Annotated in this window: 57 protein-coding genes and 1 other RNA gene (2 of these 58 only partly in view); 15 read left to right on the top strand and 43 right to left on the bottom strand. The window is 66.2% G+C overall.

Annotated features, from left to right (window positions below):
- The 10 genes from WG898_RS17455 to aptA all read right to left on the bottom strand — a co-directional run.
- Positions 1–837, bottom strand: partial view of a DUF3138 family protein gene (locus WG898_RS17455; RefSeq protein ID WP_339604067.1) — the 5' portion only. The gene continues 546 nt to the left of window position 1, outside the view; only the first 837 of its 1,383 coding nucleotides appear in the window; it begins with the start codon at positions 835–837; its stop codon lies beyond the left edge, outside the window.
- Between the two features lie 44 nt (positions 838–881).
- Positions 882–1,763 carry an ABC transporter permease gene (locus WG898_RS17450; protein WP_339604066.1) on the bottom strand — a complete coding sequence of 294 codons (882 nt, stop codon included), beginning with the start codon at positions 1,761–1,763 and terminating at the stop codon, positions 882–884.
- Entirely contained in the window at positions 1,760–2,683 is a 924-nt protein-coding gene (locus WG898_RS17445; RefSeq protein ID WP_339604065.1) for an ABC transporter permease subunit, read from the bottom strand. Before WG898_RS17445 ends, WG898_RS17450 begins: the two co-directional genes overlap by 4 nt.
- Positions 2,680–3,774 carry an ABC transporter ATP-binding protein gene (locus WG898_RS17440; RefSeq protein WP_339604064.1) on the bottom strand — a complete coding sequence of 365 codons (1,095 nt, stop codon included), beginning with the start codon at positions 3,772–3,774 and terminating at the stop codon, positions 2,680–2,682. Before WG898_RS17440 ends, WG898_RS17445 begins: the two co-directional genes overlap by 4 nt.
- A gap of 8 nt (positions 3,775–3,782) precedes the next feature.
- Entirely contained in the window at positions 3,783–4,907 is a 1,125-nt protein-coding gene (locus WG898_RS17435) for a polyamine ABC transporter substrate-binding protein (RefSeq protein ID WP_339604063.1), read from the bottom strand.
- Positions 4,908–5,022: 115 nt separating this feature from the next.
- The gene (locus WG898_RS17430; RefSeq protein WP_339604062.1) at positions 5,023–6,426 is read right to left on the bottom strand and encodes an aspartate aminotransferase family protein; all 1,404 of its coding nucleotides are present in this window, start codon (positions 6,424–6,426) and stop codon (positions 5,023–5,025) included.
- A 29-nt stretch (positions 6,427–6,455) separates the two neighbouring features.
- Entirely contained in the window at positions 6,456–7,823 is a 1,368-nt protein-coding gene (locus WG898_RS17425) for a glutamine synthetase family protein (RefSeq protein WP_339604061.1), read from the bottom strand.
- A gap of 77 nt (positions 7,824–7,900) precedes the next feature.
- Entirely contained in the window at positions 7,901–8,713 is an 813-nt protein-coding gene (locus WG898_RS17420; RefSeq protein ID WP_339604060.1) for a gamma-glutamyl-gamma-aminobutyrate hydrolase family protein, read from the bottom strand.
- On the bottom strand, positions 8,710–10,020 hold the full coding sequence (locus WG898_RS17415; RefSeq protein WP_339604059.1) for an NAD(P)/FAD-dependent oxidoreductase: 1,311 nt from the start codon (positions 10,018–10,020) through the stop codon (positions 8,710–8,712). Before WG898_RS17415 ends, WG898_RS17420 begins: the two co-directional genes overlap by 4 nt.
- Before the next feature lie 49 nt (positions 10,021–10,069).
- Positions 10,070–11,377: an omega-aminotransferase AptA gene (gene aptA / locus WG898_RS17410; protein WP_339604058.1), complete on the bottom strand. Its 1,308-nt coding sequence runs from the start codon at positions 11,375–11,377 to the stop codon at positions 10,070–10,072.
- Between the two features lie 146 nt (positions 11,378–11,523).
- Between aptA and WG898_RS17405 the strand changes: the two genes are divergently transcribed.
- Entirely contained in the window at positions 11,524–11,994 is a 471-nt protein-coding gene (locus WG898_RS17405; RefSeq protein WP_339604057.1) for an Lrp/AsnC family transcriptional regulator, read from the top strand.
- Between the two features lie 246 nt (positions 11,995–12,240).
- On the opposite strand, the gene WG898_RS17400 is transcribed toward WG898_RS17405, so the two are convergent.
- The 5 genes from WG898_RS17400 to WG898_RS17380 all read right to left on the bottom strand — a co-directional run bounded on the left by WG898_RS17400 (position 12,241) and on the right by WG898_RS17380 (position 15,896).
- A complete protein-coding gene (locus WG898_RS17400) occupies positions 12,241–13,125 on the bottom strand; it encodes a DMT family transporter (RefSeq protein WP_339604056.1) in 885 nt (294 codons plus the stop codon).
- Between the two features lie 77 nt (positions 13,126–13,202).
- On the bottom strand, positions 13,203–13,892 hold the full coding sequence (locus WG898_RS17395) for a Bax inhibitor-1/YccA family protein (RefSeq protein WP_339604055.1): 690 nt from the start codon (positions 13,890–13,892) through the stop codon (positions 13,203–13,205).
- A gap of 35 nt (positions 13,893–13,927) precedes the next feature.
- Positions 13,928–14,680 (bottom strand): TerC family protein, encoded by a 753-nt coding sequence (locus WG898_RS17390; protein ID WP_339604054.1) that lies wholly within the window; start codon positions 14,678–14,680, stop codon positions 13,928–13,930.
- An 80-nt stretch (positions 14,681–14,760) separates the two neighbouring features.
- The gene (locus WG898_RS17385; protein ID WP_339604053.1) at positions 14,761–15,081 is read right to left on the bottom strand and encodes a hypothetical protein; all 321 of its coding nucleotides are present in this window, start codon (positions 15,079–15,081) and stop codon (positions 14,761–14,763) included.
- Between the two features lie 26 nt (positions 15,082–15,107).
- Positions 15,108–15,896: a ferritin-like domain-containing protein gene (locus WG898_RS17380; RefSeq protein ID WP_339604052.1), complete on the bottom strand. Its 789-nt coding sequence runs from the start codon at positions 15,894–15,896 to the stop codon at positions 15,108–15,110.
- A 45-nt stretch (positions 15,897–15,941) separates the two neighbouring features.
- On the opposite strand from WG898_RS17380, the gene WG898_RS17375 reads away from it, so the two are divergent.
- Positions 15,942–16,466, top strand: a complete 525-nt coding sequence (locus tag WG898_RS17375; RefSeq protein ID WP_339604051.1) for a gamma carbonic anhydrase family protein — start codon at positions 15,942–15,944, stop codon at positions 16,464–16,466.
- Entirely contained in the window at positions 16,466–17,431 is a 966-nt protein-coding gene (gene hslO / locus WG898_RS17370) for an Hsp33 family molecular chaperone HslO (protein ID WP_339604050.1), read from the top strand. The genes WG898_RS17375 and hslO overlap by 1 nt, the downstream gene beginning before the upstream one ends.
- 1 nt (position 17,432) lies before the next feature.
- Here hslO and WG898_RS17365 read toward each other — a convergent pair whose 3' ends face one another.
- From WG898_RS17365 to WG898_RS17315, 11 genes are all read right to left on the bottom strand, one after another.
- Positions 17,433–19,103: a bifunctional metallophosphatase/5'-nucleotidase gene (locus WG898_RS17365; protein ID WP_339604049.1), complete on the bottom strand. Its 1,671-nt coding sequence runs from the start codon at positions 19,101–19,103 to the stop codon at positions 17,433–17,435.
- Positions 19,100–19,777 (bottom strand): AAA family ATPase, encoded by a 678-nt coding sequence (locus WG898_RS17360; RefSeq protein WP_339604048.1) that lies wholly within the window; start codon positions 19,775–19,777, stop codon positions 19,100–19,102. The genes WG898_RS17365 and WG898_RS17360 overlap by 4 nt, the downstream gene beginning before the upstream one ends.
- Before the next feature lie 14 nt (positions 19,778–19,791).
- Positions 19,792–20,430 carry a nicotinamide riboside transporter PnuC gene (gene pnuC, locus WG898_RS17355; protein WP_339604047.1) on the bottom strand — a complete coding sequence of 213 codons (639 nt, stop codon included), beginning with the start codon at positions 20,428–20,430 and terminating at the stop codon, positions 19,792–19,794.
- 14 nt (positions 20,431–20,444) lie between these two features.
- Positions 20,445–20,732 carry a cell division protein FtsB gene (gene ftsB, locus WG898_RS17350; RefSeq protein ID WP_339604046.1) on the bottom strand — a complete coding sequence of 96 codons (288 nt, stop codon included), beginning with the start codon at positions 20,730–20,732 and terminating at the stop codon, positions 20,445–20,447.
- 43 nt (positions 20,733–20,775) lie between these two features.
- The gene (gene eno / locus WG898_RS17345) at positions 20,776–22,059 is read right to left on the bottom strand and encodes a phosphopyruvate hydratase (protein ID WP_339604045.1); all 1,284 of its coding nucleotides are present in this window, start codon (positions 22,057–22,059) and stop codon (positions 20,776–20,778) included.
- 77 nt (positions 22,060–22,136) lie between these two features.
- Entirely contained in the window at positions 22,137–22,427 is a 291-nt protein-coding gene (locus tag WG898_RS17340) for a DUF1330 domain-containing protein (protein ID WP_339604151.1), read from the bottom strand.
- Positions 22,428–22,432: 5 nt separating this feature from the next.
- Positions 22,433–23,287: a 3-deoxy-8-phosphooctulonate synthase gene (gene kdsA / locus WG898_RS17335; protein WP_339604044.1), complete on the bottom strand. Its 855-nt coding sequence runs from the start codon at positions 23,285–23,287 to the stop codon at positions 22,433–22,435.
- A gap of 8 nt (positions 23,288–23,295) precedes the next feature.
- Positions 23,296–24,939, bottom strand: coding sequence for a CTP synthase (gene pyrG / locus WG898_RS17330; protein WP_339604043.1), 1,644 nt, complete (start codon positions 24,937–24,939; stop codon positions 23,296–23,298).
- Between the two features lie 45 nt (positions 24,940–24,984).
- Positions 24,985–25,827 carry an alpha/beta hydrolase gene (locus WG898_RS17325; RefSeq protein WP_339604042.1) on the bottom strand — a complete coding sequence of 281 codons (843 nt, stop codon included), beginning with the start codon at positions 25,825–25,827 and terminating at the stop codon, positions 24,985–24,987.
- Positions 25,824–28,409 (bottom strand): DNA mismatch repair protein MutS, encoded by a 2,586-nt coding sequence (gene mutS, locus WG898_RS17320; RefSeq protein WP_339604041.1) that lies wholly within the window; start codon positions 28,407–28,409, stop codon positions 25,824–25,826. Before mutS ends, WG898_RS17325 begins: the two co-directional genes overlap by 4 nt.
- Positions 28,410–28,478: 69 nt before the next feature.
- Positions 28,479–29,432, bottom strand: coding sequence for an inositol monophosphatase family protein (locus tag WG898_RS17315; protein ID WP_339604040.1), 954 nt, complete (start codon positions 29,430–29,432; stop codon positions 28,479–28,481).
- A 98-nt stretch (positions 29,433–29,530) separates the two neighbouring features.
- Between WG898_RS17315 and WG898_RS17310 the strand changes: the two genes are divergently transcribed.
- Entirely contained in the window at positions 29,531–30,274 is a 744-nt protein-coding gene (locus tag WG898_RS17310; RefSeq protein ID WP_339604039.1) for an RNA methyltransferase, read from the top strand.
- Between the two features lie 45 nt (positions 30,275–30,319).
- Positions 30,320–31,078 carry a serine O-acetyltransferase gene (gene cysE, locus WG898_RS17305; RefSeq protein ID WP_339604150.1) on the top strand — a complete coding sequence of 253 codons (759 nt, stop codon included), beginning with the start codon at positions 30,320–30,322 and terminating at the stop codon, positions 31,076–31,078.
- Here cysE and mog read toward each other — a convergent pair.
- Together mog and yjgA are read right to left on the bottom strand one after the other, a co-directional pair.
- Positions 31,071–31,652: a molybdopterin adenylyltransferase gene (gene mog / locus WG898_RS17300; RefSeq protein ID WP_339604038.1), complete on the bottom strand. Its 582-nt coding sequence runs from the start codon at positions 31,650–31,652 to the stop codon at positions 31,071–31,073. The two genes, cysE and mog, sit on opposite strands and share 8 nt — an antisense overlap.
- Positions 31,642–32,229, bottom strand: coding sequence for a ribosome biogenesis factor YjgA (gene yjgA / locus WG898_RS17295; RefSeq protein WP_339604037.1), 588 nt, complete (start codon positions 32,227–32,229; stop codon positions 31,642–31,644). Before yjgA ends, mog begins: the two co-directional genes overlap by 11 nt.
- Positions 32,230–32,301: 72 nt before the next feature.
- Between yjgA and pmbA the strand changes: the two genes are divergently transcribed.
- Both pmbA and WG898_RS17285 read left to right on the top strand, forming a co-directional pair.
- Complete coding sequence (pmbA, locus tag WG898_RS17290) at positions 32,302–33,678, top strand: metalloprotease PmbA (protein ID WP_339604036.1); 1,377 nt, start codon at positions 32,302–32,304, stop codon at positions 33,676–33,678.
- Positions 33,679–33,856: 178 nt separating this feature from the next.
- Entirely contained in the window at positions 33,857–34,939 is a 1,083-nt protein-coding gene (locus WG898_RS17285; RefSeq protein WP_339604035.1) for a TRAP transporter substrate-binding protein, read from the top strand.
- Positions 34,940–35,016: 77 nt separating this feature from the next.
- On the opposite strand, the gene WG898_RS17280 is transcribed toward WG898_RS17285, so the two are convergent.
- The 6 genes from WG898_RS17280 to WG898_RS17255 all read right to left on the bottom strand — a co-directional run bounded on the left by WG898_RS17280 (position 35,017) and on the right by WG898_RS17255 (position 40,043).
- Positions 35,017–36,738: a TRAP transporter large permease gene (locus WG898_RS17280; RefSeq protein WP_339604034.1), complete on the bottom strand. Its 1,722-nt coding sequence runs from the start codon at positions 36,736–36,738 to the stop codon at positions 35,017–35,019.
- Between the two features lie 13 nt (positions 36,739–36,751).
- Positions 36,752–37,351: a TRAP transporter small permease subunit gene (locus WG898_RS17275; protein ID WP_339604033.1), complete on the bottom strand. Its 600-nt coding sequence runs from the start codon at positions 37,349–37,351 to the stop codon at positions 36,752–36,754.
- A gap of 158 nt (positions 37,352–37,509) precedes the next feature.
- Positions 37,510–37,851, bottom strand: a complete 342-nt coding sequence (locus WG898_RS17270) for a protein tyrosine phosphatase family protein (RefSeq protein ID WP_339604032.1) — start codon at positions 37,849–37,851, stop codon at positions 37,510–37,512.
- Between the two features lie 8 nt (positions 37,852–37,859).
- Complete coding sequence (locus WG898_RS17265; protein ID WP_339604031.1) at positions 37,860–38,306, bottom strand: GatB/YqeY domain-containing protein; 447 nt, start codon at positions 38,304–38,306, stop codon at positions 37,860–37,862.
- A 108-nt stretch (positions 38,307–38,414) separates the two neighbouring features.
- Positions 38,415–38,627, bottom strand: coding sequence for a 30S ribosomal protein S21 (gene rpsU / locus WG898_RS17260; RefSeq protein WP_012346814.1), 213 nt, complete (start codon positions 38,625–38,627; stop codon positions 38,415–38,417).
- 204 nt (positions 38,628–38,831) lie between these two features.
- Positions 38,832–40,043 (bottom strand): BaiN/RdsA family NAD(P)/FAD-dependent oxidoreductase, encoded by a 1,212-nt coding sequence (locus tag WG898_RS17255; RefSeq protein WP_339604030.1) that lies wholly within the window; start codon positions 40,041–40,043, stop codon positions 38,832–38,834.
- A 323-nt stretch (positions 40,044–40,366) separates the two neighbouring features.
- Here WG898_RS17255 and WG898_RS17250 point away from each other — a divergent pair, with 323 nt between their 5' ends.
- Positions 40,367–41,323 (top strand): GGDEF domain-containing protein, encoded by a 957-nt coding sequence (locus WG898_RS17250; RefSeq protein WP_339604029.1) that lies wholly within the window; start codon positions 40,367–40,369, stop codon positions 41,321–41,323.
- 18 nt (positions 41,324–41,341) lie between these two features.
- Here the strand turns inward: WG898_RS17250 and WG898_RS17245 are convergent, their stop codons facing one another.
- From WG898_RS17245 to nth, 6 genes are all read right to left on the bottom strand, one after another.
- Positions 41,342–42,154, bottom strand: coding sequence for a sulfite exporter TauE/SafE family protein (locus tag WG898_RS17245; RefSeq protein WP_339604028.1), 813 nt, complete (start codon positions 42,152–42,154; stop codon positions 41,342–41,344).
- 2 nt (positions 42,155–42,156) lie between these two features.
- The gene (locus tag WG898_RS17240; protein ID WP_339604149.1) at positions 42,157–42,612 is read right to left on the bottom strand and encodes an EVE domain-containing protein; all 456 of its coding nucleotides are present in this window, start codon (positions 42,610–42,612) and stop codon (positions 42,157–42,159) included.
- Between the two features lie 45 nt (positions 42,613–42,657).
- Positions 42,658–42,835, bottom strand: a non-coding RNA gene (gene ssrS / locus WG898_RS17235) — 6S RNA.
- Positions 42,836–42,878: 43 nt separating this feature from the next.
- A complete protein-coding gene (locus WG898_RS17230; RefSeq protein ID WP_339604027.1) occupies positions 42,879–43,184 on the bottom strand; it encodes a cell division protein ZapA in 306 nt (101 codons plus the stop codon).
- On the bottom strand, positions 43,181–43,399 hold the full coding sequence (locus tag WG898_RS17225; protein WP_339604026.1) for a cell division protein ZapB: 219 nt from the start codon (positions 43,397–43,399) through the stop codon (positions 43,181–43,183). The genes WG898_RS17230 and WG898_RS17225 overlap by 4 nt, the downstream gene beginning before the upstream one ends.
- 24 nt (positions 43,400–43,423) lie before the next feature.
- On the bottom strand, positions 43,424–44,095 hold the full coding sequence (gene nth, locus WG898_RS17220; RefSeq protein WP_339604025.1) for an endonuclease III: 672 nt from the start codon (positions 44,093–44,095) through the stop codon (positions 43,424–43,426).
- A gap of 82 nt (positions 44,096–44,177) precedes the next feature.
- Between nth and WG898_RS17215 the strand changes: the two genes are divergently transcribed.
- Genes WG898_RS17215 through WG898_RS17200 form a run of 4 tightly spaced genes read left to right on the top strand, consistent with a single transcriptional unit; the run spans position 44,178 to position 47,786 of the window.
- On the top strand, positions 44,178–45,620 hold the full coding sequence (locus tag WG898_RS17215; protein WP_339604024.1) for an ArnT family glycosyltransferase: 1,443 nt from the start codon (positions 44,178–44,180) through the stop codon (positions 45,618–45,620).
- Positions 45,617–46,624, top strand: a complete 1,008-nt coding sequence (locus WG898_RS17210; RefSeq protein WP_339604023.1) for a glycosyltransferase family 2 protein — start codon at positions 45,617–45,619, stop codon at positions 46,622–46,624. The genes WG898_RS17215 and WG898_RS17210 overlap by 4 nt, the downstream gene beginning before the upstream one ends.
- Positions 46,621–46,998, top strand: a complete 378-nt coding sequence (locus tag WG898_RS17205; protein WP_339604022.1) for a GtrA family protein — start codon at positions 46,621–46,623, stop codon at positions 46,996–46,998. Before WG898_RS17210 ends, WG898_RS17205 begins: the two co-directional genes overlap by 4 nt.
- On the top strand, positions 46,995–47,786 hold the full coding sequence (locus WG898_RS17200) for a ChbG/HpnK family deacetylase (RefSeq protein ID WP_339604021.1): 792 nt from the start codon (positions 46,995–46,997) through the stop codon (positions 47,784–47,786). The genes WG898_RS17205 and WG898_RS17200 overlap by 4 nt, the downstream gene beginning before the upstream one ends.
- Before the next feature lie 6 nt (positions 47,787–47,792).
- Here WG898_RS17200 and rsxB read toward each other — a convergent pair whose 3' ends face one another.
- From rsxB to WG898_RS17185, 3 genes are all read right to left on the bottom strand, one after another.
- A complete protein-coding gene (gene rsxB / locus WG898_RS17195; RefSeq protein WP_339604020.1) occupies positions 47,793–48,467 on the bottom strand; it encodes an electron transport complex subunit RsxB in 675 nt (224 codons plus the stop codon).
- On the bottom strand, positions 48,464–49,777 hold the full coding sequence (locus WG898_RS17190; RefSeq protein WP_339604019.1) for a polyhydroxyalkanoate depolymerase: 1,314 nt from the start codon (positions 49,775–49,777) through the stop codon (positions 48,464–48,466). Before WG898_RS17190 ends, rsxB begins: the two co-directional genes overlap by 4 nt.
- A 155-nt stretch (positions 49,778–49,932) precedes the next feature.
- Positions 49,933–51,138, bottom strand: coding sequence for an amino acid aminotransferase (locus WG898_RS17185; RefSeq protein ID WP_339604018.1), 1,206 nt, complete (start codon positions 51,136–51,138; stop codon positions 49,933–49,935).
- A 147-nt stretch (positions 51,139–51,285) separates the two neighbouring features.
- Between WG898_RS17185 and uvrB the strand changes: the two genes are divergently transcribed.
- From uvrB to WG898_RS17170, 3 genes are all read left to right on the top strand, one after another.
- Positions 51,286–53,400, top strand: a complete 2,115-nt coding sequence (uvrB, locus tag WG898_RS17180; protein WP_339604017.1) for an excinuclease ABC subunit UvrB — start codon at positions 51,286–51,288, stop codon at positions 53,398–53,400.
- Positions 53,401–53,596: 196 nt separating this feature from the next.
- Positions 53,597–54,130: a Fe-S cluster assembly transcriptional regulator IscR gene (iscR, locus tag WG898_RS17175; RefSeq protein ID WP_285232284.1), complete on the top strand. Its 534-nt coding sequence runs from the start codon at positions 53,597–53,599 to the stop codon at positions 54,128–54,130.
- 16 nt (positions 54,131–54,146) lie between these two features.
- Positions 54,147–54,437, top strand: partial view of an IscS subfamily cysteine desulfurase gene (locus WG898_RS17170; RefSeq protein WP_339604016.1) — the 5' portion only. It continues 930 nt past the right edge of the window; 291 of the gene's 1,221 nt are visible here — the first part of the coding sequence; its start codon is at positions 54,147–54,149; its stop codon lies beyond the right edge, outside the window.

The following is a 54,437-nucleotide window of genomic DNA, read 5'->3' as shown; positions in this document are numbered from 1 at the left end:
GCCATGCACGCCGGCAAAACCGAAGCCCTGGAACTCGCCCTTGGAATAGTCGACGCGGTAGGCCAGCACCGGCGACTTTTCGCCGGCCGACTGCATCGACGCGTTCATATTCGCCAGCATGCCCTTCATGATCCACTTGCCGCGCGTCAGCTCCAGGCCGGCGCCGGTGTAGGCGGTGGGCAGGGTGAAGTCGAACAGCAGGTTGTGCGTGATCAGCTTGTTGAGCGTGGGCTGCAGCATTTCATAGCCCGACCAGTCGGGCGTGTGGCCTGCGATGAAGCGGGTTTGCAGATCGCCCAGCGGGACCGAGACCGTGGCCTCCTGGATGATGCTGCCATTGCCCATCACGCTGTCGGTGCCGCGGTTGGGCGAGAGCGTCAGGTGCCAGCGCGTGCCGCTCTCGGTTTCCTTCAGGAAGTCCAGGGCCATGGTGCCCAGGTAGGAGTTGTCGTAGTTGTAGCCGTCGCTGGACACGCTGTTGAGAAACTGGAAGCCGGCACGGTTCTGCGCGCGGTTGGCGATATAGGCGGGCTCCACATAACCGCTGATCTTCAGCTGCTTGTAGCCCAGCGCCTCGGAGGCGTCTTCCAGCGCCTCGGTCTTGACGGCGATGCGGTTGAAGTCCTGCACCTGTTGCGGGGTCATGCCCCATTGAGCCTGGCTGGGCGCGGGAGCGGGCTTGGACTCGGCGGCCTTGAGGCGCTCTTCCAACTGGTTGACGCGATCGCGCAGGGCGCGCAATTCCTTGAGCAGGTCCTCGTTGCTTTGGGCCTGGGCGCTGCCTGAGAAGGCTGCGGCAAGGGCGAGCGTGAGGGAGGCGAGCTGTGGGGCTTTCATCGAGTACTCCTCTGTGGGTATATGGTGCGAATTGAGCTTGTCGTTCAACCGCCGCGCTGGGCGTCGGCCATTTCCTGGGCGCGGCGGCGTTCCTGGCGCGCGATCAGCACGCTGGCCAGGATCACCCCCACCGAGACCACCAGGATGATCACGGTGGCCACCGCATTGATGCTGGGCGAAACGCCCAGCCGGGCGCGCGAAAAGATCACCAGCGGCAGGGTGGTGGCGCCCGGGCCGGACAGGAAGGCCGAGAGCACCACGTCGTCGAGCGAGAGCGTGAAGGTGAGCAGCCAGGCCGACATCAGCGATTGCGCAATCATCGGCAGGGTCACCAGCATGAAGACCTGGAAGGGCTTGGCGCCGAGGTCCATCGCGGCCTCCTCCAGCTGCGGGGGCAGGTCTTGCAGGCGCGCGCCTATCACCACCGTGGCATAGGCCAGGCCCAAGAGCAGGTGACCCAGCCAGATGGTGAGCATGCCGCGCTCGGGGAAGCCCAGGGCGCGCTGCATCGACACCAGCATCAGCAGCAGCGACAGGCCCACAATCACCTCGGGCATCACCAGCGGTGCGTTGACCATGCCGGCGAACAGGGTGCGGCCCTTGAAGCGCTTGTACTTGACCAGCGCGAAGGCCGCGAAGATGCCCAGCAGCACCGAGCTGCAGGCGGTCACGAAAGCGATCTGCATCGACAGCCACAGGCCGGTGATGACCTCGCGGTCCTGCAGCAGCTGGCCATACCACTTCAGCGTGAAACCGCCCCAGACCGAGGCGATGTTCGAGTCGTTGAAGGAGTAGATGATCAGCGCCAGGATGGGCAGGTAAAGGAACACATAGCCTGCACCCAGCCAGCCGCGGCCGAACCAGCGTGTGGCCTGCGGGCCCAGGATGGCGCGCTTGGCTTTGATGGTGGTGGCGCCGCTGCTCATCGCTTGGCCTCCTGGCTCTCCGCCTGGTATTTGTTGAAGATCGCCAGCGGCACGATGATCAAGAGGATCATCACCACCGCCACCGCCGAGGCCATCGGCCAGTCGTTGTTGCTGAAGAACTCATCCCAGAGCACGCGGCCAATCATCAGGGTCTGCGGCCCGCCCAGCAGCTCGGGGATCACGAACTCGCCGACGCAGGGAATGAACACCAGCATCGAGCCGGCGATGATGCCGGCCTTGGACAGCGGCACGGTGATGCGCCAGAAACCCACCCAGGGTGTGGCACCCAGGTCGGCAGCGGCCTCCAGCAGGCGCAGGTCCATCTTGGCCAGGCTGGCGTAGAGGGGCAGGATCATGAAGGGCAGGTAGGTGTAGATCATGCCCACCACCAGCGAGAAGGGGGTGTTCATCAGCTTGCCCAGCGCCGGGATCAGGCCGGCGGCCAGCAGCAGCTGGTCCAGGCCCAGGGCCTCGATCGCCTCGGCCACCCAGCCATGTTCGCCCAGCAGGCCCTTCCAGGCATAGACGCGCAGCAGAAAGCTGGTCCAGAAGGGCAGCATCACCAGCATCAGCAAGGCCGGCTGGAGGGTGCCGCGCGCACGCGCCATGAAGTAGGCGAAGGGGTAGCCGATCAAGAGGCAGCCCACGGTGGTGACGGCCGCGTACTTGAGGCTGGCTACATAGGACAGGAAGTAGAGATCGTCCTGGGTGATGAAGAGGTAGTTGCCCAGCTTGATCGTGAGCCTGAGCATGCCGTCGGCATAGCTGATCAGGTCCTTGAAATGGACGGTCTCCATTTCCGAGACGCTGATCTTGGCCACGATCACAAAGGGCAGGGCAAAGAAGATCAGCAGCCAGGCATAGGGCAGGCCGATCACGGCCGTGCGGCCGCGCAGGCAGCGTTGCAGCAAGTTAGTCATTGGGTCAGCACCACCTGGGCTGTGGGCGACCACGAGGCCCAGACCTCCTGGTCCCAGGTCAGCGGCTCCGTGCGGTAGCGGGTCTGGTTGCTCTCGCTGACCTTGATGATCTGGCCGCTGGGCAGTTGCAGGTGGTAGACCGTGAAGGCACCGAAGTAGGCCAGGTCGCGTACCTTGCCAAGCACCTGGTTGTACTCACCCTCGGGCTTGTCGGCGGTGAGCTGGATCTTCTCGGGCCGCAGCGCCACGCCCACCGCCATACCGGACACACCGGTGATGCCGTGTCCGACCAGATGCCGGCAGTCCTGGCAGTCGATCACCACATGGTCGGGCTCGTCCACCGAGAGGGTGCCGTCCATCATGTTGACGTTGCCGATGAAGTCGGCCACGAAGCGCGTAGCGGGAGTTTCGTAGATGTCCACCGGCGCGCCCACCTGCAAGACCTGACCCTCGCTCATCACGGCGATGCGCGAGGCCATGGTCATGGCCTCTTCCTGGTCGTGGGTGACCATCACGCAGGTCACGCCCACCTCTTCGATGATGTTGACCAGCTCGATCTGGGTTTCCTCGCGCAGCTTCTTGTCCAGCGCGCCCAGCGGCTCGTCCAGCAGCAGCAGCTGCGGCTTCTTGGCCAGGCTGCGTGCCAGCGCCACGCGCTGTTGCTGCCCGCCCGAGAGCTGGTGCGGCTTGCGCTTGGCGTACTTGCCGAGCTGCACCAGCTTGAGCATGGCCTCGACCCGGCTGGCCACCTCGTCCTTGGGGCAGCCATCGCGCCGCAGGCCGAAGGCGATGTTGTCCCACACCGTGAGGTGCGGGAACAGCGCATAGCTCTGGAACATCATGTTGATGGGCCGCGCATAGGGAGGCATGCCCGCGAGGTCCTGGCCGTTCAGGATGATGCGGCCGCTGGTGGGTGTCTCGAAGCCGGCCAGCATGCGCAAGAGCGTGGTCTTGCCGCAGCCGGAGGAGCCCAGGAGGGCAAAGATCTCGCCCTTCTGGATATCGATCGAGACATGGTTGACGGCGACGGCGCCGCCGCCGAAGTCTTTCACCACGTCCTTGATCTGCAGGTATGCCGGGGTCGCGCTCATTATTGCCTTCAGAGTCCAGTCTTGAACGAGGTGTACATGCGCGTCATGGTGCGGCGGATGTCGTTGTTGATGGCGTCGGGTGCGGCCATCTTCTTCATGTCGGCGTCGCTCAGGAACACGCTGGGGTTGTTGGCCACCTCGGGTTTGACGAACTTCTTCGCTTCCTTATTGGGGTTGGCGTAGAAGACCTTGTTGGTCAGGCCGGCATGCACCTCGGGGCGCAGGATGTAGTTGATGAACTTGTGCGCGTTGCCGGGGTGGGGCGCATCGGCCGGGATCACCATGGTGTCCATGAAGATGATGCCGCCGGTCTTGGGGATCAGGGCCTGGATGTTCTGGCCGGTCTTGCCGTCGATGGCGCGCTGGCGCGCGATGTTGATGTCGCCCGACCAGCCCAGCGCCAGGCAGATCGAACCATTGGCCATGTCGTTGATATAGCCCGATGAGCTGAACAGCGTGACAGAGGGGCGGATGGATTTCAGCAGCGCCGGCACACCGGCATAGTCGCCCTGGTTCTTGCTGTAGGCCGACTTGCCCAGGTAGTGCAGGGCGGCGGGGATGATCTCGGTGGCGGAATCGAGGAAGCTGACGCCGCAACTCTTGAGCTTGCTGATGTACTCGGGCTTGAACACCAGATCCCAGGCGTTTTCGGGCATGGGTGTGGAGCCGAGTGCGGCCTTGACCTTGTCGACATTGATGCCCACGGTGGTGAAGCCCCACAGCCAGTTCACCATGTACTCGTTGCCCGGGTCCAGCTTGGCGAGCTGGGCCTGCACATCCGGGTCCAGGTTCTTGTAGTTGGGGATCTGGCTCTTGTCGATCTTGCGCAGCAGACCGCCGTCGGCCTGCAGCTTGGCCCAGTAGGACGATGGCACGACCACGTCGTAGCCGGTCTTGCCCGCCACCAGCTTGGCGTGGACGATTTCGTTGTTGTCGAAATTGTCGTAGCGCACCTTGATGCCGGTTTCCTTCTCGAAGTTTTTCAGGGTGTCTTCGGCGATGTAGTCGGACCAGTTGTAGACATTGAGAACCTTCTCTTCGTCCTGCGCGCGGGCCGCGCCGGCCCATAGCGTGGCGGTGGCGGCGAGGATCAGGCTCAAGGAAGTGGCAAGGCGGGGCAGACTCGGTTTCATCGGGATACTCCGTATCGATTGAGAGCAAACGCTGGATGGGGATGGATCGGCTCAGTCTAGGGCGGCCCCGTGAGCCACCCCATACCTCAAAACCCGGGGGTGTGGGGGCGCTGCTTCAGAGCCAGCCCCGCTCGCGTACTTCGGCGAGGGTCAGGTCCAGGCAGCGGCGTATCAGCGCCATCATTTCGTCGATCTGGGGCCGCGTCATCACCAGCGGCGGGGCGACGATCATGCGATCGCCGACGGCGCGCATGATGAGACCGTTGCCAAAGCAATGGGCGCGGCAGACCATGCCGACCTCCAGCTCGCTGGCAAAGGTGGTGCCGGGCTTGGACTTGACCAACTGCACCGCGCCCATCATTCCGCAGGTCTGGGTCTCGCCCACCAGCGGGTGGTCGTTGAGCTCGGCAAAGCGCTCGGCCAGATAGGGGCCGATATTGCTCTTCACATGGTTAACCAGGTTGAGCTGCTGGATCAGCTTGATATTGGCCAGGGCCACGGCGCAGGCCACCGGGTGGCCCGAGTAGGTGAAGCCGTGGTTGAACTCGCCGCCATCGTCGATCAGCGCCTTGGCCACACGCTCACCGACCATCACGCCACCCAGCGGCACATAGCCCGAGGTCACGCCCTTGGCAAAGGTCATCAGATCGGGGCGTGTACCCATGGTCTCGCAGCCAAACCAGTTGCCGGTGCGGCCGAAACCGCAGATCACCTCGTCGCTGACCAGCAGGATGCCGTACTTGTCGCAGATGCGCTGGATCTCGGGCCAGTAGGTCGACGGCGGCACGATCACGCCACCGGCGCCCTGCACCGGCTCGCCGATGAAGGCGGCGACGCGCTCGGGACCCACTTCGAGGATCTTCTCTTCCAGCCAGCCCGCGGCCTTGATGCCGAAGTCCTCGCGGCTCATGCCCTGGCCCAGCTCGAACCAATGCGGCTGCTGGATGTGCACCACGTCGGGGATGGGCAGGCCGCCCTGCGCATGCATGCCGCTCATGCCGCCCAGCGAGGCGCCGGCCATGGTCGAGCCGTGATAGCCGTTGATGCGGCCGATGATGGTCTTGCGCTCGGGCTGGCCCTGGATGTCCCAGTAGCGCCGCACCATGCGCACCACCGTGTCGTTACCTTCCGAGCCCGAGCTGGTGAAGAACACATGCTTGAACTGCGGTGGTGCCACCTCGGCGAGCAGCTCGGCCAGCTCGATGGCGGGCGGGGTCGAGGTCTGGAAGAAGGCGTTGTAGAAGGGCAGCTCCTTCATCTGCTGCGCCGCTGCGTCGATCAAGGCCTGCTGCCCGTAGCCGGTGTTGACGCACCACAGGCCGCTCATGCCGTCGAGGATCTTGTGGCCCTCGCTGTCCCAGATGTAGATGTTCTCGGCCCGGGTGATGATGCGCGCGCCCTTCTTGGCGAGGCCGCCATGGTCGGTGAAGGGATGGAGGAAATGCTTGGAATCGGCTTCTTGCCATTCCTTGGTGCTTCGGCTCGCGGCGCGCTGCGCCGCCTGAACAACATGGCTCATGAGGGGTACTCCGAAAAAGGGTTTGGGGCTTAGACGTGCAGCAGCAGGTGCTCGCGTTCCCATGGGGAGATCACTTTCATGAACTCCGCATACTCGATCTCTTTGATCTCGGTATAGACGGTGACGAAGGATTCGCCCAGCACGGCGGCCAGATCCTTCTCGTTGCGCAGCAGCTCCAGCGCTTCGCCCAGGCTGCGCGGCAGCTGGAAGTCACCCAGATAGGCATCGCCCTTGCACTCGGGCGTGGGTTCGATGCGGTTCTTGATGCCCAGATAGCCACAGGCCAGGGTGGCGGCCAGGGCCACATAGGGGTTGGCATCGGCGCCGATCACGCGGTTCTCGATGCGGCGCGCCTGCGGCGGCGCCAGCGGCGAGCGTATGCCCACGGTGCGGTTGTCGGTGCCCCATTGGATGTTGATCGGCGCGGCGGTGAAGCGTGCCAGGCGCCGGTAGCTGTTCACATAGGGCGCGAACAGCGCCATCGCGGCGGGGATGTATTTCTGCAGGCCGCCGATGTACCAGAAGAACTCCTGGCTGGGGCTGCCGTCCTCGTTGCTGAAGAGGTTGCGGCCGGTGGCCTTGTTGATCACGCTCTGGTGCACATGCATGGCGCTGCCGGGTTCGCCGGCAATCGGCTTGGCCATGAAGGTGGCGAACATATCGTGGCGCAGCGCCGCCTCGCGCACCGTGCGCTTGAAGAAGAACACCTCGTCGGCCAGGCCCATGGGGTGGGCGTGGAAGAAGTTGATCTCCATCTGGCCGGCACCCACCTCGTGGATCAGGGTGTCGACATTGAGCTCCATCTTCTCGCAGTAGTCGTAGACATCCTCGAAGAGCGGATCAAACTCGTTCACCGCGTCAATCGAATAGGCCTGGCGCGAAGTCTCGGCGCGGCCGCTGCGGCCCACCGGCGGCTTGAGCGGCATGTCGGGGTCGGTGTTGCGCGCCACCAGATAGAACTCCAGTTCGGGCGCCACCACCGGGTCCCAGCCCTCGGCCTCGAACAGGTCGCAGACGCGGCGCAGCACCGAGCGCGGCGCAAAGGGCACGAGCTGGCCCTCGCGATCGAAGCAGTCGTGGATGATTTGCGCGGTGGGGTCCACCGCCCAGGGCACCAGGCGCGCCGTGGTCGGGTCGGCGCGCAGATGCATGTCCATGTCGTTCGGGCTGATGACGTCGTAGTAGGGCCCCTCCTCGGGGAACTCGCCCGTCACGCCCATGGCCACCACCGCCTCGGGCAGGCGCATGCCACGGTCTTCGGTAAATTTCTCGCGCGGCAGGATCTTGCCGCGTGCCACACCGGTGAGATCGGGCACCAGGCACTCGATCTCGGTGACGCGATGCTCTCGGAACCACTGTTCCAGTTCGGCAAAGCTACGTTCTGTTCTGACCACCATGTTTCACCTCATCTTCTGGTCTTGGCCCCAAACTCCTGGGGCTGCGGATTGCTTGAATCGGACAGGGGTCAGCGGCGCTAGGTCTCGGGGTCGCGGATGTAGTCGTGGCGGGGTTCGCGCACGCTGTCTCGGTAGTCGCGGCAGGCCTGGCCAAAGGCCTCGAAGAGTTTCATCGAGACCGGGTTGCTGGACGCCTGCCATTCGGGGTGCCATTGCAGGCACATCGAGAAGCCGCGCGCGGCCGCGACGCTGAAGGCTTCCACCAGGCCATCGGGCGCCACCGCTTCGATGCGCAGGCCCGGAGCCAGTTCATTCACGCCCTGGCCATGCAGGGAGTTGACGCTGATGTTGCGATGGCCCAGCAAGGCCTCCAGGCGTCCGCCGGGCAAGACCTGGACCTGATGCTGATCGGCGTAGGCAATCTCGGGGGGCTGGCCTTGCGGGGCGCGGTGGTCGCGCAGGCCCGGCTGCTCCTGCACGGCCTGGTGCAGGGTGCCGCCCAGGGCCACATTGGCTTCCTGAAAACCGCGGCAGATCGCGAACAAGGGCATGCCCAGCCGCAGCGCCTTGGGAACCAGGGGCAGGGTCCAGGCGTCGCGGTCGGGGTCCAGCGGCAGCTCGGGGTTGTGAACCTCTTCACCGAAATGGCTGGGGTGCACATTCGAGGGCGAGCCGGTCAGCAGCACGCCGTCGGCCAGCGCCAGCAACTCGTCAATCTCCTCGGGTGTGGAGGCGGGTACCACCAGGGGCAGGCAGCCGGCCAGGCGTACCGCGTCGATGTACTTCTTGCCGACGATGTGGAAGGGGTGCTCACCCACCTCACGGTTGCAGGCGGGCACCAGCACCACGGGCTTGCGCTGGGACTTGGGGGATGAAGAGCCGGTACTCACAGCATGTCCTTCAGTCGGTAATACGCCATGCCCAGTACCAGGGCGGGCGTACGCATCAGTTTGCCACCCGGGAAGGGATGGTGGCGCAATTTGGCAAAGGTGTCGAAGCGGCTGGCGTCGCCATGCATGGCCTCGGCGACGATGCGGCCGGCCAGGCCGGTGAGCGCCAGGCCATGGCCCGAGAAGCCTTGCAGATAGTAGACGTTGCGGCGCTCGCCTAAGCGCCCAAAATCAGGGGCGCGGTTCATCGAGATGTCGACGAAACCGCCCCAAGCGTATTGCATGGCCACGTCCTGCAGCTGCGGAAAGCTTTCCAGCAGGCGCGCGCGCATGCTGTTCTTCAGGCCCGGTGGCGTGACGGTGCTGTAGCTCACCCGCCCGCCATAGAGCAGGCGGTGGTCGGCCGTGGGGCGGAAATAGTCCAGCACGAAGTTGGTGTCGCACACCGCCGAGCGGCTCGGGATCAGGGCCTGCAGGCGCTCGGGCGCGATGGGCTCCGAACACACGATATAGGTGCCCACCGGCATGATGCGTGCGCCCAGCCGCGGGGCCAGTGCCGGGGAGATCTCGTTCAGATAGACGTTGCCGGCCAGCAAGACCTGGCGCGCCCGCACCTGGCCCTGGGCCGTGCCCAAGGTGAGCTGGTCGCCTTCGTCCATGCGGGTGACGGGCGTCTGCTCGTAGATGCGCACGCCCGCGCGCGCCGCCGCCGCGGCCAGGCCCAGGCAGTACTTGAGCGGGTGCAGATGGCCCGAGCGCGCGTCGTACACGCCAGCGTGAAAGCGCGGGCTGTCTATCCATTGCCGCATCACGCCCGGGTCTATCCATTGCAGCGGATAGTCGTAGAGCGCGGCCATGCGGTCGGCCCAGGCGCGCAGCTCGGTGGCCTTGCGCGTGCTGGTGGCCAGGCCCAGATAGCCGCTCTGCCATTCGGCATCGATGTGATGGCGCGCGCAGCGCTGGCGTATCAGGTCCAGGGCCTCGATGCCCATGGCCCAGATGCGCTTGGCTTCGGCCAGGCCCAACTGCGCCTCGATGGTTTCCTGGTCGCAGGCCAGGCCATGAATCGCCTGCCCGCCGTTGCGGCCCGAGGCGCCCGAGCCGACTTCGTTGGCCTCCAGCAGCACCACCGTCATGCCGCGCTCGGCCAGCTCGATGGCGGCCGACAAACCCGCGAGCCCACCGCCCACGATGGCGACATCGGCTTCGATGCTCTCTCGCAGTGGCGCGTATTGCTGGGTACGCGGCGCGGTAGCCACGTAATAGGAGTCGCGCGTGAGTTCGCGGTCGGTGCTCAGGAGGCTCATAAGGTAGGCGCTAGGCAGGTCCTCGTTAGGGTTGACGGCGTGGGGCTCGTCAGGCCGCGCGGCGCAGCGCGGCGCGCAGGGTGTCAATCAGGCGGTCGATATGGCTGTGCTCGATGATCAGCGGCGGGCTCAGGGCCACGGTGTCGCCGGTGGTGCGCACCAGCACGCCCTGCTCGTAGCAATCGAGGAAGACGTTGAAGGCACGCTTGGCCGGTTCGCCGGGGATCGAACTGAGTTCGATACCGCCCACCAGGCCGATATTGCGCACATCGATCACATTGGGTTCGCCCTTCAGCGAATGCACCGCTTCGGCGAAATAACCCTGCAGTTCGGTGGCGCGCGTCAGCAGGCCTTCCTCGGCATAGGTGTCCAGCGTGCCGAGTGCCGCGGCGCAGGCCAGCGGGTGGGCCGAGTAGGTGTAGCCGTGGAAGAACTCGATCAGGTGCTCGGGTCCGCTCATAAAGGTGTCGTAGATCTCCTGCTTGGCGAACACCGCGCCCATCGGCACGCAGCCGTTGGTCAGGCCCTTGGCCACCGTCATCAGGTCGGGCGTGACACCGAAGGTCTGGGCGCCGAAGGGATTGCCGGTGCGGCCGAAGCCGGTGATGACCTCGTCGAAGATCAGAAGGATGCCGTGCTTGTCGCAGATCTCGCGCAGGCGCTGCAGATAACCCTGCGGCGGCACCAGCACGCCGGTGGAGCCGGCCACCGGCTCGACGATCACTGCGGCAATGGTCGAGGCATCGTGCAGGGCGATCAGCCGCTCAAGGTCTTCGGCATACTCCGCGCCATGCGCGGGCTGGCCCAGCGAGAAAGCATTGCGCGCCGGGTCATGGGTGTGGCGGATATGGTCCACACCGCCCAGCATGGTGCCGAACATCTTGCGGTTGGCGACCATGCCGCCCACCGAGATGCCGCCGAAGTTCACACCATGGTAGCCGCGCTCGCGGCCGATCAGCCTTGTGCGCGCGCCCTCGCCACGCACGCGGTGGTAGGCGATCGCCATCTTCAGCGCGGTTTCCACCGACTCGGAACCCGAGTTGGTATAGAACACCTTGTTGAGGCCGGCGGGGGTCAGTTCGACCAGGCGCTCGGCCAGTTCGAAGGCCTTGGGGTGTGCCATCTGGAAGGGCGGCGCAAAATCCAGCTCGGCCGCCTGCTGCTGGATCGCCTGCACGATGCGCGGGCGGTTGTGGCCGGCGTTCACGCACCACAGGCCGGCGATGCCGTCCAGGATCTGGCGGCCCCGGTCGTCGGTGAAATACATGCCGTCGGCGCGCGTCAGGAGTCGGGGCGACTTCTTGAACTGGCGATTCGCCGTGAACGGCATCCAGTAGGCGTCGAGCTTCTTGGCCATGTTTTTGTCACTCCTTGCGTTTCCTGCACTGCCATGAAGTCTAGGCAAGGGCACGCGCAATGTGTGAGCGCTCTGGCGCAGGTTAAACCCCTGGTTTCGCAATATGCTGCGATAAGATGGAGTCCTGTTCGCAGAATATTCGAAACATGAGCTCAGAAGTGCAACTGGATGCGATTGACCGCGGCATCCTGAACGAGTTGCAGAAGGACGGCCGTATCTCCAATGTGGAGTTGGCCCAGCGGGTGCACCTCTCGCCCTCCGCCTGTCTGCGGCGCGTCAAACAGCTCGAGGACAGCGGCGTGATCGCCCAGTATGTGGCCTTGGTGAACCCCAAGGCGGTGGGCAAGCAGGGCACCAGCTACACCATCATCAACCTGGAGCGCATGACGACGGCGGCCCTGGCGGCCTTCGAGCAGGCGGTGCTGGCCTGCCCCGACATCCTTGATTGCTTCTACGTGGCCGGCACCAACGACTATGTGATCCGCTTTGCCTACAAGGACGCCGAGGACCTGGAGCGCTTCCACACCCATGTGCTGATGCAGCTGCCCGAGGTGGCGCGCTCGAACTCAATGCTGGTGCTGCGCACCATCAAGAAGACCACCGCCTTCGAGCTGTGAGCGCGGTGGCTTGGAAGTTTCAGCCGCCGATCAACAAGGCCAGCGCGCCGTAGGCGAAAAAGCCCAGTGTGGCGGCAAGGATGCCGGTCTCGACATGGGCGGGTTCCAGGACCTCGTGAAATATCTGGCTCATGGCACATCTCTCCTTGTTTGTTGACAGGGGATAGTGTCACCCAGATCAGTGAAAACCCTATGACAAAGTCCAGGGTTTACCCGGGCCTTGTGCGCATGGCGGATCGGCCAGGTTCAGCGACGCCTGAGCATGGGCAGCAGCTGCACCGCCACCATGCTTAGAAAGATCAACGCGCAGCCGGCCAGGCCGGCGCTGCTGAGTCGGTCGCCCATCAGCCAATAGCCGAAGATGGCGGCGAACACGGTCTCGGAAGAGAGGATGATGGCGGCGTCCGCCGCATGCGCGTAGCGCTGCGCCACCACCTGGGCGGTGAAGGCTACGCCGACCGAGAACACCCCGGTGTAGAGGATGGGCCAGGCGGCCGCCCGCAGGCCAGTCCAGCTGCTGGGCTCGGCCAGCAGGGCATAGCCCAGCGCCAGCAGGCCGCAGACCAGGAACTGGCCGCCGGCCACCAGAAAGGGGGCGGACATGCGGTCGGCCACGCGGCCGACCATCAGCACATGCACGGCCCAGGGCAGGGCCGAGGCGATCACCCAGCTGTCGCCCAGGCCGATCTCAAGCTTGTGGGCACCCGAGAGCAGGAAGGCACCCACCAGGCAAGACATGGCCCCGGGCCAGACCGACCAATGCGGCAGATGGCGCAGCAGCAGATAGCCCAGCACCGGCACCAGCGGCACATAGAGAGCGGTGAGAAAACCGGCGTTCGTGACGGTGGTGCTGGCGATGCCGATCTGCTGCATCGCCGCGCCCATCAAGAGCAGGCAGCCCAGGCCGGCGATCTTGCCGGCGTCGCGGCGCCCCAGGGGCTTGCCTGCAGCCTGCAGGCCGCGCCATTCGCGCCACATCAAGGGCGTGACCACCAGCGCGCCGACCAGAAAGCGCACGCCGGTGAACATCATTGGTCCCACATCGGCCATGCCATGGCTTTGCGCCACAAAGGCCGAGCCCCAGATCAGGGCGATGACGATCAGCAGCAGATTCGCTTGGATACGGGACACGGGGGGTACTGCTCAAAAAGAGGAAGGGCGGGATCATACGTCCCGCCCCAGCCCTGCCTTGTTGGCTGCTTGCTTGCTTACTCGTCGCGGCTGCCAAAGATGCCCAGCAGCGCGAGCAGCGACTGGAACACGTTGTACAGGCTCAGGTAGACGCCCAGGGTGGCGCTGATGTAGTTGGTCTCCAGGCCGTCCTGCACGCGCTTGAGGTCATGCAGGATGAAGGCCGAGAAGATGCCAATGGTCAGCACCGAGAGCGTGATCATCAACGCGCTGGACTGCAGGAAGATATTGGCCACACCCGCCACCAGTACCATGATCATGCCGATGAAGAGAAACTTGCCCATCGAGGACAGGTCGCGCTTGATCACGCTGGACAGCGCGGCCATGCCGAAGAAGATCAGGCCGGTGCCGGCGAAGGCGGTCATGATGAGGCCGGCGCCATTGGCCAGACCCAGCACCGTGCCAATCAGGCGCGAGAGCATCAGCCCCATGAAGAAGGTGAAGCCCAGCAGCACCGGCACGCCGGCGGCAGAGTTCTTGGTCTTCTCGATCGCAAACATCAGGCCGAAGGCGCCGGCCAGGAACACGATCATGCTGATGCCTGGCGACATGGCGCGCACCAGGCCGGTGGACACGCCAATCCAGGCGCCCAGCACCGTGGGGACCATCGAGAGGGCCAGCAGCCAGTAGGTATTGCGCAGCACGCGGTTGCGTTCGGCGCTGGAGATCATGCTGCCGGCGCTATAGCTGTAGACGTTTTGGTTCATGACAGGGACTCCTTGGAGTGAAGAAGAAACAGTGATCAGGTCTGGGCCCGCAGCGCCTGGCGCTTGCCGCGGGCGCGGATATTGAGCGACTCGACAGCGAGCGAGAAGCACATCGCGGCATAGAGGTAGCCCTTGGGCACATGCTGGTCGAAGGCCTCGGCGGTGAGCGCCATGCCCACCATCACCAGAAACGCCAGCGCCAGCACCTTCACCGAGGGGTGGCGGTCGACGAATTCGCCGATCGGCCTGGCGGCCACCAGCATCACGCCCACCGAGGCCACCACCGCGGCGATCATCACGCCGATCTGGTCCACCATGCCCACCGCGGTGATCACCGAGTCGAGCGAGAACACGATGTCGATCACCGCGATCTGGCCGATGATGATCCAGAACAGGCGCTGACCGGCGGCCTTCAGCGCGACGTCGTCGGTGGCCGGTGGCACATCCTGCTCGCGTGCCTCCACCTCCACAAAGATCTCATGCGAGGCCTTGTAGAGCAGGAACAGGCCGCCCAGGAGCAGCACCAGATCGCGCCCGCTGATGCCCTGGCCCATCACGCTGAAGAGATCGGCGGTGAGGCCCATCACCCAGCTCAGGCTCAGCAACAGCAAGAGGCGCGAGACCATCGCGAAGCCCAGGCCCAGGCGCCGCGCGCGGTCGCGCTGCGCGGCCGGCAGCCGCCCCACCAGGATGGAGATGAAGATGATGTTGTCGATGCCCAGCACGATTTCAAGGGCGGTCAGCATCGCGAACGCGAGCCAGATATTGGGGTCGAGTAGAAATTCCATGATGGCTACAAAAGGGCAACGGGGGCGGCGTGCGGCCGACCTTCCCGGGATGGGCGCGGCAGCGGGCCGCGCAGCAGGCTTCAGGCGCTGAGGGCTGGGGCCTGGGCCTTCGGAGGGCGCTGCGGCCCCTCCAAGTAGGGCGCCGGCGCCGGCGCCATGCTGAGCCCGGCGGGGCATGCCGCGGGCATCGCTGCCAGCCCGGACGGCCGCCATTGGGCGAACAGCTCGGGCGCTTCCAGCGCATCGTCGCCGCTTGCAGCCTCCTGGCCATCGTCGGCAAGATCCGGGCAAGCCACCAACAGTTCCGGCTGCGCGCTGTCGCCCAGCACTTGCGCTGCGGCCGGCACGGCGGCGCACAGCAGCAGGGCGTGGACAAGGATGACGATGCAGCGGAGGAACATGTGGCGCACAGTCTAGCGTGTCGCCGTCAGCCTTGCAGATAGGCCAGTTCTTCCGGGCTGAAACCTGCCGCCGAGCGCGCCGGCAGGTTGAAGGGAGGGCGCAGGCGGGGCGCCGCGTAGCGCGCCACCAGCTCGGGGTAGAGGGCGACGGCGTCCAACCCGCGCTCGCGGCACAAGTGCCGGTACCAGCGGTTGCCGATCTCCACATGGCCGATCTCGTCGCGCAGGATCACATCGAGGATTTCCACCGCGCGCAGGTCGCCGGCGCGCCGCAGCTTGTCCTGCAGCGGCGGCGTGGCATCCAGGCCGCGCGCCTCCAGCGTGCGTGGCACCAGGGCCATGCGCGCCAGCACGTCGTCGCGGGTGCGCTCGGCCATGGACCAGAGGCCGTCATGCGCGTCGAAGTCGCCATAGGCATGACCCAGGCTCTGCAGATGCTCGTGCAGCAGGCCGAAGTGCAGGGCCTCCTCGCTGGCCACGCGCAGCCAGTCCAGGTAGTAGGCGGGCGGCATGCCGGCAAAGCGCCAGACCGCATCCAGCGCCAGATTGATGGCATTGAACTCGATATGGCAGATCGCGTGGATCAGACCGGCGCGGCCGGCCGGGGTGAAGGGCGAGCGGTTCGCAACCTTGATCGCCGCCACCAGGCGGGGCCTGTCGGGGCGCCCCGGCAGGCCGGGCGGGGCTTGCAGCTGCGCCTCGCAGTCCAATGTCAGGCTGCCCTGCGCGGCGGCATAAAGCGCGCGGGCGGCGGCGGCCTTGGCCGCTGGATCGACGATGCGCAAGACCTCGAGCGCGCGGTGACGGGTTTCCATCCGTAAAATTATCCCCTTTTGCCCAGACGGCCCAGGAGTACGGCGATGGCGATTTACCAGTTGGGCGAACTCAGGCCCGAAGTTGCAGGCAGCGCCTGGGTGGCCGACAGCGCCCAGGTGATAGGCCGCGTGACGCTGGGCGAGGACGTGAGCATCTGGTTCAACGCCGTGCTGCGCGGCGACAGCGACAGCCTCAGCATCGGCCGCGGCAGCAATATCCAGGACGGCTCGGTGCTGCATGCCGACACCGGTTTCCCGCTGGTGCTGGGCGAGAACGTCACCGTCGGCCACCAGGTCATGCTGCATGGCTGCACGGTGGGCGACAACAGCCTGATCGGCATCGGCGCCGTGGTGCTGAACGGCGCGCGCATCGGCAAGAACTCGCTGGTGGGCGCCGGCTCGCTGGTGACCGAGGGCAAGGTATTCCCCGACGGCAGCCTGATCATGGGCAGCCCGGCCAAGCTGGTGCGTGAACTCACACCCGAGGCCATCCAGGGCCTGGCGGCCAGCGCGGCGCATTACATCCACAACGGCCAGCGTTACGGCGCCGAACTGAAGAAGATTTCCTGATGAGCGAGTTGCACAAATTCCTGTTCGAGGGCCTGCCGGTGCGCGGCATGCTGGTGCGCCTGACCGGCGCCTGGCGCGAGCTGCTGAAGCGCCGCGAAGCGGTGGGTCAGTTCCCGCCCGAGGTGCGGGTGCTGCTGGGCGAGATGGCAGCGGCGGGCGTGCTGATGCAGTCCAATATCAAGTTCAATGGCGCACTGGTGCTGCAGGTACTGGGCGACGGGCCGGTGAAGCTGGCGGTGGTCGAGGTGCAGCATGACCTGAGCTTCCGTGCCACCGCCAAGGTGGTGGGTGAGGTGCCGGCGGGCGCCCGACTCGAGGCCATGCTGAATGTGCACGGCCAGGGGCGCTGCGCCATCACCCTCGACCCCAAGGACCGCATGCCCGGCCAGCAGCCCTACCAGGGTGTGGTGCCTCTGCATGGCGACCAGCGCGAGCCGCTGCAAAAGGTCTCCGAGGTGCTGGAGCATTACATGCTGCAGTCCGAGCAGCTCGACACCAAGCTGGTGCTGGCGGCCAACGACGAGGTGGCCACCGGCCTGCTGATCCAGCACATGCCGATCGAGGGCGAGGGCAATCTGGAACGTCAGGCGCGCGCGGCCAGCGACGTCGGTTTTGCCGATGCCTTCAACCGCATCAGCATGCTGGCCGGCACGCTCACGTCCGAGGAGCTGCTGACCCTGGATGCCGACACGATTCTGCGCCGCCTGTTCTGGGAAGAGGACCTGCGCCGCTTCGAGCCGCTGACGCCCAGTTTCGCCTGCTCCTGCTCGCGCCAGCGCGTTGGCAAGATGCTGATGGGCCTGGGGCGCGACGAGGTGGATGGCATCCTGGCGGAGCGCGGCCATGTCGAGATTGGCTGCGACTTCTGCGGCCTGCAGTACAGCTTTGATGCGGTGGATGTGGGCGGCCTGTTCGCCACCGGCCAGGCGCAGCAGGCCGGCGCCGGCGACGCCAGCCTGCAGTGAGTTAGTTGAGCCGCTGCACGCGGTCCAGCGCGCTGGGCTGCACGGGGCTGTGGCGCTCCAGGTATTGCACCAGGGCGTCCACGTCCATCATGCCGGTGCGCGCTGCGCTGCCTTTCTTGAAGGCCGGGAAACCGTCGCCGCCGGCGGCCATGAAGCTGTTGATGGTGACGCGGTACTGGGCCTGGGGTTCGATCGGCTTGCCATGTAGGCTGAGGCTGCCGGCCAGCACGCGCTGGCCCGGCGGCCGGCTCGCGTCCCAGCGGTAGCGTAGGCCCTTGGACAGCTGCAAGGGCCTGAACTTGGGCTGGTTCAGCCATTGCTGCTCCAGCGCCTCGTAGAGCGCGGCGCCGCTCAGATCGAGGGTGACCAGGTTGTTGTAGAAGGGTTGCGCGCTGAACACGTCTTCGTAGCTGACCTCGCCCTGGCCCTTCATCACCAGGCCGGTGCGCACGCCGCCGATATTGGTGAGGGCCAGCACCGCGCCGCCTTGCTCGGGCGCGGCGGTGGCCTCCAGCTGGGCGTCGGCGATCAGCTCGCCCATCAGGGTCTCACCGGCGGGATGGGCGCCCTCGTCACGCGTGAACGAGACCGGGATGCGGCCCACCACACGCTTGGCCAGCGGGCCCGAACGCTGCTCGTAGGCAGCGATCAGCGCGCTCTGCTCGGGTGCCTTGGCGAAGCGGTCGTTGCGTACCAGCAGATTGCTGGCCTGGGCGCTGACGACATCGCGCGTGCGGCGGTCGATCTGCAGATCGATCTCGCTGACGATGGTGCCGTACTTGTCGCCGCTGGTGACCAGGCGGCCGTCGATGCGGCAGTTGTAGGCCTTGTGCGTATGACCGCTCACCACCAGGTCCACGGCGCGGTCCAGGCGCTGCACGATGTCGACGATGGGCCCCGAGATGCCCGGGCATTCGTTGTAGTCGCCGCTCGGGAATCCGCCCTCGTGGATCAGCACCACGATGGCCTCGACGCCCTGCTGCCGCAGCTCGGGCACCAGGCGGTTGATGGTCTCGACCTCATCGTCGAAACGCAGGCCCTCGGCGGCCTTGGGGCTGATGATGCCCGGCGTGCCCTTCAGCGTGAGGCCGATGAAGCCCACCGGCACGCCCTCGAAGCGCTTGATGTAGGTGGCCGGGAAGAGGGTCTTGCCGCTGCCCAGGTCCCAGGTGCTGGCGGCCAGGTATTGGTAGCGCGCGCCGCGGAAGGGCTCGGGCCCCTTGCAGCCGTCCAGCGGGTGGCAGCCGCCATGCTGCTTGCGCAGCAGCTCGGCCGCGCCGTTGTCGAATTCATGGTTGCCCACCGCCGTCACTTCCAGGCCCATCAGGCCCAGCGACTCGATGGTGGGCTCGTCGTGGAACAGGGCCGACAGCAGCGGGCTGGCGCCCACCAGGTCGCCGGCCGCCACGAAGATATGGTTGGGGTTCTTGGCACGCAGCTGCTGCACCGCGCTGGCCAGGTATTCGGCGCCGCCCGCCGCCAGCTCCATGCTGGCGCCGGGCCGATCCGGGTCGGCCACGCGGATGCCGCCGGCCGGCGGCTTCAGATTGCCATGGAAGTCGTTGATGGCCAGCAGCTTGACGTTCAAGGGCGCGCTGGTCGGCGTGCTGACGCAGGCGCTCAGCAAGAGGGCCGCAAGGGCGGCGGCGAGGGTGCGTGCATTGGTCGTCATGGCGTGGGCTTGCTCCTGAGGGCGAGGCTGGCATGCTCGCAGTCGGCTTGGTCGCAATGTTCGCAGGTCCAGCGCGTTGCCGCGGGCAGGCCTGCTTCGCGCGCCAGCAGGCGGCCGAACAGGCCGCTGGCTTGAGTCGGTGCATGTTGCAGCAGCATCGGCGTGATGGCGTTGAGCGCTGTCTCCAGCCGCGCAGAACCCAGCCCGTGCACCACGCTCCAACTCAAGGCCGCCTGACGCAGCGCGCGGCGCAAGGCCGCATCGACGGGCGCGCGCACCTGCGGGCCGTCGCGCTGCAGGCCATCGGCCACCCAGGGCAGGTCCAGGCCGGTCAGCAGGGTCAGGTCACAGCGCGCCTGAAAGCGCAGCGCAGCCTCATGCAGGCTGGTGTCCTGGAAAAGTAGCTCGCTGTAGATCGCCGTCATCAGCGGCGTGGTGTCGCAGATCACCAGTTCATGTGTCAGCGCGGCGGATTCGATCTGCTCGCGCTGGGTGGCGGCGATGGCGGCCTGCTCATGGGCCTGCGGCGTGCGGCCGGCCTGCTCGCACCAGGCGCGCAGGTGTTCGTCCACGCGGGCACAGCGCAGCCCCGTGCGGGCCATCAGGGCCTGCTGAAGCTGGGCGGCCAGGGCGCTCTTGCCGGTGCTCTCGGCGCCGACGATGGCGATCAGCATGGCGCCTGCCATGCTCAGGCCGCCGCCGGTTCGATCATCTGGCGCTGCCAGGCGCGCCAGCCGGCCACCGACATGGGGATGAAGACGGCGTACAGCAGCACCGTGAGCCAGTAGCCCTTGTAGGCGAACAGCGTCACGCTGACCGCGTTCACCAGCACCCAGACGCTCCAGTTCTCGTGATACTTGCGTCCCAGCAGCCATTGGCCCAAGAGGCTGGCCACGGTGGGCAAGGCGTCCCAGAAGGGCAGGTTGGAATCGGTATGACGTTGCAGCCACAGGCCCAGGAGCGGCCAGGCCAGCGCGGTGGCGCCAATCGCCACCCAGCGCCCGCGCGGGCTCAGGCGCCGCACCCGCAAGACCTGACCCTCATCGCTGCGGCCGTACAGCCATTGCCACCAGCCCCAGAGCGAGAGCGCGGCGAACACCAGCTGAAGCGTCGCCTCGCCGTAGAGCTTGCCGCTCCAGAACAGCAGGAAGTAGAGCAGCGAGCTGATCAATGCCAGCGGCCAGGCCAGCACATGCACGCGCATATTGCAGACAACCATCCAGATGGCCAGCACGAAGGCGAGCACTTCCAGCCAGGTGATGGGGCTGCCGAAGGCCTCGAAGGCGGACAGGAACAGGGGTTGCAGCCAGAGCAGCAGGGCGTCCATCGCGTGGCCTCGCCTCAGCGGCGCTGCTGCTGTTGCTGCTGGAGCTGCACGTAGATCTCGTCGGGGCGCACCATGCCCAGCTCCAGGCGCGCCTTTTCTTCCACCATTTCCAGGCCTTCGCGCAGGTCGCGCAGCTCGGCCAGCAGCTGCGCATTGCGCGCGCGTGCCTGGTCGTTGGCTTGTTCCTGGCTCTTGAGCTGGGCGCGCAGCTGCACGCCGCGCGCAAGACCGCCCTTGCCGAACCAGAGTTGGGCCTGGATGGCCAGCAAGAAGGCGGCCAGGATGAGGGCGATGGTCTTCACGCGCGAAAGTTTAGCGCGGCTCTGGCGAGCCGCGCCTCAGGACTTAGCGCAGGTTATAAAAAGCCGAGCGGCCGGGATACACCGCCACATCGCCCAGGTCTTCCTCGATGCGCAGCAGCTGGTTGTACTTGGCCATGCGGTCCGAGCGCGAGAGCGAGCCGGTCTTGATCTGGCCGGCGTTCAGGCCCACCGCGATATCGGCGATGGTCGAGTCCTCGGTTTCGCCCGAGCGGTGCGAGATCACGGCGGTGTAGCCGGCGCGCTTGGCCATCTCGATGGCGGCGAAGGTCTCGGTGAGCGTGCCGATCTGGTTGATCTTGATGAGGATGGAATTCGCAATGCCCTTGTCGATGCCTTCCTTCAGGATCTTGGTGTTGGTGACGAACAGGTCGTCGCCCACCAGCTGCACCTTCTGGCCCAGCACCTCGGTGATGTGCTTCCAGCCGTCCCAGTCGCCCTCGGCCATGCCGTCTTCGATCGAGATGATGGGGTATTTGTCGACCCAGGTGGCCAGCATGCTGGTCCATTCCTGGGCGGTCAGGCTCAGGCCTTCGCCTTCCAGCACATACTTGCCGTCCTTGTAGAACTCGCTGGCGGCGCAGTCCAGGCCCAGGGCGATCTGCTCGCCCGCCGTGTAGCCGGCCTTGTCGATCGCCTGCAGGATCAGCTGGATGGCGGCCTCATGGCTCTCGACGCTGGGGGCAAAGCCGCCTTCGTCACCCACCGCGGTGCTGATGCCCTTGTCGTGCAGGATCTTCTTGAGCGCGTGGAACACCTCGGCGCCCCAGCGGATGGCTTCGCGGAAGCTCGGGGCGCCCACCGGGATGATCATCAGCTCTTGCAGGTCCAGCGTGTTGTTGGCGTGCGCGCCGCCGTTGATGACGTTCATCATCGGCACCGGCAGCTGGTTGCCGCCCATGCCGCCGAAATAACGGTACAGGGGCAGGCCCGATTCCTCGGCCGCGGCACGCGCCACCGCCATCGAGACCGCCAGCATCGCGTTGGCGCCCAGGCGGCTCTTGTTGTCGGTGCCGTCCAGGTCGATCAGGGTCTTGTCCAGGAAGGCCTGCTCGGAGGCGTCCAGGCCCAGCACGGCCTCGGAGATCTCGGTGTTGATGTGCTCAACCGCCTTCAGCACGCCCTTGCCCAGGTAGCGGGCCTTGTCGCCGTCGCGCAGCTCGATGGCCTCGCGCGAACCGGTGGACGCGCCGCTGGGCACGGCCGCGCGGCCCATCACGCCGGATTCCAGCAGCACGTCGCATTCGACGGTGGGGTTGCCACGGCTGTCCAGGATCTCACGACCGACGATGTCAACAATTGCACTCATTCAAAAGTCTCCGAAAAGGTCAAAAATTCTCAGGCGGGACTGTGCCGGGTTTTCGTTACCTGCGCTGAACAAAAAACTCAGACGCCTTCGATCAGCACCATGCGCATCACGGCCGCGCCGGCACGCGCCTGGCGGGCTTGGCCATACTCGGGTGAGTCATAGAAGGCGCGGGCGGCCTCGGTGCTGGGGAACTTCAGAAGTACCACGCGTTCGGGCGCCCACTCGCCCTCCAGCACCTCGACCTTGCCGCCCCGCACGCAGACCTCGGCGCCATGCGCCTGCATCGCGAGGCTGGAGAACTTGCGGTAGTCCTCGTACTGCGTGGGATTGGTGACCGTGACGTTGGCGAGGATGTAGGCGCTGGGCATGTTCATCAGTTGAAATCGGCTTCAAGAAGCGGCTGGCTCTTGACCACGCGGTCCAGTGCCACGAGCTGCTCCAGCAGCGCCCGCATGTGCTTGAGGGGGACGGCGTTGGGGCCGTCGGACCAGGCCTCGGCCGGGCGCGGATGGGTTTCCATGAAGAGCCCCGCCACACCCGCGGCCACACCGGCGCGAGCCAGCACCGGCACCATCTCGCGCGCACCGCCGCTGGTGGCGCCCTGGCCGCCGGGCTTTTGCACCGAGTGGGTGACGTCAAACACCACCGGCGCGCCGGACTTGCGCATCTCGGCCAGGCTGCTCATGTCGGCCACCAGGTTGTTGTAGCCAAAGCTAACGCCGCGTTCGCAGGCCAGGAAGCGGTCCTCGGACAGGCCCGCTTCGCGCGCCGCTTCGCGGGCCTTGTCGATCACGTTCTTCATGTCCCAGGGTGCCAGGAACTGCCCCTTCTTGATGTTCACCGGCTTGCCCGACATCGCCACCGCGCGGATGAAGTCGGTCTGGCGGCACAAAAAGGCCGGGGTCTGCAACATGTCGACCACGGCGGCCACCGGCGCCACCTGGGCTTCGTCATGCACATCGGTCAGGATGGGCAGCTGCAGCTGGCGGCGCACCTCGTCCAGGATCTTCAGCCCAGCGTCCATGCCCACGCCGCGCTTGCTGCCGCCGGATGAGCGGTTGGCCTTGTCGAAGGAGCCCTTGTAGATCAGCGGGATGCCCAGCGCCGCACAGGCCTCCTTGAGCTGGCCTGCCACCTCGATGCTGAGCTCCTGGCTCTCGATCGAGCAGGTGCCGGCGATCAGAAAGAAAGGCTGGTCGAGGCCGACCTCAAATCCGCACAGCTTCATGATGCTCCTCAGCCCTTTTTATGATCCAGCGCGGCCTTGATGAAGGCGATGAACAGCGGGTGGCCGTCCCAGGGCGTGGACTTGAACTCGGGGTGGAACTGCACGCCCACATACCAGGGGTGCACCTCGCGCGGCAACTCCACCATCTCGGTGAGCTTCTCGCGCTGCGTGATGGCTGAGATCACCAGGCCGGCGGCCTGCAGCTTGTCGAGGTAATGCTCGTTGGCCTCGTAGCGGTGGCGGTGCCGTTCGGTCACCACAGGGCCGTAGATGTCATGCGCCAGCGTGCCGGGCTTGACGTCCGAGCTCTGCGCGCCCAGGCGCATGGTGCCGCCCAGATCGCTCTTCTCGTCGCGCTTCTGGATGCTGCCGTCGGCGTCCTGCCACTCGTCGATCAGCGCGATCACCGGGTGCGGCGTGGCGGGTTCGAATTCGGTGGAATTGGCACCGGCCAGGCCGGCCATATGACGCGCATACTCGATGGTAGCGACCTGCATGCCCAGGCAGATGCCCAGATAGGGCAGCTTGTGCTCGCGGGCGTATTGCGCGGCCAGAATCTTGCCTTCCACGCCGCGCTTGCCGAAGCCGCCGGGCACCAGGATGGCGTCGAACTGGGCCAGCTGATCGATGTTCTCGGGCGTCAGCAGCTCCGAGTCCACGTACTCGATCTTCACGCCCGCATGGTTGTGGATGCCGGCGTGGCGCAGCGCCTCGTTGAGCGATTTGTACGAGTCCGACAGGTCGGTGTACTTGCCGCACATCGCGATGGTGACGTGGCGGGCGGGGTTCTCGACCTCGTGCACCAGGGTATCCCAGCGCTTCAGGTCGGTGCTCTTGGTGTTGAGCTGCAGCTTGGTGCAGATCAGTTGGTCCAGGCCCTGCTCATGCAGCACGCGCGGCACCTTGTAGATGGTGTTCACGTCCCACATGGAGATCACGCCGTACTCGGGCACATTGGTGAAGAGCGAGATCTTCTCGCGCTCGTCGTCCGGGATGCGGCGGTCGGCACGGCACAGCAGGGCGTCGGGCTGGATACCGATCTCGCGCAGCTTCTGCACCGTGTGCTGGGTCGGCTTGGTCTTCAGCTCGCCAGCGGCCGCGATCCAGGGCACATAGGTCAGGTGCACGAAGGCGGTGTTGGTGGGGCCGGCGCGCAAGCTCATCTGGCGCACCGCCTCCAGGAAGGGCAGTGATTCGATGTCGCCCACCGTGCCACCGATCTCGACAATGGCCACGTCCACCGCCTCGGGCGTGCCGGCACCGGCACCACGGCGGATGAAGTCCTGGATCTCGTTGGTGACATGGGGGATCACCTGCACGGTCTTGCCCAGGTAATCGCCACGGCGCTCCTTCTCCAGCACCGACTTGTAGATCTGGCCGGTGGTGAAGTTGTTGCTGCGCTTCATGCGGGTGGTGATGAAGCGTTCGTAGTGACCCAGGTCCAGATCGGTCTCGGCACCGTCATCGGTGACGAAGACCTCGCCATGCTGGAAGGGCGACATCGTGCCCGGATCCACGTTGATATACGGGTCCAGCTTGATGAGGGTGACTTTGAGGCCGCGCGATTCGAGGATGGCAGCCAGAGAGGCCGATGCGATGCCCTTGCCGAGTGAGGACACCACACCGCCTGTGACGAAGACGTACTTGGTCATGTCTTGCAGCGTCCCGTGCAAGAACGCTGTGGTGGTAAAGCGCGATTATAGCGATGCCGCGCTGGCCAGCCGGGCCTGCGAACGCAGGCTCTCCAGCAATTGCAGTACCAGGGCCGCGGTGTCGTCCGGGCGCTCGAAGGGATAGAGGTGCGAGCCCTCCATCCAGTGGAAATTGCCATGGGCCAGGGCCTTGGACGCCGTGGCCCCGGCCTGGCGCAGCTCCTCGGACTGGGTGCCGGCCACAAAGGCGACCGGGCAGCGCGGTGGGTGACGGTGCAGCAGCCGCTCGATGTGGTGGGGCAGGGTGTTGTAGATGCGGGTCTCGACCTCGCGCCTGAAGCCCAGCACGGTCTTGCCGTCCGGCGTCTCGTCGAAGCCGCAGTCCACATAGTCCCGCAGCACGCGCGGGTCCCAGCGCGCGAACTTGTGCTTGGCCGCAAAGTGCTCCAGCACCGCGCTGCGGCTGGGCCATTCATGCCGGCGCTGTTGCGAGACCTTGCCGGGCGAGACGCGCTGCATCAGCCTTGTCGCCTTGGCCACCTGCACGCTGTGGGCGCGCCAGCCGGCCACGATGGGCGAGTCCAGCAGGATCAGGCCCTGGGCCAGCTCGGGCCGGCGGCAGGCGGCGAGCAGGCTCAGGATGCCACCCAGTGAGTGGCCCACCAGCATCACCTGAGCAGCGGGGCGAACCTCGTGCTCGATGAAGTGGATCAGCTCGTCGCGCAGATGCGGCCAGTTGCTGCTGACGGGAAACTTGGGGTCGTGGCCGATGCGGGGCAGGGCGGCGACGCGCCAGCCGGCGCGTTCCCAGCTCTCGAACAGCACGCGATAGCAGCCCGCGGGAAAGCCGTTGGCGTGCGAAAAGACGATGGTGCCGAGCTTCTTCATGCCTGCTTGCTGAGAGCCTTGAGCTTGTAGAGCGCGTCCAGCGCTTCGCGTGGGCTCATGGCATCGGGATCGAGATCATGCAGCGCTTCCAGCGCGGGGCTCGTCGCGGCGGCGACACCGGGCGCGGGCTCGGGTGGCGCTGCGAACAGATCAATCTGTGCCTCGCCCTCGCCGGCCTTGGCTTCCAGCGCCTCCAGCGTGGCGCGCGCCTGGCGCACCAGGCTGGCGGGCATGCCGGCCAGGCGGGCCACCTGCACGCCATAGCTGCGGCTGGCCGGGCCGGGCTGGATCTCGTGCAGGAACACGATGTCCTCGCCGCTCTCCACCGCCGAAACATGCATGTTCAGCGCCTGCGCATGCTTGGCCGGGAACTCGGTGAGCTCGAAGTAATGGGTGGCAAAGAGCGTGAAGGCGCGGCACTTGTCGTGCAGATGGCTGGCGATCGCGCCGGCCAGGGCCAGGCCGTCGAAGGTGGAGGTGCCGCGGCCGATCTCGTCCATCAGCACCAGGCTCTGATCGCTGGCGCTGTGCAGGATGGCGGCCGCCTCGGTCATCTCCAGCATAAAGGTCGACTGTGCATTGGCCAGATCGTCCGCCGCGCCGATGCGGGTGTGGATCGCGTCCATGGGCCCGAGTCGGCAGGCCGCCGCCGGCACATAGGAGCCGATGGCGGCGAGCAGGCAGATCAGCGCCACCTGGCGCATGAATGTGCTCTTGCCGCCCATATTCGGGCCGGTGATGACCTGCATGCGGGTGCGCGCGTCGAGCCGGCAGTCGTTGGCCATGAACTCGCCGGCGCCGGTTTCGCGCAAGCGCATCTCCACCACCGGGTGGCGGCCGCCCGCGATCTCGATGCAGGGCTGGGCGACGAACTCGGGCCGGCACCAGCGCAGCGTGGCGGCGCGCTCGGCCAGCGCGGCCAGCGCGTCCAGGCTGGCCAGCGCACGGCCCAGTTGGGTGAGGGCAGCCAGGTCTTCGATCAGGTTATCGAGCACCGCTTCGAACAAGAGCTTCTCGCGCGCCAAGGCGCGCTCCTGGGCCGACAGCGCCTTGTCCTCGAAGGCCTTGAGCTCGGGCGTGATGTAGCGCTCGGCGTTCTTGAGGGTCTGGCGGCGCTGGTAGTCCAGCGGCACCTTGTCGACCTGGCCCTGCGTGACCTCGATGTAGAAGCCGTGCACCTTGTTGTACTGCACGCGCAGATTGGCGATGCCGGTACGGGCACGCTCCCGTGTCTCCAGGTCCAGCAAAAAGCTGTCGCAGTTCTGCTGGATCGCGCGCAGATCGTCCAGCTCGGCATCGAAGCCGGGGGCGATCACGCCGCCGTCGCGCAGCAGCACGGCGGGCTCGTCGGCGATCGCGCGGCGCAGCAGCTCCTCGATATGCGGCGAGGCCAAGAGGCCGCCGGCCAGCTCGTCCAGCAAGGCGCTGCCGGTTGGCACGGTGCGCTGCAGCTCGGGCAGCAGCTGCAAGGTGGCGCGCAGGCCGGTGAGCTCGCGGGGGCGCACCTGGCGCAGCGCGACGCGGGCGGCAATGCGCTCCACGTCGGAGACGCCGCGCAGCGCGTCGCGCAGGCCCTCGAAGCCGCCCTGCAGCAGCGCCGCGATCGCGCCATGCCGCGCCAGCGCCTCGCCGCGCTCGCGCCTGGGGTGCAGCAGCCAGTGGCGCAGCGCACGGCTGCCCATGCCGGAGCGGCAGGTGTCGAGCACCGACAGCAGGGTGGGTGACGATTCGCCGCGTAGCGTGAGGGTTAGCTCCAGATTGCGCTGGGTGGCCGGCGGCAGGTCCAGCAGCTCGCCGCTGCGCTGCACCTGCAGGCTCTTCACATGGGCCAGGGCGCGGCCCTGGGTGTGCTCGGCATAGCTCAGCAGGGCGGCGGCGGCGGCATGGCCGGTCGCGAATTCCTGGGCATTGAAGCCCGCCAGGCTGGCCACGCCCAACTGCTCGCAAAGCTTGCGCGCGCCCAGCGCGCTGTCGAACTGCCAACTCGGGCGATTGGTGATGGGCAGACGCGCGGCCAGCACGCCGGCGGGCTGGCGTTCGCGGTCCACCAGCACCTCGGCCGGCGAGAGCCGCGCCAGCCAGGACGGCAGCTCGCGCTCTGAGCATTCGGCCAGGCCCAGCTGGCCCTGGGTGAGCGAGAGCCAGGCCAGCCCCAGCTTCTTCCCTTGCGTCGCCACCGCCAGCAGGATGGAGTCCTGCTTGTCGGCCAGGAGCTCGGTGTCGGTGACGGTGCCGGGCGTTACCACACGCACCACCTTGCGCTCCACCGGCCCCTTGGCCGTGGCCACATCGCCCACCTGCTCGGCAATCGCCACCGCCTCGCCCAGCTTGATCAGCTTGGACAGATACGACTCCAGCGCATGCACCGGCACGCCGGCCATCACCACCGGCTGGCCGGCGCTCTGGCCGCGCACCGTCAGCGTGATGTCCAGCAGGGCGTTGGCCTTGCGCGCATCGTCGAAGAAGACCTCGTAGAAGTCGCCCATGCGGTAGAACACCAGGGTCTCGGGGAATTCGGCCTTGATGCGCAGGTACTGCTGCATCATCGGCGTGTGGGCGCTGTAATCCGGGGCTTGGCTCATGGGCGGCTGGCAAGAAAGAACAAAGCCCTCGACAGAGGGCTTTGTGGGTAGCTTGGTGCGGAGTTTAGGTCACTCGGCCTGGCCTTCGGCGGGTTTCCTGATGCGCACCGCGGCGCGCTTCTTGGGCGCCTCGGCGCCGGCGGCATCGGCCACTGCGTCGGCTGCGCTCGGCTTGGCTTCGGCCGCCGTCGCAGCCTCTTCCTCGGCCTTGATCACGCGCGTGTACGGCGTCAGGATCTGCACCATCTGGCCGTAGATCTTGGGGCTGCCGGCGATGATTTCGCGCTGGTGCAGGAAGTCCGATTCGCCGGTGAAGTTGCCCACCAGACCACCGGCCTCGGTGATGATGAGCGAGCCCGCGGCCACGTCCCAGGGGTTCAGGCCGGTCTCGAAGAAGGCGTCGTAATAGCCGGCGGCCACATAGCAGAGGTCCAGCGCTGCGGCACCCGGGCGGCGCAGGCCGGCGCATTGCGTCATGACCTCCTCGAACATCTTCATATAGCGCTTGAAGTTGTCGCCGCGGCGGAAGGGGAAGCCGGTGCCGATCAGGGCGTCGCTCATGCGGGTGCGCTTGGAGACGCGCAGGCGGCGGTCGTTCAGGTAGGCGCCGCGGCCACGCGTGGCGTAGAAGAGGTCGTTGCGGGTCGGGTCATAGACGACCGCCTGCTGCACCACGCCGCGGTGCGCCAGCGCGATCGACACGCAATAGACCGGGAAGCCGTGGATGAAGTTGGTAGTGCCGTCCAGCGGGTCGATGATCCACTGGAATTCGGAATGCTTGGCGCCATGGGTGCGGCCGGATTCTTCGGCCAGGATGGCATGGTCGGGATAGGCTTGCAGCAGGGTTTCGATGATGACTGCTTCAGCGGCCTGGTCCACCTCGGTCACGAAGTCGTTGGGCGACTTGGTGTTGATCTTGAGAATGTCGAGGTCCAGGGACGCGCGGTTGATGATGGAACCTGCTGCACGCGCGGCCTTGATGGCCACGTTGAGCATGGGATGGAGTGCGACTTGCTGCGTCATGCTGGAACCTGCAAGGGTGTATGGGTGGACTGGCGAAGGAAAAGAGCGGTGGCGGGCAGGGTGCCCGCGGATAATCGCGCATTTTAGCCGAGGCTTGCATGCCCGCCAGCGTAGATTCCACACGATTCATCTTGATTGAGACCAGCCACCCCGGCAATGTGGGTGCCGCCGCGCGGGCCATGAAGGTGATGGGATTCTCTGAGCTGGTGCTGGTGCGGCCGCGCTTTGCCGATGTGCTGTGCCAGGAGGAGACGGTGGCCATGGCCAGCGGCGCCGCCGACATCCTGGCGCGCGCGCGCATCGTCGAGACGGTGGCCGAGGCGCTGGACGGCGTGAGCTTTGCCTGCGCCACCGCGATGACGCCGCGCGACTTCGGCCCGCCCACGCGCGAGCCGCGCGGCCTGTTCGCCGAGCTGGCCCAGCAGCAAAGGCACAAGATCGGCCTGCTGTTCGGCTCCGAGCGCTACGGCATGAGCAACGAGGATGTCTACCGCTGCCATGCGGTGCTCTCCATTCCCACCCACCCGGATTACGGTTCGCTGAACCTGGCCCAGGCGGTGCAGCTGCTGGCCTACGACCTGCGCCAGGCGCTCGGCGGATACGCAGTGGCACCACGCACGCCCGACCCGCAACTGGCCGATGCGCAGGCGGTGCAGGGGCTGCTCGCGCATCTGCAGCAGGCGCTGGAGGGCATCGGCTATCTGGACCCGGCGGCGCCCAAGAAGCTGATGCCGCGCCTGAACCAGCAATTCAACCGGGCTCAGCTGACGGCCGAGGAGGTGCATATCTGGCGGGGTATCGCACGCGCGATGCTGGCCAAGGCACAGGCCGGCAAGGATTGAGCCGCGCCGCTAAACTGGCCGGCCCTTGTCAGCAGGTCCGCCATGTTGTTCCAGCGCCTTCGTGAAGACATCGCCCTGATCCAGGAGCGCGACCCCGCCGCCCGTTCGGCCTGGGAGGTGCTGACTTGTTATCCGGGCCTGCATGCGCTGCTGCTGCACCGCTGGGCCCATGCCTGCTGGACCCACGGCTTCAAATGGCTGGGCCGCTTCATCTCGCACCTGGCACGCTTTCTCACCGGCATCGAGATCCATCCCGGCGCCACGATTGCGCGCCGCGTCTTCATCGACCATGGCATGGGCATCGTAATCGGCGAGATGGCCGAGGTCGGCGAGGACTGCACCATCTACCAGGGCGTGACCCTGGGCGGCACCTCGTTGGTGAAGGGCGCCAAGCGCCATCCCACGCTGGAGGCCGGCGTGATCGTCGGTGCCAACGCCTGCGTGCTGGGCGGCTTCACGGTGGGCGCCGGTGCGCGCATCGGTTCGGGGGCGGTGGTCACCAAGCCGGTGCCCGCGGGCGCCACCGCGGTGGGCAATCCGGCGCGCATCATCGAGGCCGAGGCGTCGCCGGCCCAGCCGGGCTTCTCGGCCTACGGGGTCAAGCTGGGCGATGACCCCACCGCACAGGCGCTCAAGGGCCTGATAGCCAACGCCGCCGGCCATGAGCACCAGATCGCCCTGCTGTGGCAGGCGGTGTGCAAGCTCTCGGCGGCCACGCGCGAGCCGGTGGGCGATTGCGTGCCGGTCGATGCCCAGCAAAGCGAGCGCTTCGACGCCGCCTCGCTGAACCAGTTGGTCAAGTAGCCTGGGTCTTGGGGCGTTGCGCTGATTTGGGCCGGAAGGCCTTGATCACCTCGTCGCGCGTTTCGAGATAGGGGCCGCCGATCAGGTCGATGCAATAGGGCACGGCGGCAAAGATGCCGCTGGCGGCGGCATGGCCCTCCAGGGTCTCGGCAATCGCCTTGGGTTGGCCGGGCAGATTGATGATGAGGCTCTTGCCGCGTATCACCGCCACCTGGCGCGACAGGATGGCGGTGGGCACGAAGTGCAGCGAGATCTGGCGCATCTGCTCGCCAAAGCCGGGCATTTCGCGCTCGGCCACATCCAGCGTGGCCTCGGGCGTGACATCGCGCGGCGCCGGCCCGGTGCCGCCGGTGGTGAGCACCAGGTCGCAGCGCGCCTCGTCCACCAGCTCGCGCAGGGTGGCGGCGATGCCGGCGCGTTCGTCGGGGATCAGGCGCGGCACGAACTCGATTGGGTTCAGCAGCGCGCGCGTCAGCCAGTCCTGCAGGGCGGGCAGGCCCTTGTCCTCATAGACACCGGTGGAGGCACGGTCACTGATCGAGACGATGCCTATGCGTACGGTTTCACTCGTCATCGTCTTCGGGCTCGCTGTCGTCGGCCTGCTCGCCGGGACCACCAGTGCCGTTCACGCGCAGGTTTTCGGCCTTGATGAACTGGAACAGCTCGCGAAAGGCGCGGCAGCTGCGTTTCTCGGGCTCGTTGGCGGCATCCTTGCGCGCCGCACGCACCAGGCTGCGCAGCTGCTGCACATCGGTGCCGCCATGCTCGGCGATGAAGGCCTGCAGGGCTTCGTCGTTGTCGAGCAGGCGTTCGCGCCAGCGCTCGCTCTGGTGCAGGGCCAGGCTGTCCTTGGCCCGCCCCAGCTTGAAATCGGCCACCGCCTGGCGCAGCGGCTCAGGGTCGACCTTGCGCATCAGCTTGCCGATGTACTGCACCTGGCGACGCTTGCCCTCGAAATTGGTGATCTTCTTGGCGGCCTTGATGGCGTCGAAAAGGATCTCGGGCAGGTCCAGCGCGTTGAGGCGGCTGCTGGGCAGGGCCAGCAGGTCTTCGCCCAGCGACTGCAGGTCATGCATCTCGCGCTTCTTCTGGCTCTTGCTGGGACGATCGAATTCATCGTCCGCGGCTTGTTCTTCGTAATGTTGTGGCATCTGGGTGCTGCTTGGTGGCCCCGTATGATAGTCGTCCGGCGTTCTTCGCCCCATAGAACAGCATCAGCATCCATGACAGCAGCCAGCAACACAGACCACGGTTTCGCCTACAGCCAGGAGCGTTTTCGCCAGTTGATCGACGAGGTGCTCGCCGAGGCCAAACGTCTGGGTGCCAGCGATGCGGGGGCCGAGGTGTCCGAGGGCTGCGGGCTCTCGGTTTCGGTGCGCCGCGGCGAGCTGGAGAACGTCGAGCGCAACCGCGACAAGTCGCTGGGCATCTCGGTCTATGTGGGCCAGCGGCGCGGCAATGCCAGCAGCTCTGACTTCTCGGCCAAGGCCTTGCGTGACACGGTGCGCGCCGCCTTCGATATCGCTCGCTTCACCGCCGAGGATCCGGTGGCCGGCCTGCCCGACGAGCAGGACCTCGCGCTCGACGTCGCGGCCCGCCCCGAGCTCGACCTGTTCCACGCCTGGGACATCGACGCCCAGCAGGCCGCCGAGTTGGCGCTGCGCTGCGAGGCCGCCAGCTTTGCGACCGATGCACGCATTAGCAACTCCGAGGGCGCGGCGGTGTCGGCCCAGCAATCGCATTTCTTCTCCGGCAACACGCGCGGCTTCCGCGGCGGCTATGCCAGCTCGCGGCATTCGCTCTCGGTCGCGCCGATCGCCGGCCGCGGCGCCGGCATGCAGCGCGATTCCTGGTACAGCTCGATGCGCGATGCCGCCGAACTGGCGTCGCCCGAGGCGGTGGGCCGTTATGCCGCCGAGCGCGCGCTCTCGCGCCTGAAGTCGCGCAAGGTCAAGACGGCCGAGGTGCCGGTGCTGTTCGAAAACACCGTGGCCGCCGGGCTGCTGGGTGCGCTGGTGCAGGCCACCAGCGGCGGCGCACTCTACCGCAAGGCCAGCTTCCTGCTCGACAGCCTGGGCCAGCGTGTGCTGGCCTCGCATGTCGACGTGCACGAGGACCCACATGTCGTCAAGGGCAAGGGCAGCGCGCCCTTCGACGACGAGGGCGTGGCCACGCATGCGCGCAGCGTCGTCGAGGCCGGTGTGCTGCAGGGCTATTTCCTCTCCACTTACTCGGCGCGTAAGCTGGGCATGCGCACCACGGGCCATGCCGGTGGTTCGCACAACCTGGTGATGACGAGCCGCCTGACCGCCCCCGGCGACAGCCTCACGACCATGCTGCGCCGCATGGGGCGTGGCCTGTTCGTCACCGAGCTGATGGGGCAGGGCGTCAACTATGTGACCGGCGACTACTCACGCGGCGCCAGCGGCTTCTGGGTGGAGAATGGCGAGATCGCGTTCCCGGTGCATGAGGTCACGATTGCCGGCAATATGAAGGACATGCTCCAGGGCATTGTCGGCATCGGCAACGACAGCTACACCCTGGGCAGCAAGACCGTCGGCTCGGTGCTGATTGATCGCATGAAATTGGCCGGTAGCTGAGAGCTGGCTGAACGGCCTTGTCAGCTTGCTGCAAGCTGTGTTTCAGGGTTTTTTCAGGCTGGTGCCAAAGCCCTGTTTTGTGCTTGCATTTCACGGGTTTGTACTCGGGAAGGCGGCGTTTTTGCACTCCTAGAATTTGCGCGCATCTCTGCGCATTCCATTTACTAGGAGCAAGCTTATGGAACGTCGTTCCTTCGTCCGTCAGGCAGGTTTGGCCGGGGTCTTGGCCGCGGGCGCCGCGCCTGCCATCGTGCAGGCACAAGCGAATATCCGCTGGCGTCTTGCCTCAAGTTTCCCGAAGTCGCTGGACACGATTTTTGGCGCCGCCGACGTGTTTGCCAAGAAGGTCAGCGAGATGACTGGCGGCAAGTTCCAGATCTCGGTGCATGCCGGCGGCGAATTGATGCCCCCGTTTGGCGTGGTGGATGCGGTGAAGGACGGTACGGTCGAGATTGCGCACACCGCGCCCTACTACTTCTTCGGCAAGGACGAGACCTTCGCGCTGGGCTGCGCCGTTCCCTTCGGCCTGAACAGCCGCCAGAACACCGCCTGGATGATCGAAGGCAATGGCCTGAAGCTGATGCGCGAGTTCTATCGCAACTACAACATCATCAACTTCCTGGGCGGCAATACCGGCGCGCAGATGGGCGGCTGGTACCGCAAGGAGGTGAAGAGCCTGGCCGACATCAAGGGACAGAAGATGCGCATCGGCGGTTTTGCCGGCCGCGTGTTGGAGCGCATCGGTGGTGTGCCGCAGAACATTCCCGGTGGCGAAATCTACCAATCGCTGGAAAAGGGCACCATCGACGCGGCCGAGTGGGTGGGCCCTTATGACGACCAGAAGCTGGGCTTCAACAAGGTGGCGCCGTTCTATGCCTATCCGGCCTGGTGGGAGGGTGGCCCGCAGCTGGACTTCTTCATCAACACCAAGGCCTATGAGGGCTTGAGCGCCGAGTACAAAGCGATCGTCGAGGCCGCCACCGCAATGGCGCACACCGACATGCAGGCCAAGTACGATGCCAAGAACCCGGATGCGCTGCGCCAGCTGGTGGCCGGTGGCACCAAGCTGTTCCGCATGCCCAAGGACGTGATGGAGGCGGCCTTCAAGGAATCGCAGGCGCTCTACAGTGAACTTTCGGCCAAGAATCCGAACTGGAAGAAGGTCTACGAGGACTGGGCCAAGTTCCGCCGCGAGCAGAACCTTTGGTTCCGTTTTGCCGAGGCCGGTTTCGACGACTTCATGCAGGCCCAGAAGCTCTGAACCAAGGTTCATAGCAACACAAAAAGGCCCGGCAGGTGTACGCGCACCTGCCGGGCCTTTTGCTTGCGCCGCCTGGGCTACTTGCTCGCGGCCGAGGCCGCGCCATCGGCGGGGCCGAACAGGGCGTTGGCGTCCATTTCCTTGGCAGAGTTGTCGTCGGCGGGCTGCACGTCCAGTTGCACATTGCTGGTGTCCAGCGCCTCATGCTTGCCCAGGCCGCCGGAGACCAGATTGGGGAAGGCGATGATGAGCCCCACCATGACGATCTGGATCATCACGAAGGGCACTGCACCCCAATAGATCTGGCCGGTGGTGACGCGCGCGATCTTGCGGCCGGTGAGCTTGTCGATGTAGTCGGTGAGCGGCGCGACGCTGCGCAGATAGAAGAGGGCAAAACCGAAGGGCGGATGCATGAAGGATGTCTGCATATTGACGCCCAGCAGCACGCCAAACCAGATCAGGTCGATGCCCAGCTTTTCGGCGACAGGGCCCAGCAGTGGCACGACGATGAAGCTGAGCTCGAAGAAGTCCAGGAAGAAGGCCAGCACGAAGATCAGCACGTTCACGAAGATCAGGAAGCCGAGCTGGCCGCCAGGCAGGCTGGTGAGCAGATGCTCGACCCACTTGGGGCCGTCCACGCCCTGGAAGGACAGACTGAACACGGTGGAGCCGATCAGGATGAACACCACGAAGCAGGCCAACTTGGTGGTCGAGTTGAGTGCCTGCACCAGCAGTTTGCCGCTCAGGCGCCCGCGCGCCAGCGCCATCAGCAGCGCGCCCATGGCGCCCATGGCACCACCCTCGGTAGGGGTGGCAATGCCCAGGAAGATGGTGCCCAGCACCAGGAAGATCAGTGCCAGCGGCGGGATCAGCACAAAGGTGACGCGCTCGGCCATGCGCGAGAGCAGGCCCAGGCCGCTGACTTTGTTGACGACCGAGGCCAGAAAGGCCAGGCCGACGCCCACCGACATGGAGACGACGATGGTCTCGTCCAGCGGCACATTGCTGGCTGCTTCGCCCTTGATGTAGCCCAGCACCTGGCCGTAGTGCTCGCCGAAGTAGACAGCCAGGCCCACCGACACCAGCGTCAGGATGCCCAGCGAAGCGAGGCCGCTCTTGCCGTTGTCTTCGCGGATCGAGCGCGCCTCCAGCGGCAGCGCCGGCACCCATTTGGGTTTGAAGATGGCGATGCCGATGATGTAGAGGGTATAGAGGCCGGTCAGCACGAATCCGGGCACGAAGGCGCCCTTGTACATGTCGCCCACGCTGCGACCCAGTTGGTCGGCCAGGATGATCAGCACCAACGAGGGCGGGATGATCTGGGCCAGCGTGCCGGAGGCGGCGATCACGCCCGAGGCGACGCGGCGGTCATATCCATAGCGCAGCATGATGGGCAGCGAGATCAGGCCCATCGAGATCACCGAAGCGGCCACCACGCCGGTGGTGGCGGCGAGCAGCGCGCCGACGAAGATCACCGCGAAGGCGAGGCCGCCGCGTATCGGGCCGAATAACTGGCCGATGGTGTCCAGCAGATCCTCGGCCATGCCCGAGCGCTCCAGTATCAGGCCCATCAGGGTGAAGAACGGGATCGCCAGCAGCGTGTCGTTCTTCATGATGCCGAAGATGCGCAGCGGCAGGGCCTGCATCAGCGAGGCCGGCAGCACGTTCAACTCGATGCCGATGAAGCCGAAGAACAGACCGCAGGCGCCCAGGCTGAAGGCGACCGGGAAGCCCATCAGCAGGAATACGATCAGCCCAGCAAACATGATGGGGGCCAGGTTGTTGGCTAGAAATTCCATGGATGCAGCTCCCTCAGGCCTGGTTCTTCTTCTGTTCGGCCGCCAGGCGGATGGCTTCCGCCAACTCCTCTTCCGGCGTCATGGCGGCGACCTTGAGGGTCGGGTCGGGAATCAGGCCCTGCAGGAAGGCGACGCGCTTGATCAGCTCGCTCAGGCCTTGCAGCAGCAGCAGGCCAAAGCCCAGGGGCATGAGTGCGTAGACCGGCCAGAGCGTCAGGCCGCCGGCATTGGAGGACACTTCATTGGAGTGGTAGCCCTGCAGGAAGAAGGGGATGCCGAGGTAGAGCACCGTGATGCACAGCGGCAGCAGGAACACCACTAAGCCGAAGATATCGACCCAGGTCTGCACGCGCTTGGAGAAGCGGCCCACCACCACGTCGATGCGTACATGCTCGTTGTTCAGCAGGGTGTAGCCAGCGGCGAGCAGGAAGGAAGCAGCAAACAGATACCACTGCACTTCGAGGAAGGCATTGGAGCTGTAGTTGAAGGCCTTGCGCACAACGGCATTGATGGCGCTGATGGCGGTGGATCCGAGGATCAGCCAGATGACCCAGCGGCCGACGAAGCGGTTGAGGCCGTCGATCAGCCCGGAAAGCTTGAGCAGTAAGGACACGAACGTCTCCTGAGTTCTTGATGCGTGCGCACGCGGCAGGCGCAAATGACGCCTGCCGCGGTGTTTGTCGCAATGTAAGAGCCCAGGCCTGAAACCTGCCTGAACGGGATGCCCGACCTAGGGCAAGTCCTAGGCGCGTATTCCCTTGGGCCGCAGGTTCAGGGGGCTGTGGCGGCCATGAAGAGCCTGGTCGAGCGTGCGCCCGAGCGGCAGAAGGCCAGCACCGGCTTGGGCAGCAGCTCCAGCAGCTGCTTGAACTGCGCGATCTCCTCGGGCGACTGGTAGGCACCGTTGACCGGCAGGTAGGCATAGGCCAGGCCGGCCGCCAGCGCCGCCGCTTCCATCTGCGCCGCGGTGGGCTGGTCGGGGCCGCCCTCGAAATCGGGGCGGTTGTTGATCACACTGCGAAAGCCCGCCGCCGCCGCTGCCGCCATGGCTGCAGGGTCCAGCTGCGGGGCGACGCTGAGTTCGGGGGTCAGGGCTTGGGCGGGCAGGTTCATGCTGTGATTCAATTGCTGAGTGCTTGTTTGACGGCAGCCGAGACCAGGGACATATCGGCCTTGCCGGCCAATTGTGCCTTCACCGCGCCCATCACCTTGCCCATGTCGCCGGGGCCCTTGGCGCCCAGCGAGGTGACGATGGCAAGCACGGCCGCCTGGATCTCCTCGGCGCTCAGGCGCTGCGGCAGATAGGCTTCCAGCACCGGCAGTTCGGCGCTTTCCTTGTCGGCCAGATCCTGGCGGCCGGCGGCGCTGAACTGGCTGATCGAATCCTTGCGCTGCTTGATCAGCTTGTCGACGATGGCGCTCAGGGCGGCGTCGTCGACCACCACGCGCTCGTCCACTTCCTTTTGCTTGACGGCGGCCAGCAGCATGCGGATGGTGGAGAGCTTGTCCATCTCCTTGGCACGCATGGCGGCCTTCATGTCTTCGGTAATGCGATCTTTCAGGCTCATCAGAATTCCTTGTTGGCTATTCCAGAATGGAAAAAGCCCGCGGCAGCGTCCTGCGCGGGCTTGATCGGAGAGGCCGGGGCCTTTCCCGAAGCGATTGATCGAAACCGATCAGTACAGCTTCTTGGGCAGCTGCATGCTGCGCACGCGCTTGTAGTGGCGCTTGACGGCCGCGGCCTTCTTGCGCTTGCGCTCAGCCGTGGGCTTTTCGTAGAACTCGCGAGCACGCAGCTCGGTGAGCAGGCCCAGCTTTTCAATGGTGCGCTTGAAGCGGCGCAGTGCCACATCAAACGGCTCGTTTTCTTTGACGCGAATCGTGGTCATGAAACAGTGGTTCCTTCAAGTTGCGCTCGGTGTTCGCCCGAGGCGGCTGCAGCTTTTGAGGGCTTGAGCAGACCGCCTCTGAAGCGGGGTATCCGGATTCCGCTTCCGAATCGACGCGCAGGGTTTGCCAGCAAAGAGAGTGAGTATAGCCGGATTTGAAGGGATTTGACAAATTGCGGCACTGGAAGTGCTGCGGGACTCCAATCAGCCCGCGCCGGACGGCTGCATGGCCCTGGCGCAGGCTGCCGCGCTGGCCCAGGCCCATTGGAAGTTGTAGCCGCCCAGCCAGCCGGTCACATCGACCACCTCGCCGATGAAATGCAGGCCCGGCACGCGCTTGCTTTCCATGTTCTGCGAGTTGAGTTCGCGGGTGTCGACGCCGCCGCGCATCACCTCGGCCTTGCGCCAGCCTTCGCTGCCGTCGGGCAGGAGGCGCCAGGCCTTGAGTTGCTGGGCCAGGATCTGCAGGTCCCGGTCCTTGCATTCCGGCATGGGCCGATTGGGGGCGATGGCGAGCCGCGCCAGCCAGGTCTGGGCCAGGCGGCTGGGCAGATGCTCGGCCAGCTCGTTGCCCAGCAGGCGCTTGGAACTCTGCTTTGCGGCCTTCAGCAGCGCGGCCAGGTCGGCATCCGGGCGCAGGTCGAGTTCGAGCTCCTGCCCTTCGCGCCAGTAGCTGGAGATCTGCAGCATCGCCGGGCCGCTCAGGCCGCGATGCGTGAACAGCAGGTCTTCCAGGAAGCGCGCCCTGGTCTTGCCCTGACCCACGCTGACGGCCACCGGCAGCGACAGGCCCGAGAGCTCGGCGAAGGGGCCCCAGACCTGGGCGTCAAAGGTCAGCGGCACCAGCGCCGGGCGTGGCTCGACGATGGCGTGGTCGAAGCGCTTGGCCAGGCGCAGGCCCCAGTCGCTGGCGCCGATCTTGGGGATCGAAAGCCCGCCGGTCGCCACCACCACGCGCCGGCTGAGCAAGGGACCAGACGAGGTGTCGAGTTCAAAGCCGTCCGCCACGGCGCGCAACTCGTGCACGCTGCAGGGCTGGCGCCGCTCCACCTGCCCCATCTCACATTCGCGCAACAGCATCTGGATGATGCGTTCGCTGCTGTCGTCGCAGAACAGCTGACCCTTGTGCTTCTCGTGAAAGGTAATGCCATGCTTGTGCACCAGGGCGATGAAATCCTGCGGGCTGTAGCGCGCCAAGGCCGAACGGCAGAAGGCCGGGTTCTCCGACAGGAAATTGGCCGGGCCGACGTCGCGGTTGGTGAAGTTGCAGCGGCCGCCGCCGGAGATGCGGATCTTTTCTGCGAGCCGGGGCGCATGATCGATCACGAGCACACGCAGGCCACGCTGCCCGGCGATGCCGGCACAGAAAAGACCGGCTGCGCCGGCGCCGACCACGACGAGGTCAAAGTCTTGCATGGGAATGGGGTGCTGCGCAGGGCGCACGAAGCTGGCCGGGAATGCCCCGGGGAGGGGCGGCTGAGTATACGGCTCGGGTTATATTGCTCGGCCGCACGAGCTTGTGCCGAAATGTCCACAAGCTAGGGGTGGTGTGGGCTGGCCCCGATTCAGGCTATTGCTAGGCTGGTGGCAGCCCATCTACATTCGACGCATACCAACACGCAAGGCCGGCGCGCTTCGCTCGCTACCTTGCTTCGACATTAGAAAAAATGGACAACCAGTCGGCAGCCCCTGCAGGAGCAAAGCCCGAGAGGGAACGATTCGGTCAATGGCTGAACAGTGTGGGCTTGGCCGATGCCGATGTGGCCGCCGCCTTGCTGGGCTTGGCCGAGCCGCATGGCAGTTTTGTGGCCGTCAAGTCGCTGGCGACCGGGCGTTATGTCTATGCCAGCCCCGGACTGGACGACTTGTTCGAGCGCACCGAGTCCAGCATCGTCGGCAGTCTGGACACCGACTTGATGCGTAGCGACGAGATGCAGGCGATGCGGCGGGTCGAGCAGGCGGCGATGGCACAGCGCAGCGTCGTGGTTAGCGAGCACCGGCTTGAATTGGCAGGCCGGCGTCGTGAGTTCGCCGTGACGCGCGCCGCGCTCGGCAGCGAGTTCGTGATGGCCCTGTGGGCCGAGCGCACCGAGGAGCGTCACCGCGAGTCGCATCTGCAGCGCGCACTGGCGCAGATCGAACAGCAGCAGAAGGCCATTGAGCAGCTGCGGCGCGAATTGCAGGCGGGTTCGGGACGCGACGATGTCTCGGGGCTCTATCTGCGTGCGCAGTTCGACGATCAATTGCTGCGTGAAATCGACCTCTCTACGCGCGAGCATCGCGAGTTTGCCTTGGTGCTGATAGCACTGGACCCGTTGCCGGCAGCCGCGCAATCACTGGGGGCCGAGGCGCAGCAGCGCCTGCTCGAAGGCCTGGGGCGCATGCTGCGCGCCAATACCCGTGCCATGGACGCGGCCTGTCGTGTTGGCGAGCATCACTTTGCCGTGCTGCTCTCGGGCGTGGGCTTGGCAACAGCGCATGCGCGCATGGAACAGTTGCGCAAGCAGTGCACGGCGCAGATCGTGGTGCTGAACGGCCATGACCTCGGTCTGTCGCTCTCGATGGGCGTGGCCAGCTTTCCGCATACCGCCTCCAAGCAGGACGAGTTGCTGCACGCGAGCGAGGCCGCCGTGCACGAGGCACAACGGCGCGGCGGCAATCAGGTGGTGCTGGCGTCGATTCCGTTCGGCACCTGATACTCAGCACAGGACGGCTCAGCGCAGCAGGGCTTTGTAGAGCATATAGGCCGCCAGCAGGTAGAGCAGCAGGGCGAAGGCGCGCTTGAGCTGCTGCACATTCATCGCATGGGCGGCGCGCGCACCCAGCGGCGCCATCAGCACGCTGGCACTCGCAATCACGGCCAGGGCCGGCAGGTACAGATAGCCCAGCGCGCCGGGCAGGGCGGCTTGCAGCTGCCAGCCGCCCAGCACATAGCCCAGGGTGTTGGCCAGTGCGATCGGAAAGCCCAGCGCCGCGCTGGTGGCCACCGCGCTGTGCATGGCGACGTTGCACCAGGTCATGAAGGGCACCGAGACGAAGCCGCCGCCGGCGCCGACCAGACCCGACAGCAGTCCGATGCCGGCACCGGCACCCAGTTGCCCGGCCGTGCCCGGCATCTGCCGGCCGGGCGCTGGCTTCTTGTTGCGCAGCATCTGCGTGGCCGAGAAGCCCACGAAGGCCGCAAACACCAGCGCCAGGGCCTGCCCCTTGACGAGAGCGAAGATGCCCGCGCCGGCCAGCAGCCCGCCCAGCACGATGCCGGGCGCAAGGCCACGCACCAGATCCCAGCGCACCGCGCCGCGCTTGTGGTGCGCGCGCACGCTGGACAGCGAGGTGAACATGATGGTGGCCATCGAGGTGGCGATCGCCATCTTCACCGCCATGCCGGCCTCAACGCCGCGCGCCGACAGGATGATGGTCAGGAAAGGCACCATCAGCATGCCGCCACCGATGCCCAGCAGGCCGGCCAGGAAGCCGGCGCAAAGTCCCAGGCTCAGCAATTCGGCGAACAGCAAGGCATCCATCATGCTCAGGCGCGGCCTTCCTCCAGCAGGCGCAGCACGCCCTGCCATTCCTTGGGCAGCACCGGCGTGATGGAGAGCCGGTTGCCCGCCTGCAGCACGCGCATGCCGGCCAGTTCGGGCCGCGCGCGCATCTCGGCGAGGCTCAGCAGGCGCGTCTTGCGCCGATAGCGCACGTCCACATGCAGCCAGCGCGCTTGCTCGGGCTTGGACTTGGGGTCGTGGTAGGGGCTGGCGGGATCGAACTGGCTGGCATCCGGGTAGGCGGCGCTGGCCACTTCGGCCAGCCCTGCAATGCCGGGTTGCGGGCAGGACGAGTGGTAGAACAGCACACCATCGCCGATGCGCATGGCATCGCGCATGAAGTTGCGTGCCTGGTAGTTGCGCACGCCGATCCAGGGCAGGCATTGGCCGGGCGCGCTTGCGAGATCATCGATCGAGCACTCGTCGGGCTCGGACTTCATCAGCCAGTAGTTCAAGGCGCGATCGAGGAGTGTGGGAAGAGGAAGGTGTCCACCGCGAGCCGTGAGCCGCATTCCTGAACCCAGGGGATTCAGGTGGGCGAGGTCAGCAGGACTTCGGGTTCATCTGACGCGAGACGATCACACCAGCCGAGCAATATTCCAAGCCCTTGCTCAAAGAGCATCGGTTCAAGGAAATATAGGACTCACGCGAACGCAGCGGACGGCTGGATTCTAAGGCCGGCCCGATGCCCGCGCGCGCCCTAGGCTCAGAGTAATTGGCCGTCTTGCGCCAGCACTTCATCGAGGCGTCGCATCAAGGCCTCCAGCTCCGGCGCCTGCACCGCTACGTCCGTCTCGGCGGCGGGTTTGCTGGGGGCTTCGGCGAGCTGGTAGGCGAGGTTGAGCGCCGCCAGCACCGCGATGCGTTCGCGCGCCTTGACGCGTCCCGCGTCGCGGATGGCGCACATCTCCTTGTCGACCTGGGCCACGGCCTTGGTCAGCGCGGCCTCACCGCCATCCGGGCAGCCCAGTAAATAGCTCTGGCCCATGATGGTGACTTCCATTTGCTTCATGGGGTGTTCTTTCCGGTTTCTGAGGACTCCAGCGGCAGCCGGTCCAGCAAGGCATCGATGCGCGCGCGCGCGGCTTGCAGACGTGAACGCAGGCTGTCGCGCTCCTGGCTGAGCGCCTGCACCTGCGCTTCGAGCAAGGCATTGGTGCGCGTCAGTTCTTCATGGCGCAACAGCAGTCGCTCCACCCGGTCAACGAGGTCGGTGATGCTAGGCATGGCTTCCTGTGGTGATTCAGACGCCTACTGGGCGGCCGCCATTGTAGGGTGGGGCTTGGCTGCGGCGGCGAGCCGGCGCCCGTGGTCGCAATCGGCCGCCACCTGGCATTGCCCGCACAGCGGCTTGCGCGCCTGGCAGACATAGCGTCCATGCAGGATCAGCCAATGGTGCGCGTCCACCATGAAGGCCGGCGGAATGCGCTTGAGCAGGCCCAGTTCCACCGCCAGCGGGGTCTTGCCGGGGGCGAGGCCGGTGCGGTTGGCGACGCGGAAGATATGGGTGTCCACCGCCATGGTGGCCTCGCCGAAGGCGACGTTGAGCACTACGTTGGCGGTCTTGCGGCCCACGCCGGGCAAGGCCTCCAGTGCCTCGCGCGTGCGCGGCACCTGGCCACCATGCTGGTTCAGCAGGATCTGGCAGGTGGCGATCAGATTCTTGGCCTTGGTGCGGTACAGGCCGATGGTGCGGATGTATTCGCTCAAGCCTTGCTCGCCCAGCGCCAGCATCTTGGCCGGCGTATTGGCCACCACGAACAGCCGGCGCGTGGCCTTGTTCACGCCCACATCGGTGGCCTGGGCCGACAGCAGCACCGCCGCCAGCAACTCGAACACACTGGCGTACTCCAGCTCGGTCTGCGGCGCTGGATTGGCGCGCTGCAGGGTTTCGAAGAAGTGCTGAATCATTTGCGAGTTCATGCGCGAATTGTCGCTGCTGCGCCGCGCGCCTCAAGGAGAATGCGGCTCCTGCTTCGTTGCTCCATTGCTTCGCCCCGCTTCGATGACCAAACCGCTTTCTAACCCTGCCGCGACCCGGATCTGGTGGCTGGTGCTCGCCGCCGCCCTGCTGCTGCGCCTCGGCAGCCTGCCGCTGGCGGTGCTGACCGACCATACCGAGGCGCGTTACGCCGAGATTGCGCGCCTGATGGTGGTGTTGCAGGACTGGGTCAGCCCGCACATCACGCCCAACGAGGTGTTCTGGGCCAAGCCGCCGCTGTCGACCTGGAGCCAGGCCTTGCTGATGGAGCTGTTCGGCGTGCATGCCTGGCCCGGCCGCCTGGCCGCGCTGCTGTGGGCGCTGCTGGCCCTGTGGAGCCTCAACTGGATGCTCAAGGGCAGTGTGTCGGCGCTGCAGCGCGCGGCCATGCTGGCGGGGCTGATGCTGAGCCCGCTGTTCTTCCTGTGCGCCGGCGCGGTGATGACGGACGCGACCCTGGGCGCCACCGTGCTGCTGGTGCAGGCCGCCTGGTGGCGGCTGCTCAAGGACGAGGGCGCGGGGCGCCGCCGTGCCGCGCGCGTGCTGGCGCTGGGCCTGGGCCTGGCGCTGCTGACCAAGGGGCCGGCTGCGGCCGTGCTGGCCTTGCTGCCCATCCTCATGCATGCGGGCTGGCGTGGGCATTGCCGCCTGGTGTGGGCCGTGTTGCGGGATCCCTGGGTATGGCTGATCTGGATGGCGGTGGCCTTGCCCTGGTTCGTCATCGCCGAGCTCAAGACGCCCGGCTTCCTGCAGTATTTTGTGCTGGGCGAGCATGTGATGCGCTTTCTGCAGCCGGGCTGGAAGGGCGATCGTTATGGCTTCGCGCATGCCCAGCCGCTGGGCATGATCTGGCTCTACGCCCTCGTGGCCGCCTTGCCATGGGTGCTGCTGGCGCTGGCGCGCCTGCCCTGGCTGCGCTGGCGCGAGGGCCGGGGCGCGGTCGGGCGGCAACTGCGCAACCAGCTCGAGCCCGAGCTGATCAGCTACGCCGCCTGCCTGCTGCTGGCGCCACTGCTGCTCTTCAGCGGGGCGCGCAACATCATTGCCACCTATGCGCTGACGGCCATGCCGGGCCTGGTGATACTGGCGATGGGCCTGCTGCCCGAGGCCAGTCTGGCCGGGCGCCGCCTGCGTGTCTATGCGCTGCTGGTGCTGGCGCTGACGGCCTGGGCCTATCTCTACAAATTGCCGCAGGCGGTGCAGCGCAATTCCGATCAGGTGCTGATCGCCGCCTACGAGAAGGCCTGTGCGGGTCAGCGCTGTGCACTGCGCTACCAGGCCAAGCCTCCCTACTCGGCCTACTTCTACACCGCCGGACGCCTGTACGAGGGCATGCCGGGCGAACCCGGTACGCCCGCCTTCGCGGTCCTGCCGCGTGCTGAGGTGGTCGTCGACCAGCCGTTGGCTTGCAACAAGGATGCCTGTCTCGTGCGGGAGCCGGCTCTGTCGCACAATTCGGGCCAATGAATTCTTCCCTCCAGCCCCTTGCTCCCGTGCTGCCGCGCCAGCGCCCCACATTGCTGTCGGTGGTGCTGCCGGCCTACAACGAGGCCGCCAACCTGGCCTGGCTGCTGCCCGAGTTGCGGGCCCGCCTGAGCGGGCAGGCCGATAGGCTGGAGCTGCTGGTGGTCGACGACGGCAGCCGCGACGACACCGTGCTGGTGGTGCAGGGCCTGATCCACGCAGGCCTGCCGGTGCGGCTGCTGCGACTCTCGCGCAACTTCGGCAAGGAGGCGGCGCTCACCGCGGGTCTCGATGCCGCCGAGGGCCAGGTGGTCGTCAGCATGGACGCCGACGGCCAGCATCCGATCGCCTGCGTGCTGGAAATGCTGCAGTGCTGGCGCGAAGGTTTCGACGTGGTCTACGGCGTGCAGACCGGGCGGCGGGCCTCGCAGTCCTGGGCGCGCCGCAGCTACACGCGTGTGTTCTATTGGCTGATGCAAAAGGGCTCGCGCTTCGAACTGCCCGCCGACGCGGGCGACTTCCGCCTGCTGGACCGCGCCGTGGTGCTGGCGTTGCGCCAATTGCCCGAGCGCGCGCGCTATATGAAGGGCCTGTTCGCCTGGGTGGGCTTCAAGGCCCAGGCGATCCACTTTGTGCCGGAGGAGCGCGCGCATGGCGAGAGCCATTTCCGCTTCATGCGGCTGCTGTCGCTGGCGGTGACCGGCATCACCGCCTTCAGCAAGGTGCCGCTGCGCCTGGTGTCGGCGCTGGGCATCATGGTGTCGGTGGCCTCGGTGGTGTTCGGTCTCTGGATCGTGTTCGAGAAGCTGTTCCTGGGCAACGACATCTCGGGTTTTGCCACGCTGGCGGCGTCCATCACCTTCCTGGCCGGGGTGCAGCTGCTGTGCCTGGGCATCATCGCCGAGTACCTCGGCCGGGTGTTCGACGAGGTCAAGCGCCGCCCGCTCTATGTGACGCAAGACCTGACCCCACCGCTGGACGCGGCTGGCAAGGACGCCGGGCTGTGAGGGCGCTGCTCTGGTTTGGCGCGGTGGGCGCCAGCGCGGCAGCGGTGCATTTCGCCGTGGTGGTGCTGGCGGTGAAGCTACTGGCGCTCGCGCCCCTGCTGGCCAATGTGCTGGGCTTCATGCTGGCCTTCTGCGTCAGCTTTGTCGGCCATCATCGGCTGAGCTTCGCGGCGCAGCAGGCCAGTGGCCGTCAGGCCCTGCCGCGCTTCGCGCTGGTGGCCCTGCTGGGCTTTGCCAGCAATGAGCTGATGTACGCCGTCCTGCTCGGTCTGGGCGTGGAGTACCGCCTGGCGCTGTTCCTGGTGTTGCTGGCGGTGGCGGCGATGACCTGGCTGTTGAGCCGGCATTGGGCCTTCAAGCGGCGGGCGGCATGAAGCGGGTGCAGATTTGTGCCGACGACTATGGCTTCGACGCCGCCGTCAGCCAGGGCATCCTCGACGGCATTGACGCCGGCCGCCTCAGCGCCACCAGCTGCATGGTGCTGTCGCCGGCCTGGGCGCAATGGGCACCGGCCTTGCGCGAACGTGCCGGCGCCGCCGATGTCGGCCTGCACCTGGATGTGAACGAGTTCGCCGGCTACGCCAGACGCAGCCTGTCGGGCTGGATCGCGGCTGCCTATCGCGGCGCGATTGCGCGCCGCGATGCCGACGCCTGGGTGGCCAGCCAGCTGGACGCCTTCGAGGCCGCGCTGGGCCGGGCGCCCGACTATCTGGATGGTCACCAGCATGTGCATCAGCTGCCGGTGCTGCGCGAGGCCGTGGTGGGCGCGCTGGTGCGCCGCTATGGCCGGGGCTGCGCGCTGCGCAACACGCGTGCGCGGCGCTGGCGCGGTCCCAAGGCGGCGGTGATCGCGGCGCTGGGCGCGGGCGGCTTGCAGCGCCAGGCGCGCGAGCAGGGACTGGCGATGAACCGCGACTTTGCTGGCGTCTACGACTTCGGCCCCAAGGCGCGGTTTGGCGAGTTGGTGGCGGCATGGCTGGCCGGCCTGCCCGACGGTGGCCTGTTGATGACCCACCCTGGCCGCGTCGGCGGCACCGAAACCCGCGCCGATCCGATCCGTGCGGCGAGGGTGCGCGAGCATGCCTTCTGGCTCAGCACCGAGGCCGGCGAGCTGCTGGCCCGGCAGGGGGTGCAGCTGGGCCTGTGTGCCGATTGGCGCTGAACGGCGCTAGACGGCACGCTTGGCGCGCGCGCGCGCCAAGGCGGCCTCGATCACGCTGCGCTTTTTCTCCAGCTCCGACGGCTCGCTGAGCTTGCTGATCTCGGCCAGGTGGGCGAGCTTGTGCTCGGCCTTGGCCTGCAGGCGTGCGTCGTTTTCCTGCTTCTCGCGCAGCACGCGCAGCTGGTGGAACTGGTAGCGCTCACGCGCCTCTAGCGCCTGCGGCTGGCTCCAGGCGTCCCAGCCGCTGCGGCCGGCGCTGGCGTCCACGAGCGTGATGCAGTCCACCGGACAGGCCGGGATGCAGAGTTCGCAGCCGGTGCATTGCGCGTCGACGATCACATGCATCTGCTTGGGCGCGCCGACGATGCAGTCGACCGGGCAGGCCTTGATGCACAGTGTGCAGCCGATGCACCAGTCCTCGTCGATTACCGCCAGCATGCGCGGCCCCTCCACGCCATGCGCGGCGCTCAGGGGCAGGGCGGGGCGGCCGGTGATCTCGGCCAGGCGCGCGACGCCCGCGGCACCGCCGGGCGGGCATTGGTTGATGCCCGCCGTGCCGCTGGCCACCGCCACTGCATAGCTGCGGCAATCCGGATAACCGCAGCGCGTGCACTGGGTCTGGGGCAGGGCCTGGTCAATGCGTTGGCTCAGGTCCTCAAGAGGTGTCAGCGCTGCAATCAAGCCGTCGTCTTGTGCTTGCTGCGCGGCTTGCGCGCGCCGCTGCCATCGGTATGGGCGGGGCGTTCGGCCGCGTGGTTGTACTTGAGGATGAAGTCGCGCACCACCGGATAGACCTTCTCGCGCCAGCGGCGGCCCGAGAAGATGCCGTAATGGCCGGCGCCGACGGCGTCGTAATGGTATTGGTGCGCGCTGGGGATGCCGCTGCATAGCTCGTGCGCGGCACGGGTCTGGCCGGCACCGGAGATGTCGTCCAGCTCGCCCTCAACGGTCAGCAGGGCGGTGCCCTGGATGTCCTGCGGGCGCACCAACTGGCCATCGACCTCCCAGGTGCCGTTCACCAGTGCGAAGTCCTGGAACACCGTCTTGATGGTGTCGAGGTAGTACTCGGCCGGCATGTCCAGCACGGCGTTGTACTCGTCGTAGAACTGGCGGTGCGATTCGGCGCTGTCGTCGTCGCCGCGCACCAGGTCGAGGAAGTAGTCGTAGTGCGAGCTGAGGTGGCGGTCGGGGTTCATCGCCACGAAGCCGGTGTGCTGCAGAAAGCCCGGGTAGACGGCACGGCCGGCGCCCGGGAAATTGGTGGGCACGCGGTAGATGACGTTGTTCTCGAACCAGCTGTGGCTGCGGTTCATCGCCAGGTTGTTGACCGCCGTGGGGCTGCGGCGCGCGTCGATGGGCCCGCCCATCATGGTCATGGAGCGCGGCGTGATCTCGCCCCTCGATGCCATCAGCGAAATCGCGGCCAGCACCGGCACGGTGGGCTGGCAGACCGAGATCACATGCACATCGGGGCCGGCATGGCGGATGAACTCCTGCACATAGGCGATGTAGTCGTCCAGATGGAAGGGCCCGGCCTCCAGCGGCACCATACGGGCGTCGGTCCAGTCGGTGATGAAGACCTTGTGTTCCTTCAGCAGTTGCTTGACGGTGTCGCGCAGCAGGGTGCTGTGGTGGCCAGACAGCGGCGCCACCACCAGCACGGTGGGCTGCTCCTTCATCTTGGCCAGCACCTGCAGGTTGTCGGTGTAGCGCTTGAAGCGCAGCAGGCGGCAGAAGGGCTTGGTGATGGGCACCAGCTCCTGCACCGCCACCTCGACACCATCCACATCCACGCCGCGGATATCGAACTCGGGCTTCTCGTACTCCTTGGCCAGGCGATGCATCAGGTCCAGGCCGGCCGATACGCGCTGTGCCAGCGGCGTGTGCGTGAAGGGCGAAAGCGGGTGGCTGTAGAGCTTGGCCGAGGCGCTGGCGAACTCCGCGAAGGGGCTCATCAGCGCGCGTTGGGTTTCATAGAGCTGGTACAGCATGGCGGACCTCTTGGTTCAGGAACTGGGCTGCCAAACCGGCGTGGGTGACACCGGTTTGCTCATTTGTGCGTTGCAGCATTCTACGAGGCCAGGCTGACACTTGGCTTGTGTCAAACACGTAGGAAACCCCAAATATGGGCGCAGATCGCCGGTATTTACCCCTGTGCGATCGCTGCTGCCATGGCCGCCGCCACGGCCTTGAGGTTCTTGCCGTTCAGCGCCGCCACGCAGATGCGACCGGAGTCCACGCCATAGACGCCGAACTCGCTGCGCAGACGCTGCATCTGGGCAGCGTTCAGGCCCGAGTAGCTGAACATGCCCTTCTGGCGCGTCACGAAGCTCAGGTCCTGGCTCACACCGGCGGCCTTCAGTTCGGCCACCAGGGCCTGGCGCATTTCGCGGATGCGCAGCCGCATGCCGGCCAGTTCCTCTTCCCACATCGCGCGCAGGACGGGGGTAGAGAGCACCATGGCCACCACCTGGGCGCCGTGGGTGGGCGGGTTGGAGTAATTGGTGCGGATGACGATCTTGAGCTGGCTCAGCACGCGCTTGGCCTCCTCGGCCGAGACGCACACCACGCTCAAAGCGCCGACGCGCTCGCCATAGAGCGAGAAACTCTTGGAGAAGCTGGTGGAGACGAAGAAGTCCAGGCCGGCGGCCAGGAACTGCTGCACCACCGCACCGTCCTCGGCAATGCCCTCACCAAAGCCCTGGTAGGCCATGTCCAGAAAGGCCACCAGGCCGCGCGCCTTCACCACCTCGACCACCTGGGCCCATTGCTCGGCGCTGAGGTCGTAGCCGGTGGGGTTGTGGCAGCAGGCGTGCAGCACGACGATGCTGCCGGCCGCGGCGGCCTGCAGCGTGGCCAGCATGCCGGCGACGTCGATGCCGCGCTGCTCGGCGTCGTAGTAGGGGTAGCTCGAGACCTTGAAACCGGCGTTGCTGAACAGCGCGCGGTGGTTCTCCCAACTCGGGTCAGAGATCAGCACCTGGGCATCGGGGCTCAGGCGCTTGAGGAAGTCGGCGCCGATCTTCAGGCCGCCGGTGCCGCCCAGGGTCTGCACGGTGGCCACGCGGGCCTCGCGCACCGCGGCGCTGTCGGCGCCGAACACCAGGCCCTGTACCGCCTGGTCGTAGGCGGCGATGCCGTCGATGGGCAGATAGCCGCGCGCCTTGGGGGCCGCCTGCATCTGCGCCTCGGCCTCGGCCACGCAGCGCAGCAGGGGCAGCTTGCCGTTCTCGTCGTAGTACACGCCCACGCCCAGGTTCACCTTGGCGGGATTGGTGTCGGCATTGAATTGCTCGTTCAGACCCAGGATGGGGTCGCGGGGGGCCATTTCGACGGCGGCAAACAAGGACATGGGCGTCTTTCCTGACAGGACGGTGGCAAGAGCGGGAGGGGGTGGCGCCGGCAAGCCAGCGCCGGCTGCGCTACGCTGTCGGGTTCGCAGCCCGCGACAGCGCCGCCATTTTAGGCGGGGGCGCGGGCCGATCTCAGGGAATCCCCCATGCCAGAAGCACCTGCCGTGATGCCATATACCGAGGAGGACAACAACGCGCCGAAGGGCGAGTTCGTCTCTTTCGAAGGCTCGCCCTTCCAGCTTTTTCAGCCCTTTGCGCCGGCGGGCGATCAGCCGACCGCGATTGCGCAGCTGGTCGAGGGCATCAACGATGGCCTCAGCTACCAGACCCTGCTGGGCGTGACCGGCTCGGGCAAGACCTTCACCATGGCCAATGTGATCGCGCGCCTGGGGCGGCCGGCGATCGTGTTTGCGCCCAACAAGACGCTGGCGGCGCAGCTCTACAGCGAGTTCCGCGACTTCTTCCCCAACAACGCGGTCGAGTACTTCGTCAGCTATTACGACTACTACCAGCCCGAGGCCTATGTGCCGCAGCGCGACCTCTTCATCGAGAAGGACAGCGCCATCAACGAGCAGATCGAGCAGTTGCGCCTGTCCTGCACCAAGAGCCTGATGGAGCGGCGCGATGTGGTGATCGTGGCCTCGGTGTCGGCCATCTACGGCATCGGCAATCCGGCCGACTACCACCAGATGGTGATGACGCTGCGCGTGGGCGACAAGATGGGCCAGCGCGATGTGATCGCCCAGCTCATACGCATGCAGTACCAGCGCAACGAGATGGAGTTCGTGCGCGGGCATTTCCGCGTGCGTGGCGACACCATCGACGTGTTCCCGGCCGAGCATTCGGAACTGGCGCTGCGCATCGAGCTGTTCGACGACGAGGTCGAGGGCCTACAGCTCTTCGACCCGCTGACCGGCCAGATCCGCCAGAAGATCCCGCGCTTCACCGTCTACCCCAGCAGCCATTACGTCACGCCGCGCGATCGCGTGCTGGCGGCGATGGACACCATCAAGGCCGAGCTGCGCGAGCGCGTCGGCCAGTTCGTGGCCGAGGGCAAGCTGGTGGAGGCGCAGCGCGTCGAGCAGCGCACCCGCTTTGACCTGGAGATGCTGCAGGAGGTGGGGCATTGCAAGGGCATCGAGAACTACACCCGCCATCTCTCCGGAGCTGCGCCGGGTGAACCGCCGCCGACCCTGGTGGACTATCTGCCGCCCGACGCGCTGATGTTCCTGGACGAGAGCCATGTGCTGATCGGCCAGTTCGGCGGCATGTACAACGGCGATCGGGCGCGCAAGACCACGCTGGTGGAATATGGCTTCCGCCTGCCCTCGGCACTGGACAACCGGCCGCTCAAGTTCGAGGAGTTCGAGCGCAAGATGCGCCAGGCGGTGTTTGTCTCGGCCACGCCGGCGGCCTACGAGCAGCAGAACGCGGGGCAGGTGGTGGAGCAGGTGGTGCGGCCCACCGGCCTGGTGGACCCGACGGTGGAAGTGCGGCCTGCGACCCACCAGGTCGACGACGTGCTGCAGGAGATTCACGAGCGCGTGAAGGTGAACGAGCGCGTGCTCATCACCACGCTGACCAAGCGCATGGCCGAGCAGCTCACAGACTACCTGGGCGACAACGGCGTCAAGGTGCGCTATCTGCACTCGGACGTGGACACGGTGGAGCGCGTCGAGATCCTGCGCGACCTGCGCCTGGGGGTGTTCGATGTGCTGGTGGGCATCAACCTGCTGCGCGAAGGCCTGGACATCCCCGAGGTCTCACTGGTGGCGATCCTGGATGCCGACAAGGAAGGCTTTCTGCGCGCCGAGCGCAGCCTGATCCAGACCATAGGCCGGGCCGCGCGCAACCTGAATGGCAAGGCCATCCTCTATGCGGATCGCATGACCGAGTCGATGAAAAAGGCAATAGGCGAGACCGAGCGGCGCCGCGCCAAGCAGGTGGCCTTCAACCTGGAACATGGCATCACGCCGCGCGGCGTCAACAAGCGCATCCGCGATCTGATCGACGGCGTCTATTCCGACAAGCCGGGGCGCGACGACCAGAAGCTGATCCACGCCGCCGAGGTGGAGGTGCTGTCGGAGAAAGACCTCAGCAAGCGCATCACCCAGCTCGAGAAGCAGATGCTGGAGCATGCGCGCAATCTGGAGTTCGAGAAGGCGGCGCGCATCCGCGACCAACTGGCCGAGCTGCGCGAGCAGGCCTTTGGCGCGGCGGTGCACGACAACCTCGTGCCGATCGGCGCTGGCAGGCCGTAGACAAGACCTGGCACCGGCAAGGCTTTGTGTCGCGCGGGATGCGTGCCGAGCAAGCCTGGCGATAATTGAGTAAAATGCTCGGACATAGACGAGGGTAAACCCAGGCTGTCGATAGCTTGCATTGAGCAAGCAGGGTTTTCCACTGTTCGTTTAGTTCGTGCTGGCTCAGGGCCCCGCGGGGCCGAAGGAGTATTCCATGCGTTTGACCACCAAGGGGCGTTTTGCCGTCACGGCCATGATCGATCTGGCGCTGCGCGAAAACAGCGGCCCCGTGGCCCTGGCCGCCATCAGTCAGCGCCAGCAGATCTCGCTGTCCTATCTGGAGCAACTGTTCGGCAAGCTGCGCCGCCATGAGCTGGTGGAGAGCACGCGCGGCCCGGGCGGCGGTTATTCGCTGGGTCGAAAGTCCGAAAACATCACGGTCGCCGACATCATCGTGGCGGTGGATGAGCCCATCGATGCCACCGGCTGCGGCGGCAAGGAAAACTGCATGGGCGAGGACACCGGCCGCTGCATCACGCACGAACTCTGGACCAGCCTGAACGCCAAGATGATCGAGTACCTGGACTCGGTGTCGCTGCGCAAGCTGGTGGAAGACCAACTCGCCAAGGGCGTCACGATCGAGGAGGCGCCGATCAAGCGTGCGATCTCCTCGACCCCCGTCGTCAAGCCCATCCGCATCACCGCGCCGAACTCGGTGTTCGCGCTCGGCAACGCTTTCAACAAGTAAACCTGCTTTCTGACCCATGGACATGACCCCGCATTTCCCTATCTACCTGGACTACGGCGCCACCACACCGGTGGATCCGCGCGTGGTGGATGTGATGGTGCCCTGGCTGCGCGAGCATTTCGGCAATCCGGCGTCCCGCAGCCATGCCTGGGGCTGGGAGGCCGAGGCCGCGGTGGAGAAGGCGCGTGAGCAGGTTGCGTCGCTGGTGAATGCGGATCCGCGCGAAATCGTCTGGACCTCGGGCGCCACCGAGTCCATCAACCTGGCGATCAAAGGTGCGGCGCAGTTCTACAAGACCCGCGGCAAG

Origin of the sequence: Paucibacter soli (genome assembly GCF_037482845.1) — a bacterium.
Lineage (GTDB): Bacteria > Pseudomonadota > Gammaproteobacteria > Burkholderiales > Burkholderiaceae_C > Paucibacter_B > Paucibacter_B soli.
This window is presented reverse-complemented; position numbering and strand designations above follow the sequence as displayed.

What these genes read in the sequence shown, in the direction of transcription:
- mutS (WP_339604041.1), bottom strand. Translation starts at nt 28,409, where the DNA reads ATGAGCCAAGCCCCGGATTACAGCGCCCACACGCCGATGATGCAGCAG.
- WG898_RS17440 (WP_339604064.1), bottom strand. Translation starts at nt 3,774, where the DNA reads ATGAGCGCGACCCCGGCATACCTGCAGATCAAGGACGTGGTGAAAGAC.
- WG898_RS17380 (WP_339604052.1), bottom strand. Translation starts at nt 15,896, where the DNA reads ATGGAAACCCGTCACCGCGCGCTCGAGGTCTTGCGCATCGTCGATCCA.
- WG898_RS17405 (WP_339604057.1), top strand. Translation starts at nt 11,524, where the DNA reads ATGAGCTCAGAAGTGCAACTGGATGCGATTGACCGCGGCATCCTGAAC.
- iscR (WP_285232284.1), top strand. Translation starts at nt 53,597, where the DNA reads ATGCGTTTGACCACCAAGGGGCGTTTTGCCGTCACGGCCATGATCGAT.
- mog (WP_339604038.1), bottom strand. Translation starts at nt 31,652, where the DNA reads ATGACGAGTGAAACCGTACGCATAGGCATCGTCTCGATCAGTGACCGT.
- WG898_RS17360 (WP_339604048.1), bottom strand. Translation starts at nt 19,777, where the DNA reads ATGCTGATCGCCATCGTCGGCGCCGAGAGCACCGGCAAGAGCGCCCTG.
- kdsA (WP_339604044.1), bottom strand. Translation starts at nt 23,287, where the DNA reads ATGAAGCTGTGCGGATTTGAGGTCGGCCTCGACCAGCCTTTCTTTCTG.
- WG898_RS17415 (WP_339604059.1), bottom strand. Translation starts at nt 10,020, where the DNA reads ATGAGCCTCCTGAGCACCGACCGCGAACTCACGCGCGACTCCTATTAC.
- WG898_RS17425 (WP_339604061.1), bottom strand. Translation starts at nt 7,823, where the DNA reads ATGGTGGTCAGAACAGAACGTAGCTTTGCCGAACTGGAACAGTGGTTC.
- WG898_RS17445 (WP_339604065.1), bottom strand. Translation starts at nt 2,683, where the DNA reads ATGACTAACTTGCTGCAACGCTGCCTGCGCGGCCGCACGGCCGTGATC.
- WG898_RS17280 (WP_339604034.1), bottom strand. Translation starts at nt 36,738, where the DNA reads ATGGAATTTCTAGCCAACAACCTGGCCCCCATCATGTTTGCTGGGCTG.
- WG898_RS17190 (WP_339604019.1), bottom strand. Translation starts at nt 49,777, where the DNA reads ATGCTGTACCAGCTCTATGAAACCCAACGCGCGCTGATGAGCCCCTTC.
- WG898_RS17255 (WP_339604030.1), bottom strand. Translation starts at nt 40,043, where the DNA reads ATGCAAGACTTTGACCTCGTCGTGGTCGGCGCCGGCGCAGCCGGTCTT.
- WG898_RS17385 (WP_339604053.1), bottom strand. Translation starts at nt 15,081, where the DNA reads ATGTTCCTCCGCTGCATCGTCATCCTTGTCCACGCCCTGCTGCTGTGC.
- WG898_RS17230 (WP_339604027.1), bottom strand. Translation starts at nt 43,184, where the DNA reads ATGAAGCAAATGGAAGTCACCATCATGGGCCAGAGCTATTTACTGGGC.
- pyrG (WP_339604043.1), bottom strand. Translation starts at nt 24,939, where the DNA reads ATGACCAAGTACGTCTTCGTCACAGGCGGTGTGGTGTCCTCACTCGGC.
- rpsU (WP_012346814.1), bottom strand. Translation starts at nt 38,627, where the DNA reads ATGACCACGATTCGCGTCAAAGAAAACGAGCCGTTTGATGTGGCACTG.
- yjgA (WP_339604037.1), bottom strand. Translation starts at nt 32,229, where the DNA reads ATGCCACAACATTACGAAGAACAAGCCGCGGACGATGAATTCGATCGT.
- hslO (WP_339604050.1), top strand. Translation starts at nt 16,466, where the DNA reads ATGAGCGAGTTGCACAAATTCCTGTTCGAGGGCCTGCCGGTGCGCGGC.
- WG898_RS17390 (WP_339604054.1), bottom strand. Translation starts at nt 14,680, where the DNA reads ATGGAATTTCTACTCGACCCCAATATCTGGCTCGCGTTCGCGATGCTG.
- pmbA (WP_339604036.1), top strand. Translation starts at nt 32,302, where the DNA reads ATGACAGCAGCCAGCAACACAGACCACGGTTTCGCCTACAGCCAGGAG.
- WG898_RS17225 (WP_339604026.1), bottom strand. Translation starts at nt 43,399, where the DNA reads ATGCCTAGCATCACCGACCTCGTTGACCGGGTGGAGCGACTGCTGTTG.
- nth (WP_339604025.1), bottom strand. Translation starts at nt 44,095, where the DNA reads ATGAACTCGCAAATGATTCAGCACTTCTTCGAAACCCTGCAGCGCGCC.
- eno (WP_339604045.1), bottom strand. Translation starts at nt 22,059, where the DNA reads ATGAGTGCAATTGTTGACATCGTCGGTCGTGAGATCCTGGACAGCCGT.
- WG898_RS17365 (WP_339604049.1), bottom strand. Translation starts at nt 19,103, where the DNA reads ATGACGACCAATGCACGCACCCTCGCCGCCGCCCTTGCGGCCCTCTTG.
- WG898_RS17210 (WP_339604023.1), top strand. Translation starts at nt 45,617, where the DNA reads ATGAATTCTTCCCTCCAGCCCCTTGCTCCCGTGCTGCCGCGCCAGCGC.
- WG898_RS17375 (WP_339604051.1), top strand. Translation starts at nt 15,942, where the DNA reads ATGGCGATTTACCAGTTGGGCGAACTCAGGCCCGAAGTTGCAGGCAGC.
- WG898_RS17185 (WP_339604018.1), bottom strand. Translation starts at nt 51,138, where the DNA reads ATGTCCTTGTTTGCCGCCGTCGAAATGGCCCCCCGCGACCCCATCCTG.
- WG898_RS17215 (WP_339604024.1), top strand. Translation starts at nt 44,178, where the DNA reads ATGACCAAACCGCTTTCTAACCCTGCCGCGACCCGGATCTGGTGGCTG.
- WG898_RS17270 (WP_339604032.1), bottom strand. Translation starts at nt 37,851, where the DNA reads ATGAACCTGCCCGCCCAAGCCCTGACCCCCGAACTCAGCGTCGCCCCG.
- uvrB (WP_339604017.1), top strand. Translation starts at nt 51,286, where the DNA reads ATGCCAGAAGCACCTGCCGTGATGCCATATACCGAGGAGGACAACAAC.
- pnuC (WP_339604047.1), bottom strand. Translation starts at nt 20,430, where the DNA reads ATGGACGCCCTGCTGCTCTGGCTGCAACCCCTGTTCCTGTCCGCCTTC.
- WG898_RS17450 (WP_339604066.1), bottom strand. Translation starts at nt 1,763, where the DNA reads ATGAGCAGCGGCGCCACCACCATCAAAGCCAAGCGCGCCATCCTGGGC.
- WG898_RS17265 (WP_339604031.1), bottom strand. Translation starts at nt 38,306, where the DNA reads ATGAGCCTGAAAGATCGCATTACCGAAGACATGAAGGCCGCCATGCGT.
- WG898_RS17245 (WP_339604028.1), bottom strand. Translation starts at nt 42,154, where the DNA reads ATGATGGATGCCTTGCTGTTCGCCGAATTGCTGAGCCTGGGACTTTGC.
- WG898_RS17340 (WP_339604151.1), bottom strand. Translation starts at nt 22,427, where the DNA reads ATGCCCAGCGCCTACATCCTCGCCAACGTCACGGTCACCAATCCCACG.
- WG898_RS17430 (WP_339604062.1), bottom strand. Translation starts at nt 6,426, where the DNA reads ATGAGCCATGTTGTTCAGGCGGCGCAGCGCGCCGCGAGCCGAAGCACC.
- WG898_RS17240 (WP_339604149.1), bottom strand. Translation starts at nt 42,612, where the DNA reads ATGAAGTCCGAGCCCGACGAGTGCTCGATCGATGATCTCGCAAGCGCG.
- WG898_RS17310 (WP_339604039.1), top strand. Translation starts at nt 29,531, where the DNA reads ATGCCCGCCAGCGTAGATTCCACACGATTCATCTTGATTGAGACCAGC.
- WG898_RS17200 (WP_339604021.1), top strand. Translation starts at nt 46,995, where the DNA reads ATGAAGCGGGTGCAGATTTGTGCCGACGACTATGGCTTCGACGCCGCC.
- WG898_RS17435 (WP_339604063.1), bottom strand. Translation starts at nt 4,907, where the DNA reads ATGAAACCGAGTCTGCCCCGCCTTGCCACTTCCTTGAGCCTGATCCTC.
- WG898_RS17285 (WP_339604035.1), top strand. Translation starts at nt 33,857, where the DNA reads ATGGAACGTCGTTCCTTCGTCCGTCAGGCAGGTTTGGCCGGGGTCTTG.
- WG898_RS17395 (WP_339604055.1), bottom strand. Translation starts at nt 13,892, where the DNA reads ATGAACCAAAACGTCTACAGCTATAGCGCCGGCAGCATGATCTCCAGC.
- WG898_RS17315 (WP_339604040.1), bottom strand. Translation starts at nt 29,432, where the DNA reads ATGACGCAGCAAGTCGCACTCCATCCCATGCTCAACGTGGCCATCAAG.
- aptA (WP_339604058.1), bottom strand. Translation starts at nt 11,377, where the DNA reads ATGGCCAAGAAGCTCGACGCCTACTGGATGCCGTTCACGGCGAATCGC.
- WG898_RS17325 (WP_339604042.1), bottom strand. Translation starts at nt 25,827, where the DNA reads ATGAAGAAGCTCGGCACCATCGTCTTTTCGCACGCCAACGGCTTTCCC.